Annotated in this window: 57 protein-coding genes and 2 pseudogenes (1 of these 59 cut by a window edge); 25 read left to right on the plus strand and 34 right to left on the minus strand. The window is 66.4% G+C overall.

All coding sequences use genetic code 11. From position 1 onward, the window contains the following. Positions 1-230 precede the first annotated feature (230 nt). From AWC14_RS03230 to AWC14_RS03240, 3 genes are all read right to left on the minus strand, one after another. Positions 231-2,588, minus strand: a complete 2,358-nt coding sequence (locus tag AWC14_RS03230; RefSeq protein ID WP_045379909.1) for a DEAD/DEAH box helicase — start codon at positions 2,586-2,588, stop codon at positions 231-233. Between the two features lie 66 nt (positions 2,589-2,654). Continuing rightward, complete coding sequence (locus AWC14_RS03235) at positions 2,655-3,227, minus strand: PIN domain-containing protein (RefSeq protein ID WP_045379906.1); 573 nt, start codon at positions 3,225-3,227, stop codon at positions 2,655-2,657. 14 nt (positions 3,228-3,241) lie between these two features. Further along, entirely contained in the window at positions 3,242-3,775 is a 534-nt protein-coding gene (locus AWC14_RS03240; RefSeq protein WP_045379903.1) for a helix-turn-helix domain-containing protein, read from the minus strand. Between the two features lie 357 nt (positions 3,776-4,132). Here AWC14_RS03240 and AWC14_RS03245 point away from each other — a divergent pair, with 357 nt between their 5' ends. From AWC14_RS03245 to AWC14_RS03270, 6 genes are all read left to right on the plus strand, one after another. Then, a complete protein-coding gene (locus tag AWC14_RS03245; RefSeq protein ID WP_045379902.1) occupies positions 4,133-5,575 on the plus strand; it encodes a DUF3375 domain-containing protein in 1,443 nt (480 codons plus the stop codon). Then, complete coding sequence (locus tag AWC14_RS03250) at positions 5,572-6,150, plus strand: DUF4194 domain-containing protein (protein ID WP_045379900.1); 579 nt, start codon at positions 5,572-5,574, stop codon at positions 6,148-6,150. The genes AWC14_RS03245 and AWC14_RS03250 overlap by 4 nt, the downstream gene beginning before the upstream one ends. Beyond that, the gene (locus AWC14_RS03255; RefSeq protein WP_045379898.1) at positions 6,143-9,541 is read left to right on the plus strand and encodes an ATP-binding protein; all 3,399 of its coding nucleotides are present in this window, start codon (positions 6,143-6,145) and stop codon (positions 9,539-9,541) included. Before AWC14_RS03250 ends, AWC14_RS03255 begins: the two co-directional genes overlap by 8 nt. Further along, on the plus strand, positions 9,538-10,683 hold the full coding sequence (locus tag AWC14_RS03260; RefSeq protein ID WP_045379895.1) for a Wadjet anti-phage system protein JetD domain-containing protein: 1,146 nt from the start codon (positions 9,538-9,540) through the stop codon (positions 10,681-10,683). Before AWC14_RS03255 ends, AWC14_RS03260 begins: the two co-directional genes overlap by 4 nt. A gap of 82 nt (positions 10,684-10,765) precedes the next feature. Continuing rightward, the gene (locus AWC14_RS29920; RefSeq protein WP_069601520.1) at positions 10,766-11,014 is read left to right on the plus strand and encodes a PIN domain-containing protein; all 249 of its coding nucleotides are present in this window, start codon (positions 10,766-10,768) and stop codon (positions 11,012-11,014) included. A gap of 152 nt (positions 11,015-11,166) precedes the next feature. Then, positions 11,167-12,015, plus strand: a complete 849-nt coding sequence (locus tag AWC14_RS03270; RefSeq protein WP_235215931.1) for a hypothetical protein — start codon at positions 11,167-11,169, stop codon at positions 12,013-12,015. 375 nt (positions 12,016-12,390) lie between these two features. On the opposite strand, the pseudogene AWC14_RS30125 reads toward AWC14_RS03270, so the two are convergent. Both AWC14_RS30125 and AWC14_RS30130 read right to left on the minus strand, forming a co-directional pair. Further along, a pseudogene (locus tag AWC14_RS30125) lies at positions 12,391-12,776 on the minus strand (TOTE conflict system archaeo-eukaryotic primase domain-containing protein); the annotation flags it as partial. Beyond that, complete coding sequence (locus AWC14_RS30130) at positions 12,751-12,981, minus strand: TOTE conflict system archaeo-eukaryotic primase domain-containing protein (protein WP_428838936.1); 231 nt, start codon at positions 12,979-12,981, stop codon at positions 12,751-12,753. The pseudogene AWC14_RS30125 and the gene AWC14_RS30130, both read right to left, overlap by 26 nt. Before the next feature lie 313 nt (positions 12,982-13,294). On the opposite strand from AWC14_RS30130, the gene AWC14_RS03280 reads away from it, so the two are divergent. From AWC14_RS03280 to AWC14_RS03290, 3 genes are all read left to right on the plus strand, one after another. Then, a complete protein-coding gene (locus tag AWC14_RS03280; protein WP_045379892.1) occupies positions 13,295-13,576 on the plus strand; it encodes a type II toxin-antitoxin system RelE/ParE family toxin in 282 nt (93 codons plus the stop codon). A gap of 14 nt (positions 13,577-13,590) precedes the next feature. Further along, positions 13,591-13,878, plus strand: a complete 288-nt coding sequence (locus tag AWC14_RS03285) for a HigA family addiction module antitoxin (protein WP_045379889.1) — start codon at positions 13,591-13,593, stop codon at positions 13,876-13,878. 114 nt (positions 13,879-13,992) lie between these two features. Continuing rightward, entirely contained in the window at positions 13,993-15,429 is a 1,437-nt protein-coding gene (locus AWC14_RS03290; RefSeq protein ID WP_045379886.1) for an amidase, read from the plus strand. On the opposite strand, the gene AWC14_RS03295 is transcribed toward AWC14_RS03290, so the two are convergent. After that, positions 15,426-16,124, minus strand: coding sequence for a cutinase family protein (locus AWC14_RS03295; protein WP_045379883.1), 699 nt, complete (start codon positions 16,122-16,124; stop codon positions 15,426-15,428). The genes AWC14_RS03290 and AWC14_RS03295 overlap by 4 nt on opposite strands. Before the next feature lie 76 nt (positions 16,125-16,200). Continuing rightward, positions 16,201-17,175, minus strand: a complete 975-nt coding sequence (locus tag AWC14_RS03300; protein WP_045379880.1) for an NADPH:quinone oxidoreductase family protein — start codon at positions 17,173-17,175, stop codon at positions 16,201-16,203. Between the two features lie 59 nt (positions 17,176-17,234). On the opposite strand from AWC14_RS03300, the gene AWC14_RS03305 reads away from it, so the two are divergent. Together AWC14_RS03305 and AWC14_RS03310 are read left to right on the plus strand one after the other, a co-directional pair. After that, positions 17,235-18,704, plus strand: a complete 1,470-nt coding sequence (locus AWC14_RS03305) for a flavin-containing monooxygenase (RefSeq protein ID WP_045379876.1) — start codon at positions 17,235-17,237, stop codon at positions 18,702-18,704. Between the two features lie 87 nt (positions 18,705-18,791). Continuing rightward, positions 18,792-19,748: an alpha/beta fold hydrolase gene (locus AWC14_RS03310; protein ID WP_045379873.1), complete on the plus strand. Its 957-nt coding sequence runs from the start codon at positions 18,792-18,794 to the stop codon at positions 19,746-19,748. Here the strand turns inward: AWC14_RS03310 and AWC14_RS03315 are convergent. From AWC14_RS03315 to AWC14_RS03325, 3 genes are read right to left on the minus strand one after another with little or no spacing between them, the layout of a single operon-like run. Continuing rightward, positions 19,716-21,089: a flavin monoamine oxidase family protein gene (locus AWC14_RS03315; RefSeq protein WP_045379870.1), complete on the minus strand. Its 1,374-nt coding sequence runs from the start codon at positions 21,087-21,089 to the stop codon at positions 19,716-19,718. The genes AWC14_RS03310 and AWC14_RS03315 overlap by 33 nt on opposite strands. Before the next feature lie 5 nt (positions 21,090-21,094). Continuing rightward, on the minus strand, positions 21,095-22,210 hold the full coding sequence (locus AWC14_RS03320) for an Rv3169 family protein (RefSeq protein WP_057003271.1): 1,116 nt from the start codon (positions 22,208-22,210) through the stop codon (positions 21,095-21,097). Continuing rightward, complete coding sequence (locus AWC14_RS03325; protein WP_045379866.1) at positions 22,210-23,325, minus strand: phosphotransferase family protein; 1,116 nt, start codon at positions 23,323-23,325, stop codon at positions 22,210-22,212. Before AWC14_RS03325 ends, AWC14_RS03320 begins: the two co-directional genes overlap by 1 nt. Positions 23,326-23,362: 37 nt before the next feature. On the opposite strand from AWC14_RS03325, the gene AWC14_RS03330 reads away from it, so the two are divergent. The 3 genes from AWC14_RS03330 (at position 23,363) to AWC14_RS03340 (ending at position 25,271) form a co-directional block, all read left to right on the plus strand. Then, positions 23,363-23,965, plus strand: a complete 603-nt coding sequence (locus tag AWC14_RS03330) for a TetR/AcrR family transcriptional regulator (RefSeq protein WP_045379863.1) — start codon at positions 23,363-23,365, stop codon at positions 23,963-23,965. 49 nt (positions 23,966-24,014) lie between these two features. After that, complete coding sequence (locus AWC14_RS03335; RefSeq protein WP_045379860.1) at positions 24,015-24,866, plus strand: SDR family NAD(P)-dependent oxidoreductase; 852 nt, start codon at positions 24,015-24,017, stop codon at positions 24,864-24,866. Between the two features lie 69 nt (positions 24,867-24,935). Continuing rightward, the gene (locus AWC14_RS03340) at positions 24,936-25,271 is read left to right on the plus strand and encodes a VOC family protein (RefSeq protein ID WP_045379857.1); all 336 of its coding nucleotides are present in this window, start codon (positions 24,936-24,938) and stop codon (positions 25,269-25,271) included. A 5-nt stretch (positions 25,272-25,276) separates the two neighbouring features. Here the strand turns inward: AWC14_RS03340 and AWC14_RS30060 are convergent, their stop codons facing one another. Then, complete coding sequence (locus AWC14_RS30060; RefSeq protein ID WP_081968173.1) at positions 25,277-25,603, minus strand: methyltransferase domain-containing protein; 327 nt, start codon at positions 25,601-25,603, stop codon at positions 25,277-25,279. Here AWC14_RS30060 and AWC14_RS03350 point away from each other — a divergent pair. Continuing rightward, positions 25,602-25,955, plus strand: a complete 354-nt coding sequence (locus AWC14_RS03350) for an aminotransferase-like domain-containing protein (protein ID WP_045379852.1) — start codon at positions 25,602-25,604, stop codon at positions 25,953-25,955. The two genes, AWC14_RS30060 and AWC14_RS03350, sit on opposite strands and share 2 nt — an antisense overlap. On the opposite strand, the gene AWC14_RS03355 is transcribed toward AWC14_RS03350, so the two are convergent. Beyond that, positions 25,899-27,215 carry an aminotransferase class I/II-fold pyridoxal phosphate-dependent enzyme gene (locus tag AWC14_RS03355; RefSeq protein WP_045379849.1) on the minus strand — a complete coding sequence of 439 codons (1,317 nt, stop codon included), beginning with the start codon at positions 27,213-27,215 and terminating at the stop codon, positions 25,899-25,901. The genes AWC14_RS03350 and AWC14_RS03355 overlap by 57 nt on opposite strands. A 41-nt stretch (positions 27,216-27,256) precedes the next feature. Here AWC14_RS03355 and AWC14_RS03360 point away from each other — a divergent pair. The 7 genes and pseudogenes from AWC14_RS03360 (at position 27,257) to AWC14_RS03390 (ending at position 32,565) form a co-directional block, all read left to right on the plus strand. Beyond that, positions 27,257-27,910, plus strand: a pseudogene (locus AWC14_RS03360) (pyridoxamine 5'-phosphate oxidase family protein). A 5-nt stretch (positions 27,911-27,915) separates the two neighbouring features. Beyond that, positions 27,916-28,365 (plus strand): SRPBCC family protein, encoded by a 450-nt coding sequence (locus AWC14_RS03365; protein WP_428838937.1) that lies wholly within the window; start codon positions 27,916-27,918, stop codon positions 28,363-28,365. A gap of 79 nt (positions 28,366-28,444) precedes the next feature. After that, a complete protein-coding gene (locus AWC14_RS03370) occupies positions 28,445-29,392 on the plus strand; it encodes a DUF4129 domain-containing protein (protein ID WP_057003270.1) in 948 nt (315 codons plus the stop codon). Beyond that, the gene (locus AWC14_RS03375; RefSeq protein ID WP_045379840.1) at positions 29,389-29,871 is read left to right on the plus strand and encodes a hypothetical protein; all 483 of its coding nucleotides are present in this window, start codon (positions 29,389-29,391) and stop codon (positions 29,869-29,871) included. The genes AWC14_RS03370 and AWC14_RS03375 overlap by 4 nt, the downstream gene beginning before the upstream one ends. Then, positions 29,868-30,827, plus strand: a complete 960-nt coding sequence (locus AWC14_RS03380) for an AAA family ATPase (RefSeq protein ID WP_045379837.1) — start codon at positions 29,868-29,870, stop codon at positions 30,825-30,827. The genes AWC14_RS03375 and AWC14_RS03380 overlap by 4 nt, the downstream gene beginning before the upstream one ends. Continuing rightward, positions 30,824-32,077 carry a DUF58 domain-containing protein gene (locus tag AWC14_RS03385; protein ID WP_045379833.1) on the plus strand — a complete coding sequence of 418 codons (1,254 nt, stop codon included), beginning with the start codon at positions 30,824-30,826 and terminating at the stop codon, positions 32,075-32,077. The genes AWC14_RS03380 and AWC14_RS03385 overlap by 4 nt, the downstream gene beginning before the upstream one ends. Further along, positions 32,074-32,565 carry a hypothetical protein gene (locus AWC14_RS03390; protein ID WP_069601519.1) on the plus strand — a complete coding sequence of 164 codons (492 nt, stop codon included), beginning with the start codon at positions 32,074-32,076 and terminating at the stop codon, positions 32,563-32,565. Before AWC14_RS03385 ends, AWC14_RS03390 begins: the two co-directional genes overlap by 4 nt. Here AWC14_RS03390 and AWC14_RS03395 read toward each other — a convergent pair. The 19 genes from AWC14_RS03395 to AWC14_RS03485 all read right to left on the minus strand — a co-directional run bounded on the left by AWC14_RS03395 (position 32,495) and on the right by AWC14_RS03485 (position 51,455). Further along, positions 32,495-33,871, minus strand: coding sequence for a 13E12 repeat family protein (locus tag AWC14_RS03395; RefSeq protein ID WP_235215929.1), 1,377 nt, complete (start codon positions 33,869-33,871; stop codon positions 32,495-32,497). The genes AWC14_RS03390 and AWC14_RS03395 overlap by 71 nt on opposite strands. Positions 33,872-33,962: 91 nt before the next feature. Continuing rightward, the gene (locus tag AWC14_RS03400; protein WP_045379827.1) at positions 33,963-34,724 is read right to left on the minus strand and encodes an enoyl-CoA hydratase; all 762 of its coding nucleotides are present in this window, start codon (positions 34,722-34,724) and stop codon (positions 33,963-33,965) included. Further along, on the minus strand, positions 34,721-36,307 hold the full coding sequence (gene nuoN, locus AWC14_RS03405; protein ID WP_045379823.1) for an NADH-quinone oxidoreductase subunit NuoN: 1,587 nt from the start codon (positions 36,305-36,307) through the stop codon (positions 34,721-34,723). Before nuoN ends, AWC14_RS03400 begins: the two co-directional genes overlap by 4 nt. Continuing rightward, complete coding sequence (locus AWC14_RS03410; protein ID WP_045379821.1) at positions 36,304-37,869, minus strand: NADH-quinone oxidoreductase subunit M; 1,566 nt, start codon at positions 37,867-37,869, stop codon at positions 36,304-36,306. The genes nuoN and AWC14_RS03410 overlap by 4 nt, the downstream gene beginning before the upstream one ends. Beyond that, complete coding sequence (nuoL, locus tag AWC14_RS03415) at positions 37,863-39,737, minus strand: NADH-quinone oxidoreductase subunit L (protein WP_045379818.1); 1,875 nt, start codon at positions 39,735-39,737, stop codon at positions 37,863-37,865. The genes AWC14_RS03410 and nuoL overlap by 7 nt, the downstream gene beginning before the upstream one ends. Positions 39,738-39,741: 4 nt before the next feature. Beyond that, positions 39,742-40,041, minus strand: coding sequence for an NADH-quinone oxidoreductase subunit NuoK (gene nuoK, locus AWC14_RS03420; RefSeq protein ID WP_045379816.1), 300 nt, complete (start codon positions 40,039-40,041; stop codon positions 39,742-39,744). Beyond that, the gene (locus AWC14_RS03425) at positions 40,038-40,793 is read right to left on the minus strand and encodes an NADH-quinone oxidoreductase subunit J (RefSeq protein ID WP_045379813.1); all 756 of its coding nucleotides are present in this window, start codon (positions 40,791-40,793) and stop codon (positions 40,038-40,040) included. Before AWC14_RS03425 ends, nuoK begins: the two co-directional genes overlap by 4 nt. Next, the gene (gene nuoI / locus AWC14_RS03430; RefSeq protein ID WP_082632502.1) at positions 40,790-41,317 is read right to left on the minus strand and encodes an NADH-quinone oxidoreductase subunit NuoI; all 528 of its coding nucleotides are present in this window, start codon (positions 41,315-41,317) and stop codon (positions 40,790-40,792) included. The genes AWC14_RS03425 and nuoI overlap by 4 nt, the downstream gene beginning before the upstream one ends. Continuing rightward, a complete protein-coding gene (gene nuoH / locus AWC14_RS03435) occupies positions 41,307-42,533 on the minus strand; it encodes an NADH-quinone oxidoreductase subunit NuoH (RefSeq protein WP_045379810.1) in 1,227 nt (408 codons plus the stop codon). Before nuoH ends, nuoI begins: the two co-directional genes overlap by 11 nt. Next, on the minus strand, positions 42,530-44,875 hold the full coding sequence (locus AWC14_RS03440; protein WP_235215933.1) for an NADH-quinone oxidoreductase subunit G: 2,346 nt from the start codon (positions 44,873-44,875) through the stop codon (positions 42,530-42,532). The genes nuoH and AWC14_RS03440 overlap by 4 nt, the downstream gene beginning before the upstream one ends. A gap of 38 nt (positions 44,876-44,913) precedes the next feature. After that, a complete protein-coding gene (nuoF, locus tag AWC14_RS03445; RefSeq protein WP_235215928.1) occupies positions 44,914-46,224 on the minus strand; it encodes an NADH-quinone oxidoreductase subunit NuoF in 1,311 nt (436 codons plus the stop codon). 11 nt (positions 46,225-46,235) lie between these two features. Continuing rightward, positions 46,236-46,991, minus strand: coding sequence for an NADH-quinone oxidoreductase subunit NuoE (gene nuoE / locus AWC14_RS03450; protein ID WP_045379801.1), 756 nt, complete (start codon positions 46,989-46,991; stop codon positions 46,236-46,238). Continuing rightward, positions 46,988-48,289, minus strand: coding sequence for an NADH dehydrogenase (quinone) subunit D (gene nuoD, locus AWC14_RS03455; RefSeq protein WP_045379798.1), 1,302 nt, complete (start codon positions 48,287-48,289; stop codon positions 46,988-46,990). Before nuoD ends, nuoE begins: the two co-directional genes overlap by 4 nt. Beyond that, positions 48,289-48,981, minus strand: a complete 693-nt coding sequence (locus AWC14_RS03460; RefSeq protein ID WP_045379794.1) for an NADH-quinone oxidoreductase subunit C — start codon at positions 48,979-48,981, stop codon at positions 48,289-48,291. The genes nuoD and AWC14_RS03460 overlap by 1 nt, the downstream gene beginning before the upstream one ends. After that, positions 48,978-49,532, minus strand: coding sequence for a NuoB/complex I 20 kDa subunit family protein (locus tag AWC14_RS03465; RefSeq protein WP_045379791.1), 555 nt, complete (start codon positions 49,530-49,532; stop codon positions 48,978-48,980). The genes AWC14_RS03460 and AWC14_RS03465 overlap by 4 nt, the downstream gene beginning before the upstream one ends. 8 nt (positions 49,533-49,540) lie before the next feature. Then, positions 49,541-49,918, minus strand: coding sequence for an NADH-quinone oxidoreductase subunit A (locus AWC14_RS03470; RefSeq protein WP_045379788.1), 378 nt, complete (start codon positions 49,916-49,918; stop codon positions 49,541-49,543). Positions 49,919-50,090: 172 nt separating this feature from the next. Next, positions 50,091-50,492, minus strand: coding sequence for an Rv3143 family two-component system response regulator (locus tag AWC14_RS03475; RefSeq protein ID WP_045379785.1), 402 nt, complete (start codon positions 50,490-50,492; stop codon positions 50,091-50,093). Between the two features lie 10 nt (positions 50,493-50,502). Further along, positions 50,503-51,036: a YceI family protein gene (locus AWC14_RS03480; RefSeq protein WP_045379783.1), complete on the minus strand. Its 534-nt coding sequence runs from the start codon at positions 51,034-51,036 to the stop codon at positions 50,503-50,505. 17 nt (positions 51,037-51,053) lie between these two features. Then, positions 51,054-51,455 (minus strand): nuclear transport factor 2 family protein, encoded by a 402-nt coding sequence (locus AWC14_RS03485; RefSeq protein ID WP_045379781.1) that lies wholly within the window; start codon positions 51,453-51,455, stop codon positions 51,054-51,056. 175 nt (positions 51,456-51,630) lie between these two features. On the opposite strand from AWC14_RS03485, the gene AWC14_RS03490 reads away from it, so the two are divergent. Further along, entirely contained in the window at positions 51,631-52,065 is a 435-nt protein-coding gene (locus tag AWC14_RS03490; RefSeq protein WP_045379926.1) for an Hsp20/alpha crystallin family protein, read from the plus strand. A gap of 177 nt (positions 52,066-52,242) precedes the next feature. Here the strand turns inward: AWC14_RS03490 and AWC14_RS03495 are convergent, their stop codons facing one another. Next, positions 52,243-52,713: an Hsp20/alpha crystallin family protein gene (locus AWC14_RS03495; RefSeq protein WP_057003269.1), complete on the minus strand. Its 471-nt coding sequence runs from the start codon at positions 52,711-52,713 to the stop codon at positions 52,243-52,245. A gap of 314 nt (positions 52,714-53,027) precedes the next feature. Between AWC14_RS03495 and thiI the strand changes: the two genes are divergently transcribed. After that, the gene (thiI, locus tag AWC14_RS03500) at positions 53,028-54,275 is read left to right on the plus strand and encodes a tRNA uracil 4-sulfurtransferase ThiI (protein ID WP_045379920.1); all 1,248 of its coding nucleotides are present in this window, start codon (positions 53,028-53,030) and stop codon (positions 54,273-54,275) included. Beyond that, a complete protein-coding gene (locus tag AWC14_RS03505; protein ID WP_142281542.1) occupies positions 54,272-54,979 on the plus strand; it encodes a hypothetical protein in 708 nt (235 codons plus the stop codon). Before thiI ends, AWC14_RS03505 begins: the two co-directional genes overlap by 4 nt. On the opposite strand, the gene AWC14_RS03510 is transcribed toward AWC14_RS03505, so the two are convergent. Then, positions 54,976-55,311: a DUF6285 domain-containing protein gene (locus AWC14_RS03510; RefSeq protein ID WP_045379780.1), complete on the minus strand. Its 336-nt coding sequence runs from the start codon at positions 55,309-55,311 to the stop codon at positions 54,976-54,978. The genes AWC14_RS03505 and AWC14_RS03510 overlap by 4 nt on opposite strands. Continuing rightward, on the minus strand, positions 55,308-56,065 hold the 3' portion of the coding sequence (locus tag AWC14_RS03515) for a phosphotransferase family protein (RefSeq protein WP_045379777.1). 220 nt of this gene lie beyond the right edge of the window; 758 of the gene's 978 nt are visible here — the last part of the coding sequence; the start codon falls outside the window, past its right edge; it ends in the stop codon at positions 55,308-55,310. Before AWC14_RS03515 ends, AWC14_RS03510 begins: the two co-directional genes overlap by 4 nt.

The raw sequence follows: 56,065 nt of genomic DNA on the forward strand, positions 1-56,065 counted from the left end.
GGCGATCGCCTGACCCACCGCCGACTCCATCCAAAAGGCCAAATTTCAGACGCCCTCAGGGGCCAGAATCCGCACGCCATCGACGCCGACCCACCAGAGCCCATTACATCAGCGGCGTCCTAGGCTGACCACACAGTGCGATCGTCGACGCGGCTGTGCTCGGCGAGCATCGAGAACACCTTGCCTCCCGCGCTGTTGTGTGAGTTGCTAGCCGTACTGGCCAGCGACGCTTATCGGAGCAGTGTTCTGGGGTCGGGGAAGCCCAGTTTGGTGTAGCCGGGCGCGCGTTTTCGCAGTGAAGAGGCGAGTACTGGGGTGAGTTCGTCGTGGTAGTCGTGAACGGTTGCGGTGGCCTTGGCGGCGTGTGGCCGGGTGATGCGCCCGACGTATTGGACGAGTCGGTTCTTGAACGTGATTGGGGCCGCGAGAAACAGCGTGTCCAGGGCCGGGCAGTCGAATCCCTCGCCGATGAACGAGCTGGTGCCGACGATCAGCAATGGCCCGGCTTCGGCGGTGTGGTTGGCGAGTTGTTCGGAAATCTCGCGGCGTTGGCGCGCCTTCATCTGGCCGCTGAATACGACCACATCCTTGCCGGCGTTTCGGAGTCGTTCGGCGATGGCGTTGAGGTGATCAATCCATGTGGTGAGGACGAGGATGTTGGCGCCGTCGGCGTGAGCGGAGAGAACGTCGGCGACGATCTGCTCAAGCCGGGCCTCGTCGGCAATGAGGGCTCGGTAGATCTCGGCCATCCCGCCTGGCGCACTGGGATCGGCTTGTCCGGTGTAGCGGAACTGGGTGGGATGGATGTATAGGACAGGGTGCGGTGCGAGCAAGTCGGTGCCCGCCGAGGGGAGTTGGCCCGCCGTAGGGGCTTCGAGGGTGACGTGATGTGATCCGAGTTGGTGGTAGATGAGGTCTTCGAGCCCATCGCGGCGTTCGGGTGTAGCGGTGAGCCCGAGCCAGTATTTGGCGGGTATTCGATTTAGGACGTGAAAGAACGCGCTGGCCGCGATGTGATGGCATTCGTCGGCGACGACGAAACCGTAACTCGCCGTGAGATCTTCGATGTTGCCACGGCGGGCGAGTGTGGGTAGCAACGCAATGTCGATTATGCCGGTGGTCTTGGATCGCCCGCCGCCGATCTGTCCGCACTTGAATCCGAGGTGTTTCTGCAACCGGTCACGCCACTGGTCCGCCAGCGCTTTGCGGTCGACCAGGATGAGTGTTGAGGTGGCGTGGGAAGCGATTGCGGCGCAGGCAATTACCGTCTTGCCCAAGCCAGGAGGTGCGATCAGCACGCTGGTGTCTTCCTCAATTAATCGCCGGACTGCGTCGGCCTGGTCGGACCTGAGCTCGGTTGAGCAGATGAATTCATGACGATCGCCGATGACGCGCTTATCGTCGATGTGCAACGTACTTCCTGCTGACTCGACCAAGTCGGTGAGCAGCCCGTACAGACCACGAGGCAGCACAAGATCGCCCTCGACTGTCTCGTCGTAGCTGTAAAGGAAGCGCGGAGTATCCCAGGTGCTGCGTCGAGCGCGCTGGCGAGCATCAAACTCGGGATTGCGAATGGAGCCCGCGTGTTTCACCGCCGCGATCATGGCCGGACCAAGATCGTTGGCGGTCAGCGTGATTCGAGATGTGAAGGTTGCCCGGATGATCGTCGCCGGCCTCGGCACGATCTTCGACGAGGTGGGTAGCTGCAGCCGGCGCACGCGATGGCCGAACAGCGGATCGGGCAGAGTGCGAACCAGCGTGGTCACGTCCTTGTGCGACAGCCGCGCGATGCTGGACAGGTAGGCCCATTGGTCGTCGAAGGGCTCCAGCGTGGCGGGGTCGAGGAACAGCGTTGTGCCGTGTTGTCGGCGTTTGCCGTTGAGGGGGGCGGCGATGAGGTTGCCCATGCCGCGGCCGGTGTGGATATCTTGGGAGGGAAACAGCCGGTCGTAGCTGGTGAGGTGCATGCTGCCGCGGAGTTGGAAAGCCTCGCCGAGCAGGCTGGTCGCGATGCTGCGGGCTGTTGCCGCCGACGTGGCCTGTGCGAAGAAGATCCACACGTGCGCACCTCGGCCCGACTGCGACACCTCTAAAGCTGCCGGAACATTGTGTGCTCGCGCGGCTTTCATATAAGCGAGTGCATCGAGCATTGCGGCTTCCTTGTCGAAGTCAGCCGCGACCCACCAGCAGGTGTCATCGTCGCCAAGCGGATACAGGCCGATATGAAGCTCCCCGCGCAGGTGTTTGTCGACGACGTCGGGAGTGAAAGGAAGATACGGGGTGTCCGCACGGTTCATGCCCTTGCGCCAGTACCCGCGAATTGCCGGCATCCAACCGGATCGACCGTCGCGGCGGTTCTCCCAACGCACCGCGTAAACATCTGAGCGACAACGAAACAGATCGAGGAAGAAACGGACCTTGTCTTCGGGCGCCGATCTCATGCTGATCGGCGATCCCGGTGCCCCGGTAAGGGTGGCTTGATCTGGATCCGCCGATCGAGCCTGCTCTTCGCTCAGTTGTAGTAGTCGACGCAAACGCGCATTGTCGGCGCGCAACGTGTCCAACTCGCCCGGGAACCGTTCCTCCACAACCACAGTCTGCCGATCCCCGCGCCGGCGATGCAGGCCGATGGAGTAGTCGCCTCGGCAGGGCGGTCAGATGGCGGCGCGGATGAGCTCGACTGCTTCGGTCATCTGGTATCGCTGAACCAGCCGATTCAAAAGCTCCGCGGTCGTTAGTGGTGGGGCGGTATACCGGGAGGCCATGGTTTTCACAGCCCGCAGCGCCAGGTCTGGTGAGACCGATACAGTATCTGCCGCAAATTCGGCGGGGGACACAACCTTGATGTGCGCGGGAATCTTCGCTGCCGGGAAGTCCCTGAGGTTATCGGTGACGATGGTGCCCGCTCCACCGACCACCGCTGCTGCAGCCACATGTTCATCGTTGGGGTCTGGCAGGTGGAAACTTCCGTCGTAAGGTTCCCAGTTTTCGACCACTGCGTCGTCGAACGCCGTCGTCATCTGGTCAATGAGGTGACGGGCCCGCGCGGTCGCGGCAGCGGGTTGTTCTCCGCGAATCATCAGCTTCTGTGTCTCGTGGAATTCGAGTTCGGCCAGGATTTGGATTGACCACAGCGGTCGATAGAGCCCTTCGATTGCGAGTGAAAGCAAGAAGTCCCGCTGCAAGCTCGGCCATAGCACCGAGGTATCGAGGAAAGCGGCGAACATCGCCGCCCATGGTGTCAGCTTGGTTGGGCTGATTTGTTTCGGCGCGCCGCCACAGCGCTTCGTGCTTCGCGCAGTTGCTTTCGGATCGTGTCGGGATCGTCATCGTGGCCGATGTCGGCGGTCGCCACAAGCGCGTCGTATTGGCGTTTGCGGCGCTCCTCGCGATAGGACAGCACGTCATCGAGCAGAAGGCGATGCCGGTTGCCAATTCGTTCGGCAGGCAGGACGTTGTCATTGATCAACCGCACTATCGTCGGGCGGCTCACGCCGAGAAGGTCGGCCGCCTGCTGTGTGGTTAGTGTCATGGTTTGCGGCGCGACGGTCACTGCCTTGCCCGCATGAAGCGCTGCCACGACTTTCGTCAAGGCTTCGTGGACCGCGCCGGGCAGCTCGATCCGGTCGTGCTCATCGACACCAACCAGTGCGTAACTCGGAGAAGCCGCCGCGCCATGTCGGCGCTCGTGAGCCGCCAGGAACCCGACCACCGGTGCGAGTTCCTCCGGATGCTCGGAGAGGAATGTCGCGGTCGCGACCGCTTCGGCGCCCATGGGAGTTCACCACCTATTCGAACGAAGCGAATTTATTTTCGGAACGTTCGAATAGTAGCTCGAATGACGGCGCGAGTCCACGTCACTTCATCCAGCCGTCACGTTTCGCCGTCTGCCGACTCGATTACCGCGGAGGACGGCCGAGGTGGCTCGGAACGCGCCGCGACGGCGTGGACGCGTTCCATCGCCTGACCTACCTGTTTGAGAACGCGCCATGGCTTCCGCCTCTCGTCAGTGGTCAGAGTTCGACCGCTTCGTCATCAGGAATCGTTGACCATTGCACCGCGCGCGACGCCATGTCGGGAGACACGGACACGGTTGCCCGAACCTGTCGGTGCCCTTGCTTAGGCTCTGCTTGTGGAGTACGAAGCGATCGACGCATTGCGGGAGCGGCACCCCGCTTGGCGTCTGCTGCGTGCGGGTAACGCCACTTTGATCCTCTCCTTCCTGGGGAAGTTCTTTGTCGAAGGCAACCGGGGCGCGTGTTCGGCGAGCGAAGTCGCGGCCGCGTTGGACGACCATCTCTATGCGCTCAACGACGAAGAACCCAGCGAAAACGGCCAGGCACGGTTTCCGAAGAGCCCGCGAGCGTACTTGGAGGACTGGGCGGCCACCGACGCCGCGTATTTGCGGCGGTTCTACCCGCCCGGCGACGACGAAGTCCACTATGAGGTGACACCGGCTTTCGAGAAAGCCTATGCCTGGGTCACGACGCTGCAGGGCAGGTCGTTCGTGGGAACGGAGTCCCGGCTGCACACCGTGGTTGAGCTACTGCGACAGATCGTGCACGGAACCGAAGTCGAACCGGATGTCCGGCTTGCCGAGTTGCGCCGTCGTCGCGACGAACTCGACGTTGAGATCGCGGCCGTTGAGGCCGGCGTCGTGCAGGTGCTGGATGCGACAGCGGTGCGAGATCGCTACCAACAGCTCGCCGCGACCGCGCGTGAACTGCTTTCGGATTTTCGCGAGGTCGAAGAGAATTTCCGGATGCTCGACCGGGCCGCGCGAGAGAAAATTGCGGCGTGGGACGGCTCCAAGGGCGAGTTACTTACTGAGCTGGTCGGAACTCGCTCCGAAATTGCCGGCTCGGACCAGGGTCGCAGCTTCCAGGCGTTCTACGACTTCCTGCTCTCCGAGGCGCGCCAGGCCGAGCTCACCGAGCTGCTCGCCAAAGTGTCCATGCTGGACACGATCGAACAGGACCAGCGGATCCGCGGTATCCACCACGACTGGTCGGAAGCTGCCGACCGGGCCCAGCGCACCGTCCGGCAGATATCTGAGCAATTGCGTCGCTTTCTCGATGACCAGATCTGGCTGGAGAACCGGCGTGTCCTGGACTTGGTCCGGGCGGTGGAAAACGTCGCCCTCGGGCTGCGCGACGCCCCGCCGCCGTTCGGGCTCGAGGTCGACCAGCCGGGCATCGTGATCACCCTGCCATTGGAGCGACCGCTCTATCAAGCTCCGGTGGCGGTCGCCGTCGAAAGTGACATTTCAGCGGCGACAGAGGATCTCGACACCGACCTACTCTTCACCCAGACCTACATCGACCAAGCCCGTCTGGCCGAGATCATCCGCACCGTTCTGCCCGAGAACTCCTCCGCCCTGCTGTCCGACGTCGTCGCCGTACACCCGATCGAACAAGGAGCCGCGGAAATCGTTGGCTATCTTGCCCTGGACGACGAAGACGTGACGGTTGACATGGACGTCGCCGACGAGACCCTCCTCGAATACTCCGACCCTGCGGACCCGGACGTCACCAAGCGGGCGAGGCTGCCGAAAGTGACGGTGCGGCGCCGATGAGCAACGAGCACGCGGTCGCCGGCGCCATCATCCGGTTGATGCAGGGAGTCGTCTACCGCGAGTCCGACGAGGACAGCTGGCTGACGCTGGAACGCTTGGGCGCCGGTGTCCGAGACCATTTCGCCACGATCGGCGTCGACGTGGTGGTCGATGACGCGGAGGGCTACGCCTACCTTCGGTCCCGACCCGACGACGACGGGGCCGAGGCGCTGCCGCGCCTGGTCCGCAGGCGCGCGCTGACATACAACGTCAGTCTTCTGCTGGTGCTCTTACGCAAGAGGCTGGTCGAGTTTGAAACCAGCAGCGGTGAAGGCCGATTGGTGCTCAGCACCGACCAGATCGTCGAAATGCTGCGGCTCTTCCAGGCCGAATCCACCAACGACGCACGAGTCGTGGATCAAGCGGAGACGACGATCAAGAAGGCCGCCGAACTGGGCTTCCTGCGCCAGTTGCGCGGTCAGCGCGACCAGTGGGAGGTGCGGCGCATCCTCAAGGCCTACGTCGACGCCGAGACGTTGTCGGACTTCGCGGCCAAACTGCGCGAGTATGCCGGGACGGTAGTCAGCGATGAGTGAAACAGTCGCTGCCACAGTAAAGCTCGATGAAAGCCCAGGGGCGGGCTACCGGTTGGCGCATGCGGAGCTGTTGAACTGGGGCACCTTCGACCGCCAGGTCTGGCGGTTCAGCCCGGGCACCGATACCGCACTGTTGACCGGTGACATCGGCTCCGGTAAGTCGACGATCGTCGACGCGCTCACCACCTTGCTGGTTCCCTCGCACAAAGCTGCCTACAACAAAGCCGCCGGCGCCGACGCCAGGGAACGCACACTGCGCTCGTACGTGGAAGGCCACTACAAATCGGAGCGAAACGAGGCCACCGGCAAGTCCCGCGCCAAGGGGCTGCGGGAACATCGGCGAACGTACTCGGTGATCCTCGGTGTGTTCATCAACCACGGCTATGACGAGACGGTCACCCTGGCCCAAGTCTTCCAGCAACGCGAGAGCACCGGACAGCCCTACCGCTTCTTCGTCACCGCGACCAAACAGCTGTCGATCGCGACAGACTTTGCCGAGTTCGGGTCTGACCTTCGCGACCTGCGCAAGAGACTGCGCGCTTCCGGCGCGGAGATCTTCGACGAGTTCCCCAAGTATGCCGTCTCGCTGCGCCGCCTGCTCGGCATCCGATCCGAGCAGGCACTTGAGCTGTTCCACCAGACGGTGTCGATGAAATCCGTTGGCAATCTGAACGATTTCGTGCGCGACCACATGCTCGAGCCGAGCGACTCGACGGAGCGCGTCCGCGACATCATCGCCCACTTTGACGACCTGACCAAGGCGCATGACGCCGTCAAGCGGGCGCGCGAGCAACTCGAAGCACTGGAGCCGGTTGTGCAGACCGCGGCCAGGTATGACGCCGCGCTCACCGAGCGCGACACACTGGAGCGGGAGCGAGCGGCAGTCCGGCTGTTCATCGCGGAGCTTCGCTCCGGGCTGTTGGCCGGCGAGATTGCCCGGCTGGAAGCTGACGCCGCCGTCCGGTCGAAGGAACTGGGAACCGCCGAGACGACGCAGCAACGGCTCAAGCATGAGCGCGAATCTTTGATCGAGGAGCGCGCCCGGGCGGGTGGGCACCGCATCGGGGAGCTGGAGCGACTTGCAAGCGAGGCCCGGGCCGAGGCCGAAACACGCCGTGGCACAAGGGCTTTGTTCGACGCCGCTGTCGCCGACGCGGGGCTGGAACGCGTCAGCGGAGCAGCGGAGTTCGCGGCCTTGTCGGCGCTGATCTCCGCGGAACGTCCGCGGCTGACCGCCGAGAAACGAGACCTCGACGCGGCCACCGCCGACGCGATAGGGCTCGAGCGAGAGCTGCGGCGCAAGTGCGAACTGGTCGCCGACGAGATCACCAGCCTGGAGCAACGCACCAGCAATTTGCCCGTCGAGCAGGTCGAGGTGCGCGCCGAGATGTGCGCGGCCCTCGGGTTGACGGCGGAGGACCTTCCCTACGCGGGTGAGCTCCTCGACGTGTTCGATGAGCACGCCGATTGGCGGGGCGCCGCCGAACGGGTGCTGCGCGGGTTCGCGCTCTCGCTGCTGGTGCCGCAGCGGCATTACGATGCCGTCGCCGGGTGGGTGAACAGCCGACGGCTCACGTTCCACGGGCGTGGCGGCAACGCGACCGGAGCGAAGCTGGTCTACGAGAGGGTTCCCCGTCAACAGGTTCGGCTGCAACCCTCCGGCCACGACGGGCTGCGGCTTGCCGACTGCATCGACATCAAGGACGGGCCGTTCCGGGACTATCTGGTCAACGAGCTCACGAAGCGTGCCGACTTCCGCTGTGCGGCAAGCCTAACCGAGTTCCAAACCCAACGGCGTGCCGTCACCCGCGAGGGTCAGGTGCGTTCCGGCGATCGACACGAAAAGGACGACCGGCATCGCGTCGACGATCCCCGTCGCTGGGTCCTGGGCTGGGCCAACGAACGCAAGATCGCCGCGCTGCGCGCTGAACTGGCCCAGCTGGAGGCCGAGTGCGAGGCGGCCGCCTCCGACGTGGCCGGGCTCAGCGCCCAGCGGGAGGCGCTGCAGGAAAGGCTGGACGCCCTTCTTCGGGTCGAGGGCTTTCGCTCCTGGATCGACCTCGACGTCGACGAGGCCGAGGCACGCGCGAAAAACCATGATGCTGAACGTATTCGGCTGGAGGCCGGTTCGTCGCGTCTGGAGGAAATCACCCGCGCGTTGGACAGCAATACCGAGGAAGAGAACGCGGTCGCCGAGTTGATCAGGAAACTCACCGGCGAGCTTGCCACCACGGTCGCCAAGGCAAAGCAAGCGGAACAGGACAAGAAGCGCGACGACGACTTCGTCACCGCACGCCTGCACCACGAACTGACAACCGCCCGGGAGTCCTACGCTGCTCTGGACGAGCGCCTGGGAAAGCGCCGGCCGACGCGCGCAGCGGACTGCGCCGACACCGAGACGGTCCTGTCCGACGATCTGCACAGGCGGATCGAGAAGCTGACCCGCGAACTCAATGGCCACGGACTGAACCTGGGGCAGTACATGGCGGCGGTTTTGGCCCGGTGGCCCGAGTTGCGCGCGGACATGGACGCCAATGTCGATGCGCGCCAAGAGTTCCTGGCGTTCCGGGCCCGCGTCGCGACGGACGATCTCCCGCGTTTCGAAAGCGAGTTCAAAGAACAGCTCAACAAGAACACCATCCAGGAGCTCGCGGGATTCAACAACTGGCTGGGCCGACAGGCGTCGGCCATTGACCAGCGCGTCAACCGGATTAACGAGGCGCTCGGGGCGGTGCCCTACAACCCGGGTCGCTTCATCCGCCTCGAAAAGGAACCGACCACCAACCAGGACGTCGCGCAATTCCGTTCGGACTTGCGCAACCTGACCAACGACAGCCTCGCGATCGATGGCGACCAGTACTCCGAGCAACGTTTCCTCGACGTCAAGCGGATCATCGAACGCTTCCGCGGCCGCGACGGCTACGCCGAATCCGACAAGACCTGGACTCGACGCGTCACCGATGTGCGCAACTGGTTCGTTTTCTCGGCCTCCGAGCGTGACGTCGAGACCGACCTCGAGTGGGAGCACTACAGCGACTCCGACGGCAAGTCTGGCGGCCAGAAAGAGAAGCTGGCGTACACGATCCTCGCGGCTTCGCTCGCTTACCAGTTCGGGCTCGAGTGGGGAGCGCAGCGGTCACGAGACTTCCGGTTCGCGGTCATCGACGAAGCGTTCGGTCGCGGCTCGGATATCTCGACACGCTATGCGCTGGAGCTCTTCGCGACGCTCGGGCTGCAACTTCTCATCATCACGCCGTTGCAGAAGGTGCATGTCATCGAGCCGTACGTCAAGGCAATTGGATTCGTCGACAATCCGACCGGAACCTTCTCTCGGCTCCAGACGATGACGATCGAGGAGTACCGGACAAGACGCGATGGTCGGCGGCCGTGAGTGCCGGATGGACAACGCCCGAGGATATCGGCGCCAGAGTCCGACGCCGGTGGGACGACGGATCGTTATTGCGTGCCCATGCCAACGGTGATCACTTCGATCAGATCGAAGTGCCACTTCGTGGCCCGAGACCGTCGGAGGTGGGTGATGACCTTGGCGCTGCGCGCAGATGGGTAGCGGCCCTCGACGCCGGCCGCCGCGACGATCGTCGATACACGCTGCAATGGCAATCGATCGGCGGCAGACAGATCGGCCGGAACCAGTTGCCTGTACGGGCAGTCGTGTCCTCGATGGGGCAGGCCTGCGCTCTCTTGGGTGTCACTGCGTCGCTTCGCCGGTTCGACGAACTGTTGGTTCTCACACAGCAACATCCGCGGGTTCGACAGTGGGTCGTCGACCATCCGCATCGTGCGCTCGAACTGGCATCCGAGATGCCGCGGCTGATCGCCGCCTACATTTGGCTTGACAGTAACCGGCATTCACATCGCTATCTGCGCGAGATCAGTGCACCCGGAGTCGATACCAAGTTTGCCGAGAGACACCGACCGGTTCTGGCAGCCATGCTTGGCGTGTCGTCGACAGCCTCGGGATTTCTGGCCGGTCTTGGCCTGCGATCGAAGCCCGGATTGGTTCGGCTGCGGCCCGCACCCTCGCTGGGCCTACTGACTTCCTTGACAGAGATAGGGCTGCGTTCCGCGGAATTGGCGCAGCTCACCGTCGAACCACGGGTGGCTGTGATCGTTGAGAACGAGATCAGCTATCTGAGCGTAGACGTCCCCGATAACGGCGTCCTCATCTGGGGGAGGGGATTCGACGTCGACAGCGTGGGCCGGCTGCCATGGCTCTCCGAAGCCGACGTCCTCTACTGGGGCGACATCGATACGCATGGATTCGCCATACTCGATCGTCTGCGGGCGTGGCTGCCGCAGGCACAGTCGGTGCTGATGGATCGCCAGACACTGCTTGCGCATCGCGGCCGTTGGGTGACCGAAGACCGCCCGGCCACGTCCGTCCTCACGCGTCTGACGCCTGACGAGCAGGAACTCTATTGGGAATTGGTCACTGATGGGTTGGGCGATCGAGTGCGTCTTGAACAGGAGCGAATCGACTGGCATTGGGTCGAGCAACGGCTACCGGCTTAAGGCCCAAATGGTGTATCGCTTTCCATATTTTCGGTGCGTAGATGCCCATGAGATTGGTGTACAGTACGCGGCGCTACACTCTTTGCCGCTGCGCACACAAGCCGGCGAGATCGCCGCCGCCCTGGGCAGCGTCCCCATGGACTTCACCGATTCCGATTCGGGAACTCGCCAAAAACAGCCAGCACCGCCCTTCCGTCTACCCGACCTGATCATCGCTGCGACGGCGGAACTCCACGGGGCGACCGTCCTGCATTACGACGCCGACTACGACCGTATCGCCGCCGTGACCGGCCAGGCTACAGAGTGGGTGGCAACTAAGGGGTCGCTGTAACCGGGATTTTCGTCGCTCGAATCCTGTCGTCGTTGATCAGGCATATGAACCGCCTCCTCAGCGACCACTTAATTTAACCATCGTGCCGCCCCGATTGAGGTCCGCCCGAAATTCGCACGACACACTCGCAGAGCAAATGCGACGCTTGAGGCGTGGACGAGGAACCGGAGATGTACGTGGTCGACTTCTCCGATGCTCCCGGCGCGTCCGAGTATCGGGAGCGACGCGAGCGCGCCCGTACCGAGGGCCGCCGGCGTTACCACGACTACCTCGCGGCGCTGCTCGACCTGCATGGCGCCACGGATCCTGGCGCGCTCGCCGACGTTGTACTCGATGCCCTCACGTGTTGGCGCGATGTCGAGAGCGGCGAGCTCTGCCCGTGCTCGTGCCACTCCCGGCTGCCCGAAAGTGACTTCCACGACTATGGGCTCGGTTGCGGGTGCGCGCGGTCGGCGAAGGATCGTCGACGCGCGCAGGATGAGTGGCGGAACCGTATTGAGGAATTTTGGGAATCGCCCGAAGGCAAGCGGATTCGGTCTCGCGAGCGCGCTGCGGAAGCCGAGGTCGAGGCGTGGCTAGCGACGCAGCGCGGTGTCGTCATCCACAGCCACGGCGGTTTGGCACCTGAACAGTGGCGCGGGGAAGTCGACGGCCATAGCTTTTATTTTCGCGAACGCCATGACGAGTGGCGCATCGAGCTCGACCTGCGCGCCAGCGGTCGCTTCGCCCGCGCCTTCGTCGGTACCGACGTCGATGGCGACGCCCGTTTCGAGGAGCGCGAGCTGTCCGAAGGCGACATGATCGCCCATGGCACTACCAACGTCGACGGCTACGGAACGACGTCGGTCGAGCGGGCGAAGTTCATCGTGGACACGATTCGGGTGTACCTCGCCCGCGAAGGATGCAACCTCCATGTGCGGGACCTGTCGTCGATCGCAGCACTGCTCGGCCGCGAGGTTCGCTGGTGCCCAGCCTGCGGCACCCGTGTATCCAGCGACTGATGGGGCGGGGCAGCGTCGCGCCGACAAGGGGTCGTGCGTTGGCTTGCCCGAGCGTTCGTGATCGACGAGTTGCTTTATTGCACCAGCTTTCTGGCGCTGGCGGGCATCACGCTCCGGATTGCGAATGGAAGCTGCGTGTTTGACGGCTGCGATCATCGTCGGGCCAAGATCGTTGGCTGTCAGGGTGAGTCGGGACGCAAAGGTTGCGCGGATGATCGCTGCCGGTCTCGGTACGATTTTGGACGACGTGGATAGCTGCAGCCTGCGTACGCGATGGCCGAATTGTGGTTCGGGCAGCCTGCGAGCAAGCGTGGCCGCGTCCTTGTGCGATAGCCGCGCGATGCTGGACAAGTACGCCCACTGGTCGTCGAGGGGTTCCAGTGTGGCGGGGTCGAGGAACAGCGTGGTGCCGTGCTGGCGGCGTTTGCCGTTGAGCGGTGCGGCGATCAGGTTGCCCATGCCGCGGCCCGTGTGGACGTCTTGGGAGGGAAACAGCTGCTCAGGCGCATGTTCCCGCGTAGTTGAAAAGCCTCGCCGAGCAGGCTGGTCGCGATACTGCGTGCCGTTGCCGCCGATGTCGCCTGCGCGAAGAAGGTCCATACATGTGCGCCCCGCCCCGATTGCGACACCTCCAACGCCGCCGGAACCTGATGGGCGCGTGCGGCTTTCAGGTATGCCAGTGCATCGAGCATTGCGGCCTCTTTGTCGAAGTCGGTCGCGACCCACCAACATGTATCATCGCCAAGCGGATAGAGGCCGATATGATTTTCGCTGCGTAGGTGCTTGTTGGTCGATGACGTCGGTGGTCAGCGGAAGATAGTTCGCATCGGTGCGCTTGCTACCTCGTCGCCAATAGCCGTGAATGGCCGGCATCCAACCGGAGCGACCGGCGCGGCGGTTCTCCCATCGCAGAGCGTAAACATCGGAGCGACAGCGAAATAGGCTCACCGGCGACTCCCGGGGCACCGAGGAGGGTGGCGGTGATCCGGATCCGCCGCTCGGGCCTGCTCTTCGTTCAGTTTCGGTAGGCGACGCAAACGCACATTGTCGGCGCGCAACGTCGCCGCCAACTCACCCGGGAACCGCTCTTTCCACAACCACAGTCTGCCGGTCGCTGCGCGGGCGGTGCACGCTGCTGACGTGCTCGGCCGGACGCGTCAGATGACGGCGCGGATGAGCTCGACCGCGTCGCTCATCAGGTGTCGCCGAACCGGTCGGCGCAACAATAACTATTTGCTTACGTTTGGCGTTATTAACGAACCACGTTACTATTGGCTCGGTGATCCGCTCCTTCAAGGACAGGGACAGCGAGAAAGTGTGGAACCTGACCTTTGCGAAGCGCTTCAGCAAAGAAGTCGCGAAGAGAGCTCGCGAAAAGAAGCAGCCCATCGATGCGGCGGAAAACATCAACGATCTGCGAGTGCCGCCGGGAAATCGCTTGGAGAAGCTCGCAGGCGACCGCGAGGGCCAGCACAGCATTCGCGTCAACGACCAGTGGCGAGTGTGCTTTGTCTGGGCACATGACGGCGCCGAGCAGGTCGAGTTGGCTGACTACCACTAAGAGAGGCGAAGACCATGCCTGATTTCATGCCGACGCACCCGGGTGTAATCCTCCTGACGGAGTTCATGGAGCCACTTGGTGTTACGCAGTACCGGTTGGCGAAGGCGATCGACGTGCCATTGCCGCGGATCCACGAGATCGTGCACGGCAGGCGGGCAATTACTGCAGATACCGGGCTACGACTTTCCCGCGCGTTCGGGCTAAGTGACATGTTCTGGATCAACATGCAGGCCCGCTATGACGCCGACATGGCACGGGTTGGCCTTGGCGACCAGCTCAGCCAGATCGAGAGCATTGCTTGAACCGCTCCCGTCCCGAACAACACGAAGAGTCGCGGTCGACCCAGAGGTCGCAGGTTCGAATCCGGTCCCTGCTACTAAAACGAAAGGCCGCCGGCCGTGGTACAACCGTGAGCCATGAGCAGCCTTGCCGACGAGACGCGGTGGATGGATGCCACGGACCAGGCGAGGCTGGTGGCCAACGGCGACGTCACACCGGGCGAACTGCTCGAGGCCGCCATCGAGCGGATCGAGCGGACGAACCCGCCGCTCAACGCCGTCGTCATCGAGTGGTTCGACCATGCCCGACAAGTGGCCGCCGATCCGAACCTGCCCCACGGCCCCTTTCGCGGCGTCCCGTTTCTGCTCAAGGACCTCTACACCAGCTTCACCGGCCAAACCCTGTCCAACGGCAACGTGGCCCTCAAGGAAGCCCGCAAGATCGACACCGCCGACACGACGCTGGTCGCCCGGTTCAAGGCGGCGGGACTGGTCATCGCCGGGCGGACAAATACCCCGGAGGCGGGCAGCCTGCCGACCACGCAGCCGCTGGCCTGGGGAGCGACCCGCAACCCGTGGGCGCTAGACCGAACCCCGGGCGGGTCAAGCGGCGGCGCCGCCGCCGCGGTGGCCGTAGGGATGGTTCCCTTCGCCAACGCCTCCGACGGCGGCGGCAGCATCCGCATCCCGGCGTCGTGCTGCGGCGTCCTCGGGCTCAAGCCGAGCCAGGGACGCATCACGGTCGGGCCAGCGCGCGCCGAGGCGGGGCTGGGCGTCGAACTGTGCGTCAGCCGCACAGTGCGCGACACCGCGGGCCTGCTCGATGCGGTGCGCGGTCCCGGCATCGGCGACAGCGTGATCGCGCCGCCACCGGAGCGGCCGTACCTCGAGGAAGTGGGTAAAGACCCCGGACGGCTGCGCATCGGGCTGCTCGACGTCCATCCCCGCGGCGACTTCCTGCACCAGGACTGCGTCACGGCGGTACGCGCCGCGGCGTCGATGCTGGAGGGCCTGGGCCACATCGTCGAGCCGGCCTGGCCAACTTGCCTCGCCGACACCACGCTGCCCCAAAAGTTCATGGCGCTGTGGGCGACGGGAATGGCCATGGCGGTCCGCGGATTCGGCGAGACGCTGGGCCGCGAGATGACCAAAGACGATGTTGAGCCGGTGAACTGGGCGCTCGTCGAGCAGGCGCAGCGGTTGACCGCCGTCGACTATGCCGCGGCGCAGGCGGCGGGCTGGACATTCCGGCGGGCCCTGCAGCAGTGGTGGGCCGACGGCTGGGATCTGTTACTCACCCCGACGGTTGCCGAGCCGCCGCTCCCGCTGACGGAGTTCGAGAACGACCCCGAACACCCGACGGCGCCGATGCGCCGCGCCGGCCAGTTCGCCGCGTTCACACCGCCGTTCAACATGAGCGGACAGCCGGCGATCAGCCTGCCGCTACACCGCAACGCCGAGGGCCTGCCCATCGGCGTCCAGCTGGCCGCCGCTTACGGCCGCGAGGATGTCCTGATTCGCGTTGCGTCCCAACTGGAATCGGCCCACCCCTGGTCGTCCCAGCATCCGGCCTAGAGGTGACTTACCGCGAAATCCGCGGCCTCGCCCGTCATCCCGTTCGTCAGATACGCCGCGTGGGCGAAGGTGGGCGGCGCGCTGGGTGCGCCGTTGCAGATGGTGTCGTCGGGAACGCACAGCTGAAGCGTCTTGGACGCGTACAGTGGGCCGATTCTGATGGGCGGCGAGCCGTTTTCGGTGAGGAACTGATTCGACGGCGTGCCGAACAGGGTCACCGCCGCGACATGGTTCGCCACTTCCGCCGGCATCGGCTTGGGTACGTACGAGGCGTATTCGGCGGGCACTTCCTTCGGTATCGCGGCCGAGGTGACGAAACCGGCCAGCGCCGCACCCTGGGAGTAGCCGCCGAGCACGATCCGGGTGTTGGGGCAGTTCGCCGCCGTGGACTCGATGTGAGTGCCGGCGTCGCGGATCCCGTCGACGAAAGTTCTGGCGAACTCAATGCCGGCGCCGAAATCGCTGCTGGCGGGGTAGTTGACCGGATAGACGTTGACCGACCTGCCGCCGGCCCGGGCGTTCAGCGCGTCGACGAACGCCTGACCGACCCCGCCGACCCCGGGTAGCTCGGCGGTACCGCGGGCGAACACCACCTCGACGTCCGGACACGGCTGGGCCGACGCGACCGGCACCGGCGCACTGAGCACCGCGCCAACGCTCACCACACCAGCCACGAACAATTTGATGACGTCCATCGCTACCTCATCGCGTCGCGCCATCCCGACCTTTGCCTGAGTTTAGTGGTCAGCGCCCACCACGCAGCAAAATGAGCTAATCCCGCATCCGCAGCACAACCTTGCCCTTGGCGGTGCGGTTCTCCAGCGCCGCGATCGCCTCGCCGGCCCGCTCCAGCGGATAGACCTCCGGCTGCGGCGGCGGCACGGCGCCGGAGGCGAACAGGGGCTCGAGCTGTGACCACTGCCGGGTGAGATAACCCGGATGCCGCGCCGCCCACGCTCCCCAGCCGACCCCGACGGCGTCAATGTTGTTGAGCAGCAAGCGGTTCAGCTTCACGGTCGGGATGTCGCCGCCGGTGAAGCCGATCACCAGCAGACGGCCGCCGGGTGCCAGCGACCGCAGCGAGTCGGTGACCCGATCGCCGCCGACGGGGTCGACGACGATGTCCACGCCGCGCCCGCCGGTCAGGTCGCGCACCGCGTCCTTGAACCCGTCGGCCAGCACCACATCGGTGGCGCCGGCCGCCCGGGCGATGTCGGCCTTGTCCTGCGTGCTGACCACCGCGATGGTGCGCGCCGCCCCGAGTGCGGGCGCCAGCCGCAGCGCCGAGGTGCCGATGCCGCCGGCCGCGCCGTGCACCAGCACCGTCTCGCCGTCGCGCAGCCGACCCCGCTCGGCCAGTGCGAAATGCACGGTCAGGTCGTTGAACAGCAGCCCGGCGCCGGCCTCGAACGACACCGTGTCCGGCAGCTTGAACACCTGCTCGGCCGGCAACGCGATGACCTCGGCCATGCCGCCGGAAAGCATCGTCAGCGCCGCCACCCGGTCACCGGCCGCCACCGGCGCACCGGCGGGCGCGCTGCGCACCACGCCGGCGGCCTCGCCGCCCGGGACGAACGGCGGGTCGGGTTTGTGCTGGTAGAGGCCCCGGGTCAGCAGGGCGTCGGGAAACGCCACCCCGGCTGCATGGACGTCGACGACGACGGCACCGTCGCCGCCGGGCTCGTCGAGCTCGACCACCTGCACCGCCTCCGGCCCGTCGAGCCGGGAAATTTGTACCGCGCGCATCGCCACCTCTTTCCGTCAAGACGAACCTAGTCTGGTAGTCACGCGAGAGGGCCACTGCCATGGACCCGTTCTTCGACGTGGTGATCATCGGTGCCGGGATCTCGGGAATCGGCGCCGCCTATCGGATCCGGGAGCGCAACCCACAGCTGCGCTTCGCGATCCTGGAACGACGGGAGCAGCTCGGCGGCACCTGGGACCTGTTCCGCTATCCGGGTGTGCGCTCCGACAGCGACATCTACACCCTGTGCTTCCCGTGGGAGCCGTGGACGCGGCCGGAGATGATCGTCGACGGCACCCACATCTGGCAGTATCTGGCCGACACCGCACGCAAGCACCACATCGCCGAGCACATCCGTTTCAACACCCATGTCCGCTCGGCCGACTGGGATTCGAGCACCGACACCTGGACGATCCGCGCCGACCAGGACGGCCACGAGCAGACCTACCGCTGCCGGTTCGTGTTCTTCGGCACCGGCTACTACGACTACGACAACCCCTACCAGCCGGCCTTCCCCGGCATCGAGGATTTCACCGGCGAGGTGGTCCATCCGCAACACTGGCCCGAGACCCTCGACTGCGCCGGCAAGCGGTGCGTGGTAATCGGAAGTGGCGCAACGGCAGTCAGCCTGATTCCGACCCTGGCCGAAAAAGCCGAGCATGTGACGATGTTGCAGCGCACGCCGTCGTACATGATTACCGCGCCGAAGGTGGAGCAGACGGCAGTTCTCACCCGAAAGCTGTTGCCGCTGAACGTGGCTCACTGGATTGTCCGGTGGCGCAATGCGCTCATCGGTGTCCTGCTGTGGGAGGTGTCGCGGCGAGCGCCGGAATTCACGAAAGGGCTGCTGCGGCGCATCGCCGAACGCAATCTGCCCCAGGGCTTTGACATCGACACCCACTTCACCCCGCCCTACGACCCGTGGGATCAGCGGATGTGCTTCCTCGTCGAGGCGGACCTGTACAAGCTGATCAGCGACGGCCGGGTGGAGGTCGTCACCGACCACGTCGACCACGTGGATGCCAGCGGCATCGTCTGCAAGTCGGGCCGGCACCTGGACGCCGACGTCATCATCACCGCGACAGGGCTGCAATTGCAGGCGCTGGGCGGAATCACAGTCAGCCTCGACGGCGAAAAGATCAACCCGCATGATCGATTCGTCTACAAGCGCCACATGCTCGACGACGTCCCCAACATGGCCTGGTGTGTCGGCTACACCAATGCGTCATGGACACTGGGCGCCGACCTGACCGCGCAATCATTCGCAAAGTTGTTGGAGTACATGAGAATTCACGGCTACACACACGCCTACCCGCATCTGGGCGACACCGACATGCCCGAGCAGCCGACGCTGAATCTGCAGGCCGGTTACGTGTTGCGCGCCCTGGATGTGCTGCCGAAGTCGGGCACCCGACGCCCGTGGGTGGTCAGCCACCACTTCCTGCGTGACGTGATCGACCATCGGTTGCGGCCCATTGACGAGCAGATGGTGTTCGGCGCGGTGGACGCCGACCGCCGACAGACCGCGTAGGCGCCGGGTTTTGGTGTCCGGAAGCCGCCGGCCCACTGGGTAGACTTGGTGGTGCGGCGTGCCGGCCGCACTGGGAGGGGAGCGGCGATGAGTTCTCGACAACCGCGCCGTTCGCCTGCGCCGATACCCGTCGAATTACCGCCGAGCCGTGAAGTTTTGGTCAGGGCACCCGACGGCACTCGTCTGCACACCGAGGTGTTCGGTCCCGAAGACGGCTATCCGATAGTGCTTTCGCACGGGATCACCTGCGCCATCCGGGTGTGGGCTTACCAGATCGCCGAATTGGCCGGCGACTACCGGGTGATCGCGTTCGACCACCGCGGCCACGGCCGCAGCGGCATGCCGCCGCGCAGACAATACAGCCTGCATCACCTGGCCTCCGACGTCGACGCGGTGCTCGAGGCAACCCTCGCGCCGGGCGAACGCGCGGTGATCGCCGGGCACTCGATGGGCGGTATTGCGATCGCCGCCTGGTCAGAGCGGTACCGCCACAAGGTGTCCCAGCGTGCCGACGCCGTCGCCCTGGTCAACACCACCACCGGTGACCTGCTGCGCGAGGTTCGGTTCCTGCCGGTGCCCGCGCCGTTCGCTGCGGTCCGGGTGCTGGGTGGGCGTGCACTGGTCAGCATCTTCGGTTCGTTCACGGTGCCGCCCGCGGTGCGGCGCGCCAGCCGCGAGATGGTCTCGTTGCTGGCTGTCGGTGCCGATGCGGACCCCGATGTCGGAGCATTGATCTACGAGCTTTTCGACGCGACGTCCCCGGCCGTGCGGGGTGGTTGCGCCAAGGCGCTGGTCGACTCGCTGGGCTCGCGGCACATCAGCCTGTCCGGTTTGACGGTCCCGACGCTGGTGATCGGCAGCGAACGCGACCGGCTGACACCGCTGAGCCAGTCGCGCCGGATTGCCGCGGCCGCACCAAATCTCGTCGGGCTGGTGGTGCTGCCCGGTGGGCACTGCGCGATGCTCGAACGACCCACCGAGGTCAACCGCGAGCTGCGGGCGCTCGCCGAATCAGTCTCGGGCGACAGGCGGATCAGTTCTTAACCGTCCGGCTACCTCCGCGGCGGCCCGCTGCCCGGAGCGCACCGCCCCGTCCAGGAAACCGGTCCACTCGTCGGCGGTCTCGGTGCCCGCCCAGTGAATCGGGCCCACCGGGCGGCGCAGCCATGGGCCATACCGAGTCCAGGATCCCGGCGGTACCGCAGCGGTAGGGCCGCCCGGTGCGAATTGCTCTGTACCCCAACGATGGTCGACGTAGTCGAGCGGTTTGAGCGCCTCCTCGCCGAACAGCGAGGCGAAGCAGTCCAGCGCGCGCTTCCGGCGCTGATCGGCGGGCAGCTCGTCGAAGCTGCGGGCGTCGACGAATCCGAGCAGGATGCCCGGCCCGTCGGGCTGCGGGCTGACGTCGAACGTGATGAACACGGGTCCCTCATCCGAAAGCGCCTGTCCAGAGAACCCGTTGGCCCGCCAGAACGGCGTCGGATAGGCCGCGTACGCCTTGGACAGTCGGCCCTGCGGCCAGCAGGTGGCGAGCCGCTGGTATTCGGCGGGCAGCGGGGGAGTGAACTCGATGCTCGCCCGATGTTCGGGCGGGATCGCCACGATGGCGAAACGGGCGTCGGCGCGGCCCTTTTCGCAGCCGACCGTCACACCGCCGTCGTGGCGGTCGATGCGGCGCACGGCGGCGTCCAGCACCACCCGGTCGCCGAGCTCGGCCGCCATACCGTCGGCGATCTGCTGAGTTCCGGCGGCGAAACGATCTTGCTGCGCACCGTTTTCCACGTCGAGCAGCCGATCCAGACCGCCGGCGGCATGCACGTAGCGGGCGGCGTGCAGCATCGACACGTCGTCGGGTTCGCACCCCCACGTCACCCGCGCCATGATGGCGAGCAGATCGCGTGCGGTTGTCCCGGTGTGCACCGAGCGCAGCCATGCCCCCAGCGACTGGCCGTCGAGGCGTTCCGCATGTCGCGCGGTCCACGGCTCGGTCAGCGGAACCCGGCGGGCGATACGCTCGAATTGCCAACGCACCCTGCCGATGTCGAGCAGGCCGCCCAGCGACAGTCGCGGGATGGTGCCGGAGTAGTGGCGGACCATGCCGCGCCACCGGATCAGGTTGGCGCCGTCGTGGTAGGTGGGGACGGTGTCGATGCCGAGCTCGGCGGCCAGCGCCAGCACGGCGTCCTGCGTCGGCCCGACGAAGGTGCCTCCCATGTCGACCGGGATGCCGGCGACATGGCCGGTGTGTGAACGTCCACCGACCCGGTCACGCCCCTCGAGCACCAGCACGTCGTGTCCGCGGCGCTTCAACTCGCGGGCGGCGGTGAGTCCGGCGAACCCGGCTCCCACCACCACGACGTCGGCGGTCCAGTCGGCGTCGGGCATGGGTCCTAGGGTGCCACGGATAACCAGTCTTTGAAGCCGGACGGGTCGTGGCGGCCCAGCGCGCCGTGCTCGTAGAGCCCCCAACCCTCGACCGGCTCGGCGTCACCGTCGCGGCAGATCGCCCTGCCCACATGGTCGATCACGCCGAAGCCGGAGCGCGCGACGATCGCCGGGTCGGTCATGTCATAGGTCAGCCGCTCGGTGAACTTCTCGCCCTTCCACATGCCGTGTAGCCAGTCCGAGTCGCCGCCGTAGCCGCCGCCGACATGGATCGGCACCGGCAGTTTCGACTCCACCTCGAAGTGCACCGGCGTGCCGTCGGGCCGGCTGGCCTCTATCGTCGCCCCGGTCGGGATCCGGGTGCCCGACCGGTAGCGGGTGCTCACTCGCGGCCAGCCGAGTTGTTCGACGCGGCCGTCGCGCCAGATCCGGGTGCAGTCGTTGAGCGAACGGAATCCGTCGGGCGCCTCCTGGATGATCATCACGACGGCGAAGTCATCGAACGCCATCGGCACATACAGCCACCACATTCCCTCGAACGGCGGATCCGCCGGCCGCCCCGCCGGTTCCGGTTCGCCGATCGGCCGGATGCCCCACGACCGGTCCCGGCTGCCGATCCAGGTGGCGGGGTCGACGGGGATCTCCTCGCCGTCCACCACGATCCGCCCGCTCCAGCTGCCCAGCTGGGCGAACCGCTGCGCGTCCAGCGTCACACGGTTGCCGGAGCGCATCAGGTGCGGCTGCTCCTGCACGACGTCGAACAGACCTTCCCAGGCCAGGTCGACGGCGATGCCCTCGGTTTCTTCGAGGATTACCCGCAGCTTGCGCAGCGGCTCGCCGACCTCGATCCGGTAGCCGCCGACGTGCTGGTTGAGCCGGTCCTGGTCGATGGCATCCGAGAGGTGCACCGCGGTTTGGGTGTCACCGCGGCGGATCAGCACGAACGCGTCCTTGACCCCGAGGTTGGGGTAGTAGCCGATGCCAGTGATCAGGAAGATGTCACCGGTGCGGTCGTGGGCGTTGAGGTACGAGCGGTCGTAGAAGTTGCGGTCCGACGATCCCGGCCAGGCGATCGGCTGCGGAATCTGGTGTACTGGGAATTCATCGAGTGGTCCGAGCATTACCCTTCTCCTATAAGTCTTTTCATCAATGCGGCGTGGTAAAACAGTGATTCGACGTCATCGGGCCTTTCGACCTCGCCGAAGTGCACCCGTCGCGCGCCGGTGCGCATGAACACACACGCCCACATCACGCCGGAGTACACGTAAAACCAGTGCAGGTCACCGACTTCCACTCCGGTGAGCCCCTGGTAGGTGTCGCGGACGTCGTCCTCGCGCATCACTTCCGGCAGCCCTGGCAGGCCCGCCAGCCCGGCGAGTTCCTGGAAAACCATGTGCGCGAAGATCATCCAGGCCACGTCGAGTTCGCGCGGGCCCAGCGTCACCATTTCCCAGTCCAGCACCGCCACCGGCTTGAAGTCGCGGTAGAGCACGTTGCCTACCCGGGCGTCGCCCCAGCACAGCACCGGCTCGCTCGCCTCGTGAGGCCAATGGGCTTCCAGCCAGTCGAAGGTGCGTTCCAGCAGCGGCGAGCGGCCGATGTCGGGCACTGCGAAGTCGTACCAGGACCGCACCCAGTCGAAGTGCCGGCGCAGCGCGGTGCCGGCTCCTTCGGATAAGAACCCAAAAGTCTTCTCCGGGTTGGGGATCGAATGCAGCTGCGCCAACACCTCGACGGTGGCGTCCTGCAGTTCGCGTTGCCGCTCCGCGGGCGCGTCGGCAAACCAGTTGCCGCCGAACGTATACGGCATCACGTCGGGCGGCACCACGCCCTCGACGTAATCCATCAGGAAGAACGGCTTGCCGAGCACGTCGCCGGTGGTTTCGATCCAGCGCACCCGCGGAACGGGGACGTCGGTGAGTTCGCCGACCAGTCGCATCACCTCGAATTGATGGTCGAGCCGGTACGACGGGAATACCGGCACGTCCTCGGTGGTAGGCGCGACCCGCGCCACCCAGCGCTGCTCGACCGGCGTGTCGTGCTCGTCCCAGCAGCCGGTCAGGATGATCGTCTCCGACGACATGCCGGTGGCGTCGACGCCGCTTTCGACGGTGACTTGTGGGATCGCGGGCAGCACGGTGGCGAGCCACTGCGCCATCACGGCTGGCACTGTGCTGACGTCACGGCTGGACCGTTGGAGTCTGCCGACGTCTTCGACGGCTGGTTGGTTGGCCACGAGCGCCTCCGGCAATTACGATACGATGGGTAGCGTTATGAAAGCAGACCAGTCCACGGTTGACAAGGCCCCGGCCGCCGGGCGGCCGCGGGATCCGCGTATCGACGCTGCCATATTGGCGGCGACCGCGGAACTGCTTGTGCAAATCGGATATTCGAACCTCACCTTGGCCGCGGTCGCCGAGCGAGCAGGGACGACCAAAACGGCGCTATACCGGCGCTGGTCGAGCAAGGCCGAGCTGGTCCACGAGGCGGCGTTTCCGGTGGCGCCCACCGCTCTGACGGGTCCCGCCGGCGACATCGCCGCCGACGTGCGGGCCATGATCGCCGCCGCCCGCGACGTGTTCACCAGCCCGGTGGTGCGCGCCGCGCTGCCCGGGCTGGTCGCCGACATGACCGCCGACTCCGAGCTCAACACCAGGGTGGTGTCGCGGTTCGCGGACCTGTTCACCGCGGTGCGGCTACGGCTCCGAGAGGCGGTCGAGCGCGGGGAGGTCCATCCCGACGTGGACCCGGATCGGCTGGTCGAATTGATCGGCGGCGCGACGCTGTTGCGGCTGCTGTTGCGTCCGGATGAAGAGCTCGGCGAGGCGTGGGTGGATCAGACCGCGGCGATCCTGGTGCACGGGGTGACGCGGTGATCGCAAGCGCGGCGCAGCCGGGCGCAGCGGGTCACCGCCAGGAGCAGCGGTGACCGGTCGACTTGACGGGCGGGCCGCGATCGTCACCGGCGCCAGCCGTGGCCTGGGCCGCGCTATCGCGCTGGCGCTGGCTGCCGAGGGTGCCGCGGTGGCTGTCGTCGGGCGTACCGAGCAGGTGTGGGATCAGCGACTGCCCGGCACCATCGGCGAGACCGTCGCCGACATCGAAGCGGCCGGCGGCCGGGCCGTCGCGGTGCGCGCCGACCTGCTCGAGGCCGAGGACATCACCCGGCTGGTTGACGAGGCGCGAGAAGCGTTGGGCCCCATCACGATTCTGGTCAACAACGCCGCGTTCACCGCGCCGGGCCGCCCGCCGCGCGACGGCGCTGCGGCCAAGCCCAAGGCCAAGACCGCCGCCAAACCGGGCTGGCCGCCGCTGCTCGGCACGCCCTTGGGCGCGTATCGGCGGCACTTCGAGATCTCGGTGTTCGCCGCATACGAACTCATCCAACTGGTGTGCCCCGACATGATCGATGCGGGTTACGGGTCGATCATCAACGTCACCTCGATCGCCTCCCGGTTACCCGGCGACGGGCCGTACGCCGACCGCAGCGGCGGCGTGCTGCCCGGCTACGGCGGATCCAAGGCCGCGCTGGAGCACCTGACCTGGTGTGCGGCATACGACTTGCAGGACCGCAACATCGCGGTCAACGCGCTGTCGCCGTCCAAACCGATTCTGACGCCCGGACTTTCGTACTACGCCCGCGAGTTCGACGAGGTGGCGACGGCCGAGGAGTTCGCGCGGGCGGCGGTTGAGTTGGCTTTGGTGGACGCGGGCGCCGTCACGGGGCGCACGATCGGGCATCTGCAGGTCCTCGACGGCAGCTTCAAGTCGGCCTGACCGTTTGTCGGACCCTGGCGCAATACTTCTGTCGTTGGTCCACATCGTTAAGCGAAGGGACGGCGAGACATGGCCAATGTTGTGAATTATTTCGAGGTCGGTACTCCCGACGCCGACGCCACGCGCGGTTTCTATGGCGGGTTGTTCGGCTGGGACATCGGTGACTCCGGCGACTACCGGATGATCGACGGCGACAAGGGTGGGGTGTGGGACAGCTCGAAGACCGGCGGCGGGTCATGGGCGATCTTCTATGTCCAGGTCGACGACGTGCAGGCCACCGTCGACAAGGCGTCGGAGCTCGGCGCGAAGGTGGTGGTGCCGTTGACCGACAACGGCCCACTCGAGTTCGCCCATCTGCAAGACCCGCAGGGCAACCGATTCGGGGTGTGGCGGCCTAAGGGGTAGGCGGCTCAGCTCGGCTTGGCAGCGGTGACCGCGTTGATGATCACCGCATACAGGCGATGCCAGCGCGGGGAACAAAACCCGGCCCGCAGCAGGAGACGGGTGGCGCGGCGCCTCGTGCGTGCCTTGCCTCGGCGGCTTGTGACGAGCGTCGGCGCCAGCAATCGCGAGAATTGGTCGACGAGCACCAAGTGGCCACCGGGACGTAGCACCCGGGCGCATTCGGTCAGCCCTGCTTGCTGATCGGACCAATGGTCGAATGACGTCGTGCTCACCACCAGGTCGAACGACTCGTCGGGGTAGTCGAGGTTTTCGGCCCGCCACCTGCGCCAGATGCGCCGGCGCTATCTGTCGCGGCGAAACGCCCTACTCAGGGCGCTGGGTAGCTACCTCCCGCAGGTGACCCTGCTCGGCGCGGCCGCGGGTGTGCATCTCACGGTTCAGTTTCCCGCCGGTTACCCGGTCGAGGAACTGGTGCGTCGGGCCGCCGGACTACGGGTCAGGGTCGAACCGCTCACGCCGTTCTACGCCGACCGAGCGGCGGCCCCGCCGGGTCTGATACTCGGCTATGCGAATCTCGCCGAGTCCGAGATCGTCACGGGGATTGCGAAGCTGGGCGCCGTAGCGCGGTTAGACGCTGGCACGCCCGACCGCCTGGATTGCCTCGGCGATCGCGTCCGCGAGTGAATCGACCTCGGCGGCAACGAGATCCGAGATGGTCAGGCGAATTCCGGGTGGTTTGCCGACCCTGAATCGGCTGCCGGGCGCGGCGGCCCACCCTGCGCCGAGCAGCCGGGTGATCACCACCGTCTCGTCCGGCACCGGAATCCAGACGTTGAGCCCGGACCGCCCGTGCGACGCCACGCCACGATCGGCCAGCGCCGACTGCAGCAGCGTCCGGTTGCGGCTGTAGGTGGCTTCGGCCTTGCGCACCAGACGCGTTGCCGCCGAGTCCCGCCACATGTTCACAGCGAGGTCCTGCAGCAGGTAGCTGACCCAGCCCGGCCCGAGCCGCAGCCGACCGTGCACGCGTTCGACGGTGCGACGATCGCCGGCGAGCACTGCCAGCCGCAGATCGGGGCCGTACGCCTTGGATGCCGACCGCACGAATGCCCAATGGGGTGTCGAACCGGCCAGCGTGTGCAGCGGCACGCCGGCGATACCGGCGCAGTGGTCGTCCTCGACCAGCAGCAGGTCTTCGTCTCGGATCAGGTGACGCAACTCCTCGGCGCGCTCGGCGGAAACCGCGGCGCCGGTGGGATTTTGGGCCCGGGTGGTCACCACGAGCGCACTGACACCGCGACGCAGCGCGCGAGCCACGTCGGCAACCACCGGCCCGTCGTCGTCGACCCGGACCGGCTCGACCAAAAAACCCAGGGCCGCAATCAGATCCAGCAGATTGGCCCAGCCGGGATCCTCGACCGCCACGCGATCGCCCGGCCGCAGGTTGGCCACGAGTACCCGCTCGATGCCGTCGAGGGCCCCGGCGGTTGCCGCGAGATGCTCAGCCGGAACGCCGTCGGCGGTCAGCGTTGCTCGGGTGTGCTCGGTCAGCTCGGGCGACATGGCGGGCTCGCCGTACAGCAGCGGGGCGCGGCGCGAACTGAACCGGCGTGCGGCGATCGGCAACAAAGCCGGATCGGGGTTGCCGGTGGAAAGGTCGCGCACACCGTCGGGGACGGCCAGCCCGCGGAGGGATCGCGGCGTGGTCGCCGGACGTTCGCGCACTCTTGTGCCGCGGCGGCCCGCGGTCTCGACGGCTCCGCGATGGCGCAGCAGCCGGTATGCCGCGGCGACGGTATTGGCGTTGACGCCGAGGTCGGCGGCGAGCTGCCGGATCGGCGGCAGTTCGGCCCCCGGCGCCAGCGCGCCGGTGGAGATGGCTTCCTCGACGCTGGTCGCTATTGCCTCGGCACCCGTTCCAGTAATGGTGTATCGTACTGGCACATAAATCAGTATGTACTATTACAAAAGTCTGAGGCAACCAGGTGCATTACCCCGCGACCCCACGCAGCACGCCCTCCCGCTACCGCGAACGTGCCTGCTAAGACCGTGAAACGGTCCACCGCATCCTCGACGAAGCCCTAATCTGTCATGTCGGCTACCTCAACGCGGGTCGGCCGGTGGTATTGCCGACGACGCACGCGCGGCTGGGGGAGATCTTGTACCTGCACGGGTCCACGGGCAGCAGCCCGATGCTCGCCGCGTCGCCGTCGGGTCTTCCGGTGTGTGTCACGGTCACCCTGGTCGACGGGCTGGTGCTGGCGCGCGCGGCGCTGCACCATTCGCTGATGTACCGGTCGGTCGTCGTGCACGGCACCGCACGCCTTGTCGATGACCGGCAAGAGAAACTGCGAGCCTTGGATGCCCTGCTCGATCACGTCGCACCCGGCCGCGCCGCCGATTGCAGACCCCCCAACGCGCGGGAGCTCGCCGCAACCGCCGTCCTGGCGGTCGACCTCGTCGAAGTCTCTGCCAAGGTTCGCGGCGGCGGGCCCGTCGACGACGACGAGGACATCGCGCTGCCGCATTGGGCCGGAGTCGTGCCGCTGACCCTGACCGGCGGCGATGCGGTGCCGGTCGACGATCTCGACCCGGCTGTCGGGCTGCCGCCCTATCTGGTGTCTTATCGGAGAGGATGACAAGCGTGGAAGATTCCCGGGTGGTGAGCGCCAGCCGCGACATAGCGGCTCCCGCAGCGCGCATCTTCGAGCTGATTGCCGACCCCTCCCAACAACCGCGCTGGGACGGCAACGACAATCTGGCCGAAGCCGTTGCAGCACAGCGTGTTCGACGTGTCGGGGATGTCTTCAAGATGAAACTCACGCTCGGCACCGTCCGCGAAAACCACGTCGTCGAGTTCGATGAAGGCCGTCGCATCGCCTGGCGGCCATCCGAACCGGGCCGGCGACCACCCGGGCACCTGTGGCGTTGGGAGCTCGAACCCCTCGACGACACCCACACCCGGGTCACTCACACCTACGACTGGTCGCGATTGACCGACAAGAACCGCCTGCCGCGCGCTCGTCGCACCACGCCCGAGCGGCTGCTGGCATCACTGGACCGGCTCGCGGAGCTCGCCGAATCGGTGCGCTAGCGGCGCGGGAGCCCGTCATGTCAGGATGAGGCAAGCCCCTGCCGCAACAGCGGCAGGTAACCGGTCGATTGGTGTGCCAATGCCCGGGGTCGACAAGGCGACGGGCCGCGTGGTCGCGGTGATCGTGCTCCTGGTCGTCGTTGCTGCGTCCTTGCGCGGATATCTGCCCGGCGTCGAGCAGCAGTCACAGCGGGAGCCGCCGCGCAATTCGGCGTCGCTGCCGTACGTGGTGGCGCTGCTGGGGGTGTCGCTGGCGATCGTCGGCGCATCCCTCATCGTCCGGTTGCGCGATCCACGCAGGCCCGCCCCCAGCGCCGGCGGTCTGCCCGACCGGTTCAGTCGCGGAAAGGGCCGCCCAGGCTGGCGGGTTTTACTGATCGGCGCCGCAGTGCTCGTCGTGTGGCTGCTGATCGTATGGCTGCTGGCGCGGTTCATCGGGCCGCACGGGATTCGCGCCGGTGAGCTGCCTGGCGCAGTGGAAACGGCGACTCCGACGCCTCGCCCCAACGCCCCGCCGCCACCCGAGCCGCGCAATGACAGCGGCGACAGCGACGTGTTGGGTTACCTGGCCGTGAGCACGGTGATTTTCACGCTGCTGCTTGTAGCGGGAGCCGTCGCCGCCGTGCGCGGACGGCGCCATGCCAAGCCGCGCATGCTCGTTGCCGAACCGTTCGAAGCGCCCACGCCGACGGCGACATCTGAATCACTCGCGCGCGCAGCAGAAGTCGGCCTGGCCGAGATCGGTGATCTCAGCCGCGAACCGCGCGAGGCGATCATCGCGTGCTATGCGGCGATGGAGCGCGAACTGGCCCATGTTCCGGAAGCAGTTCCGCAGGATTCCGACACGCCGACGGAGGTGCTGACCCGGGCCGTCGAACACCATGCGCTGCACGCCGATAACGCCGCGCGGCTGGTGAATCTGTTCGAAGAGGCGCGGTTCAGTCCACATGTGATGAACGAAAGCCATCGCGAAACTGCCGTAGGCGTGCTGCAACTCGTACTCGCTGAATTGCGGAGCGCGGTATGAAGCGGCTGGTGATCTTGAGTGTTTTCGGCGTCATCGGCGTCGAGTTGGCCGCGCTGTCGGTGCACGATCGCCGGTTCGTGCTGTGGATCTCGGGTGGGGCGGTGGCGTTCGCCTTGCTCAACATCCGCCGATTCCTGGCCCACGACATCGAGGCGGCGCCGGATACGGCTGCCGACGCACTGGGGAAGCCGTTGCGTGACTGGCTTTCCCGCACCGAGACGTTGATCCGCTGGTCGGACTCCACCCGCGCCGATTGGGACCGCCACCTGCGGCCGATATTGGCGCGGCGGTTCGAAATAACCACGGGGCAAAAGCAATCCAAGGATCCGGAAGCTTTTCACGCCACCGGTCGCATGCTCTTCGGCCCGCAACTGTGGTCCTTGATCGATCCCAACAACGTCGCGCAATCCGGTGGGCACGAACCGGGGCCGGGCCGGGCGGCACTCGAGGAAATACTGCAACGGTTGGAGCAGGTATGACGATGCCGGCTGAGGTCACCACGGCTCGCTGCGAGGCAGTGCTCGACGAGATCGAGCGTGTGGTGGTCGGAAAGCGTTCCGCGCTCACGCTGATCCTCACCACGGTGCTCGCGCGGGGTCACGTGCTCATCGAGGACCTGCCCGGCCTCGGCAAGACGCTGATCGCCCGGTCCTTCGCCGCCGCGCTTGGTCTCGATTTCACCCGCGTGCAGTTCACGCCCGATCTGCTGCCGGCCGACCTGCTCGGCTCGACCGTCTACGACATGCAGTCCGGACGCTTCGAGTTCCGCGCCGGACCGATCTTCACCAACCTGCTGCTCGCCGACGAGATCAACCGCACACCACCCAAGACCCAGGCGGCATTGCTCGAGGCGATGGCCGAAGGACAGGTCAGCATCGACGGTGAAACCCACCGGCTGCCAACGCCGTTCATCGTCTTGGCCACCGACAACCCGATCGAGTACGAAGGCACCTATCCATTGCCGGAGGCGCAGCTGGATCGCTTCGCGGTTCGGCTGGAACTGCGCTACCTCTCCGAGCGCGACGAGACGTCGATGTTGCGCCGCCGGCTGGACCGCGGATCAACCGAGCCGACGGTGAACCAGGTCGTCGACGCCCATGACCTGCTGGCCATGCGCGAATCGGTGGAACAGGTCAGCGTGCACGAGGACGTCCTGCACTATGTGGTGTCGTTGGCGAACGCGACCCGGCATCACCCCCAGGTTGCGGTCGGAGCCAGCCCCCGTGCGGAGCTCGATCTGGTGCAACTGGCCCGCGCCCGTGCGCTGCTGCTTGGCCGCGACTACGTGATTCCCGAGGATGTCAAGGCGCTCGCGGTTCCGGCTGTGGCGCACCGGATCACGCTTCGCCCCGAGATGTGGGTGCGACGAATCCTGGGCTCGGACATCATCGAAGAACTGCTGCGCCGCCTGCCGGTTCCGCGGGCCCGGCCGTGACCCGATCGCACGAAGTCCAGTTGCGTTGGCGCGCTTCGCGGCTGACGCGGGCACTGGCTACAGGTGCGGGGGTGGCGCTGGCCGTCGCGCTGATCGGGTCGCGCTGGCAGCTGCTGGCGTTCGCGGCGCCGCTGCTCGGCGTGCTGAGTTCGATCGGATGGCAGCGGCCGCTGCCGAAGGTTCGGGTGCAGGCCGAGCTCAGTTCGCAGCGATGCTTCGAAACTGAGCAGACACAGGTGGACGTGTCGGCGGCGACGGAAAGCCCCGGCGTGGCAGTGGATCTGCGCGTGGCGGTCGTGGAGGGCATGCGTTTGAAGGTGCTTGATCGCAGCTCCCGCCAACGAGAGACGGTGGCCGCGACGGCCGACCGCTGGGGTCGCTACCCGATCCGGGCCACCGTCGACGTCGTCGCGCACGGTGGGTTGGTGGCGGGAACGGCGACCGCGGATGCCGCACACGTCACCGTGTTTCCGCTGGCGCCACCGCAATCGACGCCGATTCCGCAGACCGAGCTGCTGGATCGCATCGGCACCCATCTCACCCGGCACATCGGCAGCGGCGTCGAATACGCCGACATCCGCGCATACGTGCCCGGCGACCAACTGCGCACGGTCAACTGGGCGGTGAGCGCGCGCCGCGGCCGCCTGCACGTCACCCAGCGGTTGACCGATCGAGCCGCCGACGTGGTGGTGCTCGTCGACACCTATCCGCAACCGCCGGGCCCCGCAACCGACGCCACCGAGCGCATTGTGCGCGGCGCCGCTCAGGTTGTGCAGACGGCGCTGCGCAACGGCGACCGGGCCGGCATCGTGGCACTGGGCGGCCGCCAGCCGCGCTGGCTGGGTGCCGACATCGGCCAGCGGCAGTTCTATCGCGTGCTCGACACCGTGCTCGGCTCCGGCGACGAATACGAATCCACCACAGGCACTCTCGCTCCCCGCGCCGCGGTTCCGCCGGGTTCGATCATCGTTGCATTCTCCACGCTGCTCGACACCGAGTTCGCGCTGGCGCTGATCGACTTGCGCAAACGCGGCCACCTGGTGGTGGCGGTCGACGTCCTGCAGGGCTCGCCGCTCGGCGACCATCAGGATCCGCTGATCGGCCGGCTGTGGGCGTTGCAGCGGTCGGCGATGTATCGCGACATGGCCACTATCGGTGTCGACGTGGTGCCTTGGCAGCCTGACCGCACGCTGGACCAGTCGATGCACGCGGTGCCCGATCGGCGCCGGCCGGTGACGGGACGCCGATGACGGTCCGCATCCTCTCGATCGCCTGCGGCTTGTTGATGGTGGCCGCCGTCGGTGTCGGGACGGACGACCAGGCATTGATCGCCGCGATGTTGGCCGCGGCAGCGGTGTTGGGCGGAGCGGTGTTTCGGCCCGCGGCGACCCTGGCGGTGCTTCTGACGGTCGCGGTCATCGTCCTGACCAATCCCGCGCCCTCCATCGCGGCGGTGTCGGGCCTCGCCGCAGCCGGATATCTGGTGCTTCGGCATACCGCCGACACCGTCGTTGGTCTCGACGGCGTCAGCGCTGCCAGCATCGTTGGGGCCGTGGGGTTTACGCTCGCCGGTTTGGTCGCCACCGCGTTCCCGCTGGAATTGCCGTGGTTGCCGCTGGCCGCGCCGCTGGCCATCTTGGCGATCTACGTGGTGGCCATCCGCCCGTTCACGAGCGATCGGGCGGGGGCGGATCGGGGTCGCCGCGCAGAAGCTCCTCCGGATGGTGGGCGTGGTTGATTTCGGGCGGGCCGGTGCCGTCGGTCCAGCCGAGGCGGCCGTTCTCCGTGACGACAGTGTGCATATCGCCGCGGCTGGTTACGCCATGGTCACCGCCGCAGGCGAAGTGCAGCTTGTCGGCGTCGGTGCGGCCGCCGCGAGCCCAGTCCGGTGAATGGTGAACCTCGCAGCGATAGCCGGGAACCAGGCAGTTGGGGCGCGTGCAGCCGCGGTCACGCGCGTAGCAGATCAGTCGCTGGTCGGCGGTCGCGACGCGTCTCTGCCGGCCCAGATACAGCGGCCGCTTGATGTGGTCGTCGAACACCGCCAGGTAGTGAATCGCATTGGCGGCCATGCGGATCAGGTCGCGCATCGGCAGCCGGGAGCCGCCGCCGGTTCGCGCGGGCGCCGGCATCGGGATCGACGGATCGTGGAATGCATGCGCGGCGCGGTCCAGTTCGCCCAGCGTGGTGGTGATGACCACGGTGACGGGATGGCCGCGATGCAGACCGAGCCCGCCGGAAGCGATGGCGGTTCGCAGCGCGAGCTTGAATGCGTCGTGGCAGCGCTGGGCCGGAGTGCGATCGTCGCGCGCTTCGGGGTCGCTGCCCTCGGGTTGGTGACGGCCGGGCCGCACGGCCGCTTCGATCGCCTCGAAATAGGCGCGCGCCTCCGGGTCGAGCATTCCCGATAGCCGCGACATCCCGTCGGGTCCCTGCGAGCCGAGATGCAACCCACGGCGCCGAGCACGATCCTCGTCGGTGAAGTTGCCATCCGGATTGAGATGGTCCGCGATGACCTCGCCGATCTTGGCGACGATCCCGGCATCGGATTTCGACGCCTCCCGGACCAGCCTGCGCTCGGCCTTGGCCACGTCTGTGGGGGCTACCGAGGCGGGCAGCACGTCGACCGCCCGGCACACCGCGCGAATGTGGTCTTCACCGACTGCGCCGGCCTCGACTGCGGCGGCCAACTCGGGTAGCTCCGGCGGCACCGGCGGCCCGGTCAACGACCGGCGCGGCCGAATTCGGGCCGCGAGTTTGAAGCGGCGGGTGATCTCGTTCGGCGTGATGCGCAGCCGCTTCCACAGCGTCGCGCGCACTTGTGCGGTGGACTCGCACTCGTCGGGCGGGTCGGCGATCTGGCCGAAATACCGGTACATCAGCCCGCGGTTGGTGCGCTCCTGGGTCTCCAACCGCTCCGCGACGTCGACGCGAAAGGCGTTGCCCACCACGTGCGACGACGTTTCACGCAGCTCCTCATGGGCAGCGTCGATCGCATCAAGAGCGGCGCTGATGCGCTCCCGTGCCTCCTCCGCTGAACCCATAACGGCGACGCTATGAAGGCACGCTGACAAGCAAGCCATCCGCGAAGACCCCCACGGCAGACCTGTAGATGAAAACCCAACTGTGGAGAAATCAGCCGCGGATTTGCCGGCGATTGCGTTCGCTGATCTCGGCGTAGCGGGCACCGAGATCTGTGGTGTCCGACAGCGCAGCGGAGATCGCCTGTTCCGCTGCCAGCGCCGGATCGGTCACCGGGACAGCCCCAGAAACGTAAATGTCTTTGAGCCCGGCCATGATTGGCGCCGCCACTTCGGCGATCTGGCCGGCCAAATCGACGGCACGCGCCAGCAGCCGCTCGTGCGCGACGACCTCGGTCACCAGCCCGATCTGCAACGCGCGCGCCCCGTCGATCACCTCGCCGGTCATCGACAGTCGGCGCGCCATCGCCGTGCCGACCAACTGCGGCAGCCGTGCCGTCATCCCGCCGCCGGGCAAGATGCCCACCCGCGCGTGGGTGTCGGCGAACACCGCGCGCTCCGAGGCGATCAGGAAATCGCAACCCAACGCCATCTCCAGCCCGCCGGTGAACACCGGGCCGTTGATCGCGCCCACGACCGGCTTGCGCATCTCGGCCACCCGGGTGATGCAGTTGTGCGTCTGGTAGCGCTCGAAATACGCCGACCCCTCACGTTGCGCCTGTTTCAAATCGACCCCGGCGCAAAACGCCGGATCAACCCCGGTAAGGACCAACGCCCGCACCGACGAATCGGCATCGGCCTCGTTCAATGCCACGAATAACGCTTCAATCAGCTTACTGTTCAACGCGTTTCGCGCCTCGGGGCGGTTCAGGGTGAGCACCCGCACCGCGCCGACGTCGTCGCGAAGAACGGTCATCTCACCAATTGGGCTGCCTGCTCGGCCAGATCGAGCAGCGGCTGCGGAACGACACCGAGCAAGATGGTGACCGCCGCGCACACCGCGATCGCCGCCTTGCTCCAGAAGCTCGGCATGACGACGTGCAGCTCCTCGACCGGCGGCTCGGTGAAGAACATCAGCACGATCACCCGCACATAGAAGTAGGCGGCCACACCGCTGGCAATCACACCGATGATCACCAACGGCACCGCACCGCCCTGCGCCGCCGCCTTGAACACCGCGAACTTGCTGACGAACCCACTCGTCAACGGAATACCGGCGAAAGCCAACAGGAACATCGAAAACAACAGGCCCACCACGGGATAACGCCGCCCCAGGCCGCCCCACCGGGACATCGACGCGTTCTCCTCGCCGTTGGTACCGCGGACCAGTCCGACGACCGCAAACGCACCGATTGTGCTGAAGCTGTAGGCCACCAGGTAGAACATCGTCGACGAGACACCGGCCGGAATGTCGGCGATCACGCCGGTGAGGATGAACCCGACGTGCGCCACCGACGAGTAGGCCAGCATGCGCTTGACGTCGTTCTGGTTGATCGCGGTGACGGTGCCGACCACCATGGTCAGGATCGAAATCGCCCACAGCACAGGGCGCCACTGGTCGTGCAGCGGCGGCAGCGCGACGTAGACGACACGCAGCAGCGCACCGAACGCCGCCACCTTGGTGGCCGCCGCCATGAATCCGGTGATGGGCGTCGGCGCGCCCTGATACACATCCGGAATCCAGGAATGGAACGGGACGGCGCCCACCTTGAACAACAGACCCACCGCCAACAGCGCCACCCCGACCAGCGCAAGAGAGTCGTCGGGGTGCTTTGCCAGCGTGTCGGCAATACCCGGCAGGTTCAGCGTGCCGGTCGCGCCGTAGAGGAGCGCCACGCCGTAGAGGAAGAACGCCGACGAGAACGCGCCCAGCAGAAAGTATTTCAGCCCCGCCTCCTGCGACACCAGCCGGCGGTGGCGGGCCAGCCCGCAGAGCAGGTACAGCGGAAGTGACAAAACCTCCAGCGCGACGAACATCGTCAACAAGTCGTTGGCGGCGGGGAACACCAGCATGCCGCCGACGGCCAGCATCGTCAGCGGGAAGACCTCGGTCTGGGTGGCCCCGGCCTGGGCCGCGTGCCGCTCGCCCACACTGTCGGGCACCGCCGACGCCTGCGGGGTGAACGAATCCAGCCCGGCCGCAACGGCTGTGGCCGCACCGGGCCCGACGGGCACGGTGTCTGCGCTGCGACGTTCGGCGATGAAGATGACGGCCATCACCGAGACAAGCAAGATCGTCCCCTGCAACAACAGGGTCGGGCCGTCGATGGCCAGCGCGCGCAGCACCGCGGTCTCACCCGACGGCGGGGTCCGGCGGGCCACCGCGATCACTGCGACGAATGCGGCCACCAGCCCGGCGAGCGCCAGCACCACCTGTGTGCCGTAGCGGAAGCGCCGCGGCACGAACGCTTCGGCCAGCACGCCGGCCACCGCGACCCCGAACACGATCAGCATTGGGGAAAGCAGGACGTACTCGACGTTGGGGGTGGGCATGCTCATCGGTGCGGCCCTTCGACTTTCACGGCAACCGTCGGCACCGTCGGCGCGGGATCGTGCTGGCCGATCGTGGTCATGGTGTGGCCGACCGCCGGATTGATGATGTCCAGCACGGGTTTCGGATACAAGCCGAGCAGCACCAGCAGGACGATCAGGGGCGCGACGACGACGACCTCGCGCGGAACCAAGTCGCGGATCTTTTCGTTGCCGTCGCGTACGGGCCCGGTCATCACCCGCTGGTAGAGCCACAGCATGTACACCGACGACAGCACCAGCGCGGTGGAACCGAATGCGGCAGCCACCCAGTAGCGGTTGAAAGTGCCGATCAGGACCAGGAATTCGCTGATGAACGGCGCCAGCCCGGGCAGCGACAGCGTGGCCATGGCCGCTACCAGGAACGTCCCGGCCAGCACCGGGGCCACCTTCTGCACGCCGCCGAAGGCGCTGATCGACCGGGTGCCGCGACGGGAAATCAGGAACCCCGCGATCAGGAACACCGCGGCGGTGGACAGGCCGTGGTTGACCATGTACAGCGTCGAGCCGCTCTGCCCCTGGCTGGTCATCACGAAGATGCCCAGGATGATGAAGCCGAAGTGCGAGATCGACGTGTAGGCGATCAGCCGCATGATGTCGGTCTGGCCGATCGCCACCACCGCGCCGTAGACCACGCCGATGACCGACAGCACGACGATCAGCGGACGGAAATACGTTGATGCGTCCGGGAACAACTGCAGGCAGTAGCGCAGCATGCCGAATGTGCCGACCTTGTCCATCACCGCCATCATCAACACGGCGGTCGCCGGGGTGGACTCGACCGCGGCGTCGGGCAGCCAGCGGTGGAACGGCCACAGCGGCGCCTTGATCGCGAACGCGAACATGAAACCGAGGAACAGCGCCTTGAGCACGGCGGGATCGACACCCAGCGAACCCGACGACACGGCTGAGACAATCGAACGGAAGTCGAACGTACCCGAACCGTGCTGGGCAGTCACCACATACAGCCCGATCACCGCGGCCAGCATGATCAGCCCGCCGAACAGGTTGTACAGCAAGAACTTCACCGCGGCCCGCGACCGATGCGCTCCTTCGCCGAAGCCGCCGATCATGAAGTACATCGGGATGAGCATCGCCTCGAAGAACACGTAGAACAGCAGCACGTCCAGCGACACCAGCGAGATCAGCACCATCGACTCGACGGTCAGCGTCAAAGCGACGTAGCCATGCGGACCGCGGCTGCGCTCGCCGCCATCGTTCCAGCCGGCCAGCATCAGCAGCGGTACCAGCCCGGTCGTCAGCAACACCAGCACCACCGCGATGCCGTCCACACCGAGCGTGTATCCGGCGCCGAACGCCGGTATCCACGAGTGAGATTCGGTGAACTGGTAAACCGCCCCGGTGGTGTCGAATCCTGCGGTGATCACGATCGACACCGCCAGCACCGCGACGGCGACAACCAGCCCGAACCATTTGGCGAATTGGCGCCACCCGGGCGGCATGACGATCACCAGCACGGCGCCGGCCAGTGGCAGCAGCCACAGCAGCGAAAGCCACGGGAAGCTCACCACAGTCGCACCGCCAGGATCGCGGCGGCGACCAGTGCCGCGCCCACGAACATCGACAATGCATAGGAGCGGGCGAACCCGGTTTGCAACCCGCGCAATCGATCCGAGGTGCGACTGACCAGTGCGGCCAGCGCGTTGACCGAGCCGTCCACGCCACGGTTGTCGATCTCGACCAGCGCGTCGGTCAGTTGCGCACCGGGGCGCATGAACACCTCCTCGTTGAAGGCATCACCGTAGAGATCTCGTCGTGCCGCGACGGTCAACACCGAGCCGGCCGGCGCGGTCTCGGGCACCGCGCGCCGCCCGTACATCAGGTACGCGACGACGACGCCGACGCCGACGACGGCGAGGACCGCGACGCTGGTCACCCACGCCGGGGCGGCGTGAGCGGCTTCATGAATGCCGACCACCGGTTCCAGCCAGTGCTGCAGGGTGCCGCCGATTGCCAGCAGGCCGCCGGAGAACACCGAGCCGACGGCGAGCAGGATCATCGGCCAGATCATCACCCCCGGCGCCTCGTGTGGATGCGCCTCTGGCGCCCAACGCTTTTCGCCGAAGAACGTCATCAACATCACCCGGGTCATGTAGAAGGCCGTGATCCCGGCGCCCAGGACCGCCGCCGCGCCCAGCACGGCGCCGCGGAGGCCGCCGTAGCCCAGCGCGGCCTCGATGATCGCGTCCTTGGAGAAGAACCCGGCGAACGGAAACACCCCGATGATCGCCAGATAGCCCAGGCCGAAGGTGACGAACGTGACCGGCAGGACGGTGCGCAGCGCGCCGTAGCGGCGCATGTCCTGCTCGTCGTCCATGGCGTGGATCACCGCACCGGATCCGAGGAACAGCCCGGCCTTGAAGAACCCGTGGGTGAGCAGGTGCATGATCGCGAACGCGTAGCCGGCCGGGCCGAGGCCGGCGGCCAGCACCATGTAGCCGATCTGGCTGATCGTCGAGGCCGCGAGCGCGCGCTTGATGTCGTCCTTGGCGCAGCCGATGATCGCCCCGAACAGCAGCGTGACCGCGCCGACGATCACCACCGCGAGTTGCGCGTCGGGCGCCAGGTTGAACACCGGATTGGAACGCACGATCAAATACACACCGGCGGTCACCATCGTGGCGGCGTGGATCAGCGCCGACACCGGCGTCGGGCCCTCCATCGCGTCACCGAGCCAGGCCTGCAGCGGAACCTGGGCCGATTTGGCGCAGGCGCCCAACAACATCAGCAGCCCCATCGCGGCCAGCACCCCGCGGCTGGCGCCCGGTGCGGCGGCGAACACCCCGGCGAACGACAGCGTGCCGAAATTGACGAACATCAAGAACATCGCCAGCGACAGCCCGACGTCGCCGACCCGGTTCATCACGAACGCTTTCTTGGCGGCGGTGGCCGCCGTCGGCCGCTGATACCAGAAACCGATCAGCAGATACGACGCCAGACCGACGCCTTCCCAGCCGACGTAGAGGCCCAGATAGTTGTCGGCAACCACCAGCAGCAGCATCGCCGCGAGAAACAGGTTCAGGTAGGCGAAAAACCGTCGGCGATCCGGGTCCTCGGCCATGTAGCCGATCGAGTAGATGTGGATCAACGATCCCACGCCGGTGATCAGCAACACGAAACAGATTGAGAGCTGGTCGATCTGCAGCCCGAAGTCGACCTGCAGCGCGCCGACCGGCACCCAGCTGAACAGGTTCTGGTGAATGAGCCGGTCGGTGCGGCCGACCATTTCGGCGAGCAGCACCAGGCCCACCGCGAATGCGGCCAGCGCGGCCGCGCAGCCCAGCAGATGGCCCCAGCGGTCGGTGCGCCGACCGCCCAGCAGCAAAATCAACGCGCCGGCCGCCGGCAAAGCCACGGGCAGCCAGGTGTATGCCGTCATGGTTTCAGCCCTTGAGGAGGTTGGCTTCGTCGACCGAAGCCGACCTGCGGGCACGGAAGATCGTCATGATGATGGCCAGCCCGACGACAACTTCGCAGGCGGCCACCACCATCGTGAAGAACGCCACCATCTGCCCGTCGAGACTGCCGTGCATCCGGGCGAAGGTGACGAACGCCAGGTTCACCGCGTTGAGCATCAACTCGACGCACATGAACATCACGATCGCGTTGCGCCGCAGCAGCACACCGGCCGCGCCGATAGTGAACAGCAGCACCGAAAGATACAGGTAATTCGAGGGATTCATCGCTCACCGTCCTGCTCGGAACCGTTGCCGACCGTCCGCTGCTGCAAAATCGGCGGCACGGACAGTTTCGAAAACGACCCGTCGGGCAAAAGCGCGGCCATGTCGACCGCGTTGTGCCGGGCGTACACGCCGGGACCGGGCAGCGGCGTCGGATATCCGCCGCTGCGGAAGCGCTCGATCGACAACTCGCGCTGGGTCTTTCGGCGTTCGAACCGCTCGCGGTGCGCCAGCACCATCGCCCCCACGGCGGCGGTGATCAGCAGCGCGCTGGTCAGCTCGAACGCCCAGAGGTAACGGGAGAAGATCAGCGCCGCCAGGCCCTCGACGTTGCCGTGGGCGTTCGCCTGGGTCAACCCGGTGAACCCGCCGATGGCGACACTGCCGATGCCGGCGATCAGCAGTACGCCGAACCCGACACCCGCTATGACGGCGGCAACCCGTTGTCCGCGAATGGTTTCCACCAATGACTCCGCGGAATCCACACCAATCAGCATCAGCACGAACAGGAACAGCATCATCACCGCGCCGGTGTAGACCACCACTTGGACCACGCCCAGAAACAGCGCGTCCTGCGCCATGTAGAACACCGCGAGGATGATCATCGTCATCGCCAAAAACATTGCGGAATACACCGCGTTGGCGGCCATCACCACCCCCAGCGCGCCGATCAGCGCCAGTGCACCGAGGCCCCAGAACATCACCGCCTCACCGGTGGACGTCCGGCTGATCCCCTCGGCCAGCAGGGTGGTCATTGGCTGGCCTCGGCGGCGGGTTTGACGTTGCCGCGGTAGTAGTCGGCGTCGGTGGTTCCGGGCGCGCGGGGATGCGGCGGCGGCTGCATGCCCGGTTCCAGCGGCGCCAGCAGCCGGTCCTTTTCGTAGATCAGGTCGGCGCGGTTGTCGTCGGCCATCTCGTAGTCGTTGGTCATCGTCAACGCCCGGGTGGGACAGGCCTCGACGCACAGGCCGCAGCCGATGCAGCGCAGATAGTTGATCTGGTACACCCGCCCGTAGCGTTCCCCGGGCGAATACCGTTCTTCCTCGGTGTTATCGGCGCCTTCGACATAGATGGCGTCGGCCGGGCAGGCCCAGGCGCACAACTCGCAGCCGATGCACTTCTCCAGACCATCCGGATACCGGTTGAGCTGGTGGCGGCCGTGATATCGCGGCGCCACCGGGCCGGGCTTCTCCGGATATTCCTCGGTGATCGGCCGTTTGAACATCGCGCCGAGCGTGACGCCGAATCCGGCGATGGACTCCAAGAACTTAGCTGGCACGTGCGCCCTCCTTGGTCGGCGCCTTGTCCGGCAGCGGCGGCGTGGGAAATGCCGGTTCCGCGACCGGCTCCGGGGCTTCCTCCGGACGAGTTTCCAAGCCGGACAGCGGTCTTCGCAGATACAGCAGCAGCCCGACGGCGGTGACGGCGCTGGCGATCACCAGCACGGCGGTCCAGTGCTCGAGGCCGTTGTTGCGCAGCGTGCGGATGACCGCCGCGATCATCACCCACAGCAGCGACACCGGAATCAGCGTCTTCCAGCCCAGTGCCATGAACTGGTCGTAGCGCAGCCGCGGCAGCGTGGCCCGCAGCCAGAAGTAGACGAACAGGAACGTCCACACCTTGGCCGTGAACCAGATCAACGGGAACCAGCCGCTGTTGGCGCCGGCCCACATGTTCAGCGGCCACGGCGCGTGCCAGCCGCCGAAGAACAGGGTCGCGGCCAACGCCGACACCGTGGTCATGTTGATGTACTCGGCCAGATAGAACATCGCGAACGGCAGCGACGAGTACTCGGTGTGAAATCCGGCGACCAGTTCGCCCTCGGCCTCGGGCAAATCGAATGGGGCCCGGTTGGTTTCACCCACCATCGACACCAGGTACACCAAAAACGAAGGCAGCAGCAGGAACACGAACCAGACGCGGTCTTGGGTGGCCACGATCCGCGACGTCGACATTGTTCCGGCGTAGAGGAACACTGTCGCGAACGACAGGCCCATCGCGACTTCGTAGGAGATCACCTGGGCGGTGGAGCGCACACCGCCCAGCAGCGGGTAGGTGGATCCCGACGCCCACCCGGCCAGCACGATGCCGTACACCCCGATCGACGACAGCGCCAGGATGAACAACACCGCGACAGGTAGATCGGTGAGTTGCAGCATGGTCCGATGACCCAACACCGACACCTCGGGACCGAACGGGATGAACGCGAAGGCGGTGATCGCCGGGATGGTCGAGATGATCGGGGCCAGCAGGTAAACCGGTCGGTCGACGCCGACGGGCATGATCGCCTCTTTGAGGGCCAACTTGATCCCGTCGGCCAGGCTCTGCAGGGACCCGCGGGGGCCTACCCGGTTGGGTCCCCATCGCAACTGCATGCGGCCCAACAACTTACGTTCGAGCAGGATCGCAGCCAGTACGGTCAGCACCAGGAAGGCGAAGACCGCGACCGCCTTCGCGGCTATCAGCCACCAGGTGTCGTGCCCGAAGCCGGTCATGACGTCACCCCAATTTTCACGACGGCGCCCGCTGCGACGCCTAATTGCCTGTGCACCGCCGAGCCGGGCGAGTTCAGCGGCAGCCACACCACCCGTTCGGGCATGTCGGTGATCGCCAGCGGCAACGTGATCGCCCCGCGCGACGTGCTGACGGTCACCGAATCACCCTCGGCTGCACCGATTTCGGCAGCAGTCTCGGCGGACAGCCGCACCACTGGGGCTCGCGCGGTGCCGGCCAGGTGTGGCTCGCCGTCCTGCAGGCGGCCGGCGTCGAGCAACATCCGCCAGCCGGTCAGCACCGCCTCGCCCTGGCCCGGCTGCTGAGGCGACGGGGCCGAAACGTCCGGGCCGTTTCCGCGTGCGCCGTCCCAGGTGCCGAATTGGCTCAGCTCTGCCCTGGCGGCGTCCACGGTCGGCAGGCCGAGGTCGACGCCCATCTCGTCGGCGAGCGCGTCGAGCACACGCAGATCCGGTGTGGCGCCTTGTTGTAGCGCGACGGGGAAGGCGCGGTAGCGGCCCTCCCAGTTGACGTAGGTGCCTGCCTTTTCCGCCGCGGGCGCGATCGGGAACACGACATCGGCGCGTTCGGTGACCGCGCTGTGCCGCAACTCCAGGCTGACCACGAAACCCGCGGCGTCCAGCGCAGCGAGCGCGGCGTCCGGGTCGGCGAGATCGCCCGGCTCCACCGCGCCGACCAGCAGCGCGCACAGTGTGCCGTCCGCGGCGGCGGCCAAGATGCCGTCGGTGTCCCGCCCAGGGGCGGAAGGCAATTCGGCGACGTGCCATGCCGCGCACACCTCGGCGCGCGCACCCTCGTCGGACACCGGACGACCACCGGGCAGCAGCGTGCCCAGCGCGCCGGCCTCTAACGCACCGCGTTCCCCTGCGCGGCGCGGTACCCAGGCCAGCGACGCACCGGTGGTGTCGGCGAGTCGGGCGGCCGCCGACAGTCCGCCCGGCACGGTGGCCAGCCGTTCGCCGACCATGATCACCGCGCCCGGTTTGCGCAACAGCTCACCGACCTCGTCGCTCAGCCCGTCCAGCGCGGCCGCCTCGCCGCCGGGGGCGGCCTTCAGCAAATGGCCCTTCATCCGCTGCAGCCCGCGGCTGGCGAACGGCGCCACCGCGTAGACCGGCAGCCGGTGCTTGCGGGCCGCCTTGCGCAGCCGCACGAACACGATCGGCGACTCGTCCTCGGGCTCGAACCCGACCAACAGCACCACCGGCGCCGATTCCAGATCGGCATAGCTGACGCTGACCGGCCGGCCGGCGACCCGGGCCGCCAGGAACTCGGCTTCTTCGCTCGAGTGCGGCCGCGCTCGGAAGTCGATGTCGTTGGTGCCCAAGGCGATCCGTGCGAACTTGGCGTAGGCGTAGGCGTCCTCCCATGTCATCCGGCCACCGACAAGAACACCCACGGGGGCGCCCGACAGCCCGTTGACGGCGGCGGCAAGCGCCTCCGGCCAGGACGCCGGCACCAGCGCGCCGTCAGCGTCGCGGACCAGGGGAGTGGTGATCCGGTCCGGTTGGGTGGCGTACGTGAACGCCCACCGGCCCTTGTCGCAGTTCCACTCCTCGTTGACTTCCGGGTCGTCGCCTGCCAGTCGGCGTAGCACCTTGCCGCGGCGGTGGTCGGTGCGCTGCGCGCAGCCCGACGCGCAGTGCTCGCACACGCTCGGGCTCGATACCAGGTCGTAGGGGCGGGCCCGGAACCGGTAGGCGGTGCCGGTCAGCGCGCCGACCGGGCAGATCTGCACGGTGTTGCCCGAAAAGTAGGACTCGAACGGCTCGTTGGCGTAAATGCCGACCTGCTGCAGCGCGCCGCGCTCGAGCATGTCGATGAACGGGTCGCCGGCGATCTGCTCGGAAAACCGGGTGCAGCGGGCGCACAGGATGCATCGCTCACGGTCCAGCAGCACCTGCGAGGAGATGTTGATCGGCTTGGCGAAGTGGCGCTTGGCGTCGGTGTAGCGGGAATCGGCCCGCCCGTTGGACATTGCCTGGTTCTGAAGCGGACATTCGCCGCCCTTGTCGCACATCGGGCAGTCCAGCGGATGGTTGATCAGCAGCAGCTCCATCACCCCGTGCTGCGCCTTGTCGGCGACCTCGGAGGTGAACTGAGTGCGCACCACCATGTCGTTGGTCACCGCAATCGTGCACGACGCCATCGGTTTACGCTGGCCCTCGATCTCGACCAGGCATTGCCGGCACGCGCCGACCGGATCCAGCAGCGGGTGGTCGCAGAACCGGGGGATCTGGATGCCCATCAACTCGGCGGCGCGGATCACCAACGTGCCCTTGGGGACACTGATCTCGGTGCCGTCGATGGTCAACGTCACCATCTCTTGGCCGGCGACGCTCTTTTCGGCCTCCGCCTGAGTCAAGACCGCTCTCCATTCGTGAGCATGGACTCTCTGGGATCAAAGGGGCAGCCGCCGCCCTCGACGTGCGCGACGTACTCGTCGCGGAAGTACTTCAGCGACGACATCACCGGGCTGGCTGCGCCATCGCCCAACGCGCAGAATGACTTACCCAAGATCGTGTCGGAGATGTCGAACAGCTTGTCCAGATCTTCGGCGGTGCCGTTGCCGGTTTCGAGCCGGGCGTAGATCTTGTCCAGCCAGAATGTGCCCTCCCGGCACGGCGTGCACTTACCGCAGGACTCGTGCTTGTAGAACTCGGTCCAGCGCCGAACCGCACGCACCACGCACGTGGTCTCGTCGAAAATCTCCAGCGCCTTGGTCCCCAGCATGGAGCCGGCCTCGCCGACGCCCTCGTAGTCCAGCGGCACGTCGAGGTGCTCGTCGGTGAGGATCGGAGTCGACGAGCCGCCCGGCGTCCAGAACTTCAGCCGGTGACCTTTGCGCACACCGCCGGCGTAATCGAGCAACTCCCGCAACGTGATTCCCAGCGGCGCCTCGTACTGGCCGGGTCGGGTCACGTGCCCCGACAGCGAATACAGCGTGAAGCCGGGCGACTTCTCGCTTCCCATCGAGCGGAACCAGTCGACGCCGTTGAGGATGATCGGCGGCACGCTGGCGACGGTTTCGACGTTGTTGATCACCGTCGGGCAGGCATAAAGTCCCGACACCGCCGGGAAAGGCGGCCGAAGCCGAGGCTGGCCGCGGCGGCCCTCCAGCGAATCGAGCAGCGCGGTCTCCTCGCCGCAGATGTAGGCACCCGCGCCCGCATGCACCACCAACTCCAGGTCGTAGCCCGAGCCGGCGATGTCGCGGCCCAAAAAGCCTGCGGCATACGCCTCGGCGACCGCGTTGTGCAATCGGCGGATCACCGGCAGCACCTCGCCGCGCACGTAGATGAACGCGTGGCTGGCCCGGATCGCGTAGGCGGCGATGATGCTGCCCTCGATCAACACGTGCGGGGTGGCCAGCATCAGCGGCATGTCTTTGCATGTGCCGGGCTCGGATTCGTCGGCGTTGACCACCAGGTAGTGCGGCTTGGCGGCTGGGCCTTCGTCGCCCTGCGGGATGAACGACCATTTGGTTCCGGTCGCGAAACCCGCGCCTCCGCGGCCGCGTAACCCGGAGTCCTTGACGGTCTGCAGCACCGCGTCGGGCTCCATCTCCAGGGCCTTCTGCAGCGCGCGGTAGCCGTCGTAGCGGCGATAGGTGTCAAGAGTCCACGACTCGGGGTCGTCCCAGTAGCGGCTGAGCACCGGAGTCAAACGCACAGGGGCGGCCATCATTCACCGTCCCCGGTGGGGGGTGCCTGCATGTCGCGTTCCTGGGCGACGCGCAGACCGGCCAACGTGGCTTCGCCCGCGCCGCCCTGGCCGTCGTCGGGGCGCTGGTCGGGGAAGCCCGCCAGGATCCGCTCGGTCTGTCGGAACGGGCACAGCTGCGCGCCGCGGGTCGGCCGCGGCGGCTTACCGGAGCGCAGCCCGTCGACGAGTTCCCGTGCGGATTCCGGAGTTTGGTTGTCGAAGAACTCCCAGTTGACCATCACCACAGGGGCGTAGTCGCAGGCGGCGTTGCATTCCACGTGCTGCAGCGTGACTTTGCCGTCCTCGGTGGTCTGGTCGTTGTCGATGCCGAGGTGCTCTTTGAGCGATTCGAAGATCGCGTCGCCGCCCATCACCGCGCACAGCGTGTTGGTGCAGACGCCGACGAGGTAGTCGCCGGTGGGCCCGCGGCGATACATCGTGTAGAAGCTCGCCACGGCCGCCACTTCGGCGCCCGTCAACCCGAGCTGTTCGCCGCAGAACTCCAAACCCGCCGGCGTCAAATAGGAGTCCTCGGATTGCACCAGGTGCAGCAGCGGCAGCAGGGCCGAGCGCCCGTTGGGGTAGCGGCCGATGATCTCCTTGGCGTCAACCTCCAACCGCGCCTTGACGTCCGGTGGATATGACTCGGGGGCACCCTCCACCACGAACTGTCCCGGCTCGTCGGGCGGCGGACCGAGGTGGAGGAACACCGGTTCGCCTTGTGGCCCCGTCATCGGTCGACCCCGCCCATGACCGGATCGAGGCTGGCGACCGCGGCGATCACGTCGGCAACCATGCCGCCTTCGCACATCGCGGCGACGGCCTGCAGGTTGGTGAACGACGGGTCCCGGTAGTGCACGCGGTAGGGGCGGGTGCCGCCGTCGGACACCATGTGCACACCCAGCTCGCCGCGCGGTGATTCGACCGCGACGTAGACCTGGCCGGCCGGTACGCGGATGCCCTCGGTGACCAGCTTGAAGTGGTGGATCAGCGCTTCCATCGAGCTGCCCATGATCTTGGCGATGTGCTCGGGCGAGTTGCCCAGCCCGTCGGGCCCGACCTTCAGATCGGCGGGCCAGGCGATCTTGCGGTCCTCGACCCTGATCGGCCCGGGCTTGAGTTTGTCCAGACACTGCTCGACGATCTTCAGCGACTCCCTCATCTCCTTGACGCGAATCATGTAGCGACCGTAGGCATCACAGCCGTCGTCGGTGATCACGTCGAATTCGTAGTTCTCATAGCCGCAGTACGGTTCGGCGCGCCGCAGGTCGTGCGGCAACCCGGTCGAGCGCAGCACCGGGCCGGTGATACCCAGCGCCATGCAGCCGGTGAGGTCGAGGTAGCCGATGCCCTGGGTGCGGGCTTTCCAGATGTAGTTCTCGTTGAGTAGGTTTTCCAGGTCGTTGAGCCGGCGGCTCATCAGCTTCAAGAAGTCGGCAATCTCGCTCTCCGCATTGGGCGGCAAGTCCTGGGCCAGCCCGCCGGGGCGAATGTAGTTGTGGTTCATCCGCAAACCGGTGATCGACTCGAACAGGTTGAGCACCAGCTCGCGTTCCCGGAAGCCAAGGAACATGGCGGTCATCGCGCCCAGCTCCATGCCGCCGGTGGCCAACGCCACCAGGTGCGACGAAATCCGGTTGAGCTCCATCATCATCACCCGGATGACGTTGACCCGCTCCGGTATCTGATCGGTGATGCCGAGCAGCTTCTCCACGCCAAGACAGAACACCGTCTCGTTGAAAAACGGTGACAGGTAATCCATTCGGGTCACAAACGTGACGCCCTGGGTCCAGTACCGGTATTCGAGGTTCTTCTCGATTCCGGTGTGCAGGTAGCCGATTCCGCACCGCGCCTCGGTGACCGTCTCGCCCTCGATCTCCAGGATCAGCCGCAGCACACCGTGGGTGGACGGGTGCTGGGGGCCCATGTTGACGACGATGCGGTCACCGGGATCCCCGGCCCGGGCGGCCTCGATGACCTTCTCCCAGTCCTGGCCGCCGGCCATCAAAACCGTTTCGCCTGCTTCACTCATCAGTTGTAGGACCTCCGCTCGTCGGGCGGGGGAATCTGCGCGCCCTTGTACTCGACCGGGATGCCGCCCAGCGGATAGTCCTTGCGCTGCGGATGGCCGTGCCAGTCGTCGGGCATCTCGATGCGGGTCAGCGACGGGTGGCCGTCGAAGATGATGCCGAAGAAGTCGTATGTCTCCCGCTCGTGCCAGTCGTTGGTGGGATAGATCGAAAACAGCGACGGGATGTGCGGATCAGCGTCCGGCGCAGCGACTTCCAGCCGGACGCGACGGTTGTGTGTGATCGACTTGAGCAGGTACACCGCGTGCAGTTCGCGGTCGGTTTCGTTCGGGTAGTGCACCCCGTTGACGCCCAGGCACAGCTCGAAGCGCAGCCCCGGCTCGTCGCGCAGCCGCTGGGCGACCTGCGGCAGCATCTCGCGGCGCACGTGCAGGGTCAGCTCGTCGCGGTAGACCACGACCTTTTCGATCGCGTCGGCGAAGTCGATCCCGTTGGCCTGCAACGCCTCGGCCAGTTGGTCGACCACCTCGTCGAAGTAGCCGCCGTAGGGACGCGGGCTGCTGCCGGGCAGCGCCACCTGGCGGACCAGCCTGCCGTATCCCGACGTGTCACCGGTGTCGGATACCCCGAACATGCCACGCCGGACGTCGATCACTTCGTCGGTGCCGCGGTCGGCCGCATCCGGTGAGCTCATCGCAGCAGTCCGCGCATTTCGATCGTGGGCCTGGCCGCCAGCGCGGCCTGTTCGGCTTCGGCGATGGCACGCTCCCGGTCGACACCCAGCGGCATTTGCTGAATCTTCTCGTGCAGCTTGAGGATTGCGTACAGCAACATCTCCGGGCGCGGTGGGCAACCGGGCAGGTAGATGTCCACGGGCACAACGTGGTCGACACCCTGCACGATTGCGTAGTTGTTGAACATCCCGCCCGACGACGCGCACACGCCCATCGCCAGCACCCATTTCGGTTCGGCCATCTGGTCGTAGATCTGGCGTAGCACCGGCGCCATCTTCTGGCTGACCCGGCCGGCGACGATCATCAGGTCGGCCTGCCGCGGCGTCGCAGAGAAACGCTCCATTCCGAAGCGCGCGATGTCGAACCGGGGCGAGGCCGTCGACATCATCTCGATGGCGCAGCACGCCAATCCGAATGTCGCCGGCCACAACGAGTTCTTCCGGAAATAACCCGCCAGTCGTTCGACGGTGGTCAGCAGGAAACCGCTGGGCAGTTTCTCTTCCAGGCCCACGCCCTACCTCAATCCCACGTCAGGCCGCCGCGACGCCACACGTACGCATAGGCGACGAACACCGTGAGCATGAACACCACCATCTCGACGAGCGCGAACACGCCCAGCGCGTCGTAGCTGACCGCCCACGGATACAGGAACACGATTTCGATGTCGAAGACGATGAACAGCATCGCGGTCAGGTAGTACTTCACCGGGAACCGCTGTCCGCTGCCGGCGTGCGGGGCATTTGCCGGCTGGTGGGCGGGTTCGATCCCGCACTCGTAGGCCTCCAACTTCGACCGGTTGTACCGCGAGGGGCCCACGACCAACGCCACCGCCACCGAGAAGACCGCGAAAGCGGCGGCGATCCCCCCGAGCACCAGGATCGGCGTGTAGAGATTCATCGCGCGGCGCTGCTCCTCCTGGCTGTCTCCTGTGACTTCAACCACAGCCTAGCGATGATGTGTGTGGCTCCGCTCACGGGTTCGGATGTGACCTCGACCACAGCCAGCATCGGGCAGACCTATGCGTCAGCGCTGCCGCGAAAGTGCTACGGCGCTAGGGTGATTCGCGTTATCAGGACACGGGTGTGCGCAGCAGGCCCGCCACCGTGCGGCCCAGCTCGATGGGGTCGACCGGATGCGGGACGGCGGCCTCGGCGCGGGACCAGCTGGCCAGCCAGGCATCGTCGGGCCGCCCGGTGAGCACCACGATCGGCGGGCACTGGGCGACCTCGTCCTTGAGCTGTTTGGCGATGCCCATCCCGCCTTCCGGCGTGGCCTCGCCGTCGAGAATGGCCAGGTCGATGCCGCCGGCGTCGACCTGTTTGATCACCATCGGACCGGTCGCCACCTCGACGTAGCTCAGCTCGGGCAGGTCGGGGTGGACCCGCTTGCCGAGTGCCAGCATCACATCCTGGCGGGTTTTCGCATTGTTGCTGTACACGAGGATCCGCAGGGCGTCACTGGTGGCAGGCACGGTGCAGAGCCTACTGCCCGCGGGCGAAGCAGGCGTCGGCCGAGGCGGTCGCCGCCTTGCCGATCATCCCGAGCCGATTCCAGCCCAGGCCGAACTGCGCCCGGTCGATCTTGATCTTCGCGGTGACGCGCACCGTGCCGTCGCCGAGCACGGTGATCTGGACCGGCAGCGGCAGCGGCTCACTGATCCCCTTGATGGTGAAGGTGGCCCGCAGGTCGGCGGCGTTGCCGGTGGTGGGCTGCACCGCGGTGACGACGACGCTCATCTCCGGGAAACGCTCGACGTCGAAGAAGTCGGCGGAGCGCAGGTGCTCGTCGCGTTTGCGGATGCCGGTGCGCAGCGACGCCGTCTGGATGTCGAGGCGGCCGAAGACCGCGCCTTTACCGGTGACCTGCCCGTCGGCGCTGACGTCGGTGAACTGGCCCTTGACGTTCATCAGGCCCCAGAAGTTCCTGATCTTGAAGGTGAAGCTCGATCGGTCCGGAACCAGATTCCACACCCCGGCGGTGTCCGGATCGCTCAGCAGCGTTTCCACGGTCGTCATCTGCGCCTCCGTTGCAGCTAACTCACCAGCGGGCTGAGTTCGGCTGGGTCGAAGTACTCGTCGATACGGGTGATCAGGGCTTGAGAACTAGGGGAGCCTCCCAACTTAATCACGATGCAGACCCGCATGGCGATCGAGCCGCCGTTGTGTCCGGTGGCGTGCAGGATGTGCTGCTGGACGAATCCGCCGGCGAACAGCTGGCGGTCCAGGATCTCGTAGCGGCGCCACGCGGTCGCGCCGACGAACCAGTCGATGACGCGCAGCGCCCGCACCTTGTCGCGATCCCGGCTCGCCCCAACTCGCCACACCGCGATGTCGTCACTCCACAGCCGGGCCACCGTCGCCGTGTCGCTGTTCTCGATCGCCGCGAACAATTGGTCGGCCACCGCGGTGACGGTGGCGGCGTCGGCAGTGGGCATGGCAGCTCCTGCGTCGTCTCGGGTGGTACCAAGCTGCGCAGCCACGACCGTACCTCGGCTCGGCGGCGAAATTTTTCTGATTTTTTCTCTCTCATCGGGAATATGGCTCGCAAGCAGCAAGTTTTCTGTGGTGACAAAGACAGATCGATCCTGAGAGATGAAGGAGGTGGTAGCGATGCTGAGGTTTGAACCACTCTTCCGTGACCTGGACCGACTCACCCAGCAGCTATGGGGGCACGCAGTCGGTACCGCCACACGTCCGGCGGCGATGCCTATGGATGTCTGGCGTGAGGGCGACAAGTACGTCGTGGAGCTCGACTTGCCGGGCATCAAGCCAGACTCGATCGACATCACCGTGGATCACGACGCTCTGACGGTCAAGGCCGAGCGTCCGTACGCCGGCGACGAGGGCCACGACTGGGTGACCGCAGAACGCCCGCACGGGGTGTTCAGTCGACAGCTGTTCCTCGGCGACCAGCTGAACACCGAGGGCATCAGCGCCGACTACACCGACGGGGTACTGCGGCTGACGGTCCCAGTGGCAGAACAAGCCAAGCCACGCAAGATCGCCATCCAGTCCGGCGCTCAGCAAGCCATCAGCGCCGCCTGATCGGTCATGTTGGTGGCAGCCGTCCGCGCCAGCAGAGCGCGGGCGGCTCATCCGATGTGGGTGGTTGGGGAGGCGATCAGATCTGTGGTGCCGGCGCCCAGTCATTGCGCGGCACAACCGTTTTGCACCTCTCGTTGGCCGGTCCGAAAGTGGGCCGGCCCAGAGTTCAGCGCGTCCCTAACGACCAAATAGGCGACGCCACCATGGTTCTCGTTCACCGGCTGGCGAGCGGTGGGCGCTGGTTTTCCGGCCATCGCGGTTGATCGCGATACGCCGAGGTTTGGCGTGCTCAGATAGCGGAGCTGTCAGCCGCAGCACGCCGTCGCGGTAACTGGCGGCAATCTTGTCGGTGTCGAGAGTCTCCCCGAGAAACAATCGACGGCTGAATACGCCGCGCGGGCGTTCTGCGGAAATCACTTCCCGGGCCTGGTCGATGCCGGGGCGCTCGGCGCGGATGGTGAGCACATTGCGCTCGATGTTGAGATCGAGCGAATCTGGCTTCATACCCGGCAAATCGACTTCGATGATGAACTGTTCGCCGTCTCGCCAGGCGTCCATTGGCATGGCCGCTGGTCGGGCAGCCGTGCCCAGGAGCTGGCGGGTGAGCCGGTCCAGTTCGCGCGGCGAATCTGTACGTACCAACACCATCTCTTGCCTCGCTGCTCTTGTAGGGAATCTATGTCTGCTGATATAGTTTTTTGATACCACAATCTGCGGGGCCTCGCAAGTGGGGACTATGGCTGTGGCGGCCCTGGTTGACGGTGGAGGTGCAGGCTGGTGGGACGGCGATCGGCGGCGTCCGAGGTGGAAGCAAATCTATCTGTTGAGCCATAGATTATAGATGGGATTGCGAGGCATCGCCGAGTCGTTGGTAGCATCGTGTCGAATGTGGGCACTCCAGAAGAATGACGTCAGCCTCTTCTGAGTTGGCTGTGGTCAGCCAAACCTCGACGGCGAACCGACTGCGCATCGAGCCGTGCGTATTGCTGAAGTACGGCGAGCTGGCGCTCAAACGCGGCAACCGGCAATGGTTCGAGCGGCATCTGGTCCGCAACCTCAGATACGCGTTGGCCCGCGGTTTGGACCCGGCTCCGCAGGTGCGATTGCGGCGACGCAGCGGGGTTCTGGTGGTGTCCTCGCCAACCTTGGCCCAGGGGGATGTGCTCGCGCGGGCGCGGGACGTCATCGGCATCAGTGTCGTGCAACCGATGTGGCGGGTGCCCAAATCGGCTGTCATGGCTCAGGCCGCCGCGGTGAGGCTGCTGCGCCAACACGTCGCCGCGTCAGCCACAGCCAGTTTCGCGGTGCGCTGCCGCCGGCGCGACAGGCGTTTCGGGCTGACCTCGGAGCAGCTGGCTGCCCGCATTGGCGCGCAAATATGTGCCGAGCTCGGCTGGCCGGTCGACTTGGACCACCCGGACGTGGAGCTGACCGTGGAGGTCGACCGGCGTGAAATTTTCCTCGGCGTGGAGCGGCACCGCGGTCAAGGCGGGTTGCCGGTCGGATCGAGCGGTCATGCCCTGGTGTTTCTTTCCGGCGGGATCGACTCGCCGGTCGCGGCCTACCGCGCGCTGCGCCGTGGTCTGCGCTGCGACTTCCTGCATTGCACGGGCGCCCCCTACACCGACGCGACGTCGACGTACAAGGCTTATGCGTTGGCGCGTCAGCTGAGTCGGTTCCAGCCCGGCTCGCGCCTGTACGTGGCCGCCGTCGGACGCGCCCAGCGCACGTTGGCCACCAGTGGTGCCGGTGAGGCGCAAATTGTGGCGCAGCGGCGACTGTATCTGCATCTGGCCGACGCGCTGGCTCGCCGTATCGGCGCGCAGGCCCTGGTCACCGGTGACAGCTTGGGGCAGGTGGCCAGCCAAACCTTGTCGAATCTGGCGGCCGCCGATCAGGCCGCGGGCATGCCGGTGCTGCGACCCCTGCTCGCCTTCGACAAGCTCGAGATTCTCGAGGAGGCACGACGGATCGGCACCGCCGACATCGCCGCCCTGCCGCATCAGGACTGCTGTCAGCTTTTCCAGCCCCGCCGGGTGGCCACCTACAGCGATGCCGGGCGACTCGCTGAGATCGATGCTCGCGCCGACCTTGACGAGCTGGTCGATAATGTGTTGAGCCACGTCCAAGAATTCGATCTCGATTCCTGCGGGGGAAGCGCTTCGACCATGGCGACGCACGACGCAACTACCGCGGTAAAGGACCAGTGATAGACATCGATAGCAAGCGGCGCGGCCGCGACCAGATTTGCGCCCTGGTCGCGGCGCACGGCGCGTTCACGCAGGCGGCCGTCGAGGCGTCACAGCTGATGAGGGCCAAGGGGCGAAGCAAATTCGCCGCGCACCTCGACTCACACCGTGCCGAGCTCAATGTCGCCATTGGCGAGTTCGGCCTGTGGGCCGAGAGTTTCGGCGATTGGGCACGGGTGGACGTCGGCCTCGCGATACATCCGCCGTCGATAACCAGGCCCACCGATCTGGTCGCCGGTGACCGGATCGGAGCGGATTTGCTCTCGTCGCGGGAAAATCTGAAAAGAAGGCGTGCCGAGTTACTGGCCGAGGTGGGCAAAGCGCGCTTCGTGCTCACCGACGCCGGTCTGCCGGGCGAAGAAATCACCGCCTATCGCCGCATGGTGCGGTTATGGGCCGGTGAGGCAATCGATTTGGTCACCGGAGTTCATCGGTTGACGCTGGCCGACCAGTACATTCGCTGCCTGAGCCGGTTGCGCGCTGCCCAGCAGGCATTGCCGGCGGCGCCCCAGACCGGCGCGGTATACGTGCGGCAGTGGATGGACGACCTCGAGGAGGTTGACCGGGAAGGCGAGCTGGCGCTTGCCGAAACGTGCGGTTATGGCGACTTCGTGGAGTGCTACCGCATTACTGCGGTGCGGCAGAAGCCTTTTAGCGACAATTAGCCGTCGTAGCCGGGATGGGCGACGGCCAGCCGATGCCGTACCAGGGTCCGCAGACACGGCATCACCTTCTCGGCCTCGTCGTCCAGCTCGCCGGCCCGGATGGCCGCCGCCAGCTGGGCTTCGTCGTCGAAGCCCAAGGCCGTCAGCGCCTCGGTGACGGCGTCGAGCGAGTCGACGAGGAGTTCACGCTCGACGATGCGCAACGCGTTGGCGGCCACCCTGGCATGGAAGTTGACCTGTCCCGTAGTCGCCTCTCGCACATGGGTTTCCAGGAACTCGGCGACTGCCGCCACCAGTTCGGCAGCGGTGGGGCGACCGTGCGGGCCGGTCACGGCGCGGCTCCGTCGAGCAGTGTGAGCAGGTCCCACTCGGTCTCGCAGACCCGCCGGCCGATCGTCGCCAGCTCCACCGACCGGGCCTGCCCGCTCAGGTGTCGCTCGGCCTGGTACCGACAGATCACGCCCCAACGCAGGGTGGCCAGCACCAGCCACCAGTGAAACGCGTTGCGGTCAACCGTAGTCCCACTGGCCTCCTCGTAGGCACGAAGAAAGCTCTCGATGCTGCCCAGTCCGCCCGCGGCGCGGCTGGCCGGCGCGCCAAATCGCCAGGCGCGGATGCAAAACCAGGCCAGGTCCTCATACACCTCGCCGAAATGCACGAGCTCCCAGTCGAGTACGGCAGCCAAGTCGGACCCGTCCACGATCAGGTTGCCCATCCGGTAGTCGCCGTGCACCAGCCGCGCCGGTGACGCCTCCGGCCGGTGTGCATAAAGCCAGCGAAACGCCCACTCCAAGGTGGCGGTCGTATCGCCCATGGCGTCGAGGCGGTCGCGCCACTCGCCGAGCTGATCCTGCGTTTGCAGTGTTGCGTCCTGCGGGTCGGCCCGGTGAATCGCCGCCAGTGCTTGCGCGCACTGGTGCAGCAGCCGCTCGCGGCCCTCGTCGTTCAGTTGGCGGTCGATGCGCCGCACGATCGTCTCGCCCTTGATTTCGTCACAGATCAGAAACGGATTGCCCAGCGCCGCAGCGGAATTAGACGCAACCAGAATATGCGGGACCGGTGCACCGGCCGCCCCGGCGGCGGCCT

The sequence above is a fragment of the Mycobacterium kyorinense genome, from assembly GCF_002101735.1.
In the GTDB taxonomy this organism is placed as follows: Bacteria; Actinomycetota; Actinomycetes; order Mycobacteriales; family Mycobacteriaceae; genus Mycobacterium; species Mycobacterium kyorinense.

Excerpts from the sequence above, each read along its gene's own strand:
- AWC14_RS03235 (WP_045379906.1), bottom strand. The coding sequence starts at position 3,227 with ATGTTCGCCGCTTTCCTCGATACCTCGGTGCTATGGCCGAGCTTGCAG.
- AWC14_RS03240 (WP_045379903.1), bottom strand. The coding sequence starts at position 3,775 with ATGGGCGCCGAAGCGGTCGCGACCGCGACATTCCTCTCCGAGCATCCG.
- AWC14_RS03250 (WP_045379900.1), top strand. The coding sequence starts at position 5,572 with ATGAGCAACGAGCACGCGGTCGCCGGCGCCATCATCCGGTTGATGCAG.
- AWC14_RS03255 (WP_045379898.1), top strand. The coding sequence starts at position 6,143 with ATGAGTGAAACAGTCGCTGCCACAGTAAAGCTCGATGAAAGCCCAGGG.
- AWC14_RS03285 (WP_045379889.1), top strand. The coding sequence starts at position 13,591 with ATGCCTGATTTCATGCCGACGCACCCGGGTGTAATCCTCCTGACGGAG.
- AWC14_RS03290 (WP_045379886.1), top strand. The coding sequence starts at position 13,993 with ATGAGCAGCCTTGCCGACGAGACGCGGTGGATGGATGCCACGGACCAG.
- AWC14_RS03295 (WP_045379883.1), bottom strand. The coding sequence starts at position 16,124 with ATGGACGTCATCAAATTGTTCGTGGCTGGTGTGGTGAGCGTTGGCGCG.
- AWC14_RS03300 (WP_045379880.1), bottom strand. The coding sequence starts at position 17,175 with ATGCGCGCGGTACAAATTTCCCGGCTCGACGGGCCGGAGGCGGTGCAG.
- AWC14_RS03305 (WP_045379876.1), top strand. The coding sequence starts at position 17,235 with ATGGACCCGTTCTTCGACGTGGTGATCATCGGTGCCGGGATCTCGGGA.
- AWC14_RS03310 (WP_045379873.1), top strand. The coding sequence starts at position 18,792 with ATGAGTTCTCGACAACCGCGCCGTTCGCCTGCGCCGATACCCGTCGAA.
- AWC14_RS03315 (WP_045379870.1), bottom strand. The coding sequence starts at position 21,089 with ATGCCCGACGCCGACTGGACCGCCGACGTCGTGGTGGTGGGAGCCGGG.
- AWC14_RS03320 (WP_057003271.1), bottom strand. The coding sequence starts at position 22,210 with ATGCTCGGACCACTCGATGAATTCCCAGTACACCAGATTCCGCAGCCG.
- AWC14_RS03330 (WP_045379863.1), top strand. The coding sequence starts at position 23,363 with ATGAAAGCAGACCAGTCCACGGTTGACAAGGCCCCGGCCGCCGGGCGG.
- AWC14_RS03340 (WP_045379857.1), top strand. The coding sequence starts at position 24,936 with ATGGCCAATGTTGTGAATTATTTCGAGGTCGGTACTCCCGACGCCGAC.
- AWC14_RS03350 (WP_045379852.1), top strand. The coding sequence starts at position 25,602 with ATGCGCCGGCGCTATCTGTCGCGGCGAAACGCCCTACTCAGGGCGCTG.
- AWC14_RS03370 (WP_057003270.1), top strand. The coding sequence starts at position 28,445 with ATGCCCGGGGTCGACAAGGCGACGGGCCGCGTGGTCGCGGTGATCGTG.
- AWC14_RS03375 (WP_045379840.1), top strand. The coding sequence starts at position 29,389 with ATGAAGCGGCTGGTGATCTTGAGTGTTTTCGGCGTCATCGGCGTCGAG.
- AWC14_RS03380 (WP_045379837.1), top strand. The coding sequence starts at position 29,868 with ATGACGATGCCGGCTGAGGTCACCACGGCTCGCTGCGAGGCAGTGCTC.
- AWC14_RS03390 (WP_069601519.1), top strand. The coding sequence starts at position 32,074 with ATGACGGTCCGCATCCTCTCGATCGCCTGCGGCTTGTTGATGGTGGCC.
- AWC14_RS03395 (WP_235215929.1), bottom strand. The coding sequence starts at position 33,871 with ATGGGTTCAGCGGAGGAGGCACGGGAGCGCATCAGCGCCGCTCTTGAT.
- AWC14_RS03400 (WP_045379827.1), bottom strand. The coding sequence starts at position 34,724 with ATGACCGTTCTTCGCGACGACGTCGGCGCGGTGCGGGTGCTCACCCTG.
- nuoN (WP_045379823.1), bottom strand. The coding sequence starts at position 36,307 with ATGAGCATGCCCACCCCCAACGTCGAGTACGTCCTGCTTTCCCCAATG.
- nuoL (WP_045379818.1), bottom strand. The coding sequence starts at position 39,737 with ATGACGGCATACACCTGGCTGCCCGTGGCTTTGCCGGCGGCCGGCGCG.
- nuoK (WP_045379816.1), bottom strand. The coding sequence starts at position 40,041 with ATGAATCCCTCGAATTACCTGTATCTTTCGGTGCTGCTGTTCACTATC.
- AWC14_RS03425 (WP_045379813.1), bottom strand. The coding sequence starts at position 40,793 with ATGACCACCCTGCTGGCCGAGGGGATCAGCCGGACGTCCACCGGTGAG.
- nuoH (WP_045379810.1), bottom strand. The coding sequence starts at position 42,533 with ATGACCGGCTTCGGGCACGACACCTGGTGGCTGATAGCCGCGAAGGCG.
- AWC14_RS03440 (WP_235215933.1), bottom strand. The coding sequence starts at position 44,875 with ATGGTGACGTTGACCATCGACGGCACCGAGATCAGTGTCCCCAAGGGC.
- nuoE (WP_045379801.1), bottom strand. The coding sequence starts at position 46,991 with ATGACGGGGCCACAAGGCGAACCGGTGTTCCTCCACCTCGGTCCGCCG.
- nuoD (WP_045379798.1), bottom strand. The coding sequence starts at position 48,289 with ATGAGTGAAGCAGGCGAAACGGTTTTGATGGCCGGCGGCCAGGACTGG.
- AWC14_RS03460 (WP_045379794.1), bottom strand. The coding sequence starts at position 48,981 with ATGAGCTCACCGGATGCGGCCGACCGCGGCACCGACGAAGTGATCGAC.
- AWC14_RS03470 (WP_045379788.1), bottom strand. The coding sequence starts at position 49,918 with ATGAATCTCTACACGCCGATCCTGGTGCTCGGGGGGATCGCCGCCGCT.
- AWC14_RS03480 (WP_045379783.1), bottom strand. The coding sequence starts at position 51,036 with ATGACGACCGTGGAAACGCTGCTGAGCGATCCGGACACCGCCGGGGTG.
- AWC14_RS03485 (WP_045379781.1), bottom strand. The coding sequence starts at position 51,455 with ATGCCCACTGCCGACGCCGCCACCGTCACCGCGGTGGCCGACCAATTG.
- AWC14_RS03490 (WP_045379926.1), top strand. The coding sequence starts at position 51,631 with ATGCTGAGGTTTGAACCACTCTTCCGTGACCTGGACCGACTCACCCAG.
- AWC14_RS03495 (WP_057003269.1), bottom strand. The coding sequence starts at position 52,713 with ATGGTGTTGGTACGTACAGATTCGCCGCGCGAACTGGACCGGCTCACC.